The following is a 55,447-nucleotide window of genomic DNA, read 5'->3' as shown; positions in this document are numbered from 1 at the left end:
AACGACGCAAGGCAGGTGCTCATGATTCAGCGATCCGACAATGGACGCTGGGCACTTCCGGGTGGCGGCCATGACGTGGGCGAGTCCATCAGCGACACGGTGGTCCGCGAGGTCTGGGAAGAGACCGGCATCAAGGCTGAAGTCGTCGACATGTCCGGGATCTACACAGACCCGGGGCACGTCATGCAGTACGACGACGGCGAGGTACGCCAACAGTTCAGCATCTGCTTTCGTGCCCGGCCGGTGGGCGGTGACCTGCGGACGAGCAACGAGACAACGCAAGTGCGCTGGGTTGATCCAGCGGACCTAGCGGAGCTCGACGTCCACCCCACCATGCGTCTTCGCATCGAGCACGCGATGGACCAGACCCGTCCGACTCCCTACATCGGCTGACGCTTGGTGGCAGCGACCCGTTCGAGTACGCGCGCCGTGCTCGCCAGAATCTCCGGTTCAGCGCGACGGATGAACGTACCGATGAGGCTCTCCGGCCCGTACCGCCCGGCAATCTCGTTGACTCGGTCCACGGGATTCGTCGGTGTGCCATCTGGTGTGGTGTTCATGTCGCAGTAGCAGAGCGCGTCGTTCAGGTGCGTACTCTCGCGTGGGAACTCGCCCTCAAGCTCCTCGCGCAGACCTCGCGCTTCGGCTTCCATCCACGCGCAGGAGTGATGCGCCACCAGCTGCACCACCCGTTCGTCAGCATTGGCGACGTCCCGCAAGTACCGGGCACCGTCAAGCGGATGGAATCCGGTCTTCGCAAGGTCGGGCGCGTAACCGATGTCGTGCAGTACGGCCGCAGCTTCCAGCAACTCGGCATCGTCCCCGAGGACAAAGGCAATGGTGCGCGCCCTCTCAGCCACCCCGAGGCAGTGCTTCCAGCGACGCGGCAGCGGCTCAGCCAGCAGGGACTCGGCCAGGTGGTACGCCCACTCCATCAGTTCCGACAAGCTACGAACGCTCCTCTCGATTCGGCACGGCGCGGACGGTCCGCACCTTGCCCTGCCCTCCACTCGCGAGCATGCCAGCGGCCTCCAATTTGTCGAGAGCCTTGGTCACGGTGGGGCGTGAGACTCCGAACCGGTCAGCCAGAACGGAAGCACTAGGAAACGCTGCCCCGACTTCCATGCCTTCATCCGCGATGATTTCCGCGATGCGCTCTTCCAGTGGGCGCCGGTCAGTCCACTCGCCTGCCCGCACGACACGCCAACGGCCACCCGGCACCGGTTCAGCGATGCCGTCTTTGTGGAGAACTTCGAACGCGCGGAGAGCGACCCCCCGCGAGATCTTGTAGTCGCTCATGAGGTCGGTGGCAGACGGAAGCACCGTCATGCTCGGGTCTGCCTCGATCCGCGCCCTCACTGCATCCGCGATCTTCAGGAAGGTCCCCCGAGGACTGGCCTGTTGCGGCACTCGTACTCCCTCTCTGCTCACCTGTCGTCGTCCTCAAGGGTCGCATGTCGGCTGCTCCGGAGAGCAGTGCGTGGCGCCATGCACAAGTTCGCCATCCGCCTCATTAGCCCACAGGTAGGAAGGGCGCGGGACCGGTCTCTCTGCCCTGCCGTCACAGGCCGCCCGCAAGACCTCGACATGGAGGACCTTGCCTTACTTCAGATGGTTCGCTGCCCGAATCAATTCAACGAGGCTTGATACACGGTCGGCTAGATCCAACACATCCCACACCGCATCCGATCCATTTATCGCGGCACGAGCAATCTCTACCTTATCCGGCGCCGTAACGCCAGGAGTCTCACCCTTTCGTCGCTTCACGCCAGTGAACATGTCACCAAATATATCCCTTGGTTTGACTGGACTTGCGGACGCATGCACCCTTTGTGCTGCCGAATTGAATTTTTCCACGGGCACATAGTTCTCAATCTCTCGCCCAGCAGTGACCCATGCGAAACCTCCATGTTCGGAAAATTCTTTCACGATCCTAACTTTCGTTTCCCTGAGAACCCCCTCCGCGGACTTAAGGTCAGAGTCGATAACGATCGCCATATTTCTGTTTATCTTGAGCAGCAGGATGAAGTCTTGCACTGCACCCGCCGGCGCAAGCCACTCCCCACCACTAAGGTGAGAAAGCAGCTTCCCCCCATAAAACATCACACTGTAGTGAATCCCCTCCGTCAACGACGGGTCTGTGACGCGGATCCAATGGTTTATGTAAATTCGATCCGAAGGCCCCTCAACCCAAACTATGAAGTTGGATTGCAGGATGTCCGATGCACGATATCCCAAACTTTGAGAGATGCGGGCACGGTTATCTTCGGTTACCGCCGTTCTTATTTTCGTACCATGCTCGTACGTGTGGGATATTTCAACGACCGTCACCTGAGGATTGTCCATTAGGCTCGTCGAGTGCGTGCTCAATAGGTACAGATTATCCGTCTCTTCCATCAGATAGCGGGCAAGCTTGCGGAGGAGAATGGGATGTAGATGAACTTCGGGCTCTTCAATACAGACAAGGGCGCCTGAATGCCAAGTCGAGGCTGCGGCGAGCATCACAACTTGCGAAACCCCTGCCCCAAGACTCTCGATAGGGAGAACTCGACCCCCGACGCTCACGTGGACCGTCGTACTGTTGTAAGGAATCGCGATCTGTGCATCGTCTTCCTCAAGCACACTCTGAAGGAACTTATTGATCCTTTGAAACTTCTTCGAATCCTCGCGATAACGCTCGGCTGAAGGCGAGTGCAGTGCGTGCAAAAAGCCGGGCAGACCTCTTCCATCCAAACGAGTCAGATTGGGTTCTGGACTGCCATCGGACACGATCTCCCGGAAAGCCGGGATCATGACCACCGTCGGGTAAATCAATGATTGAGGAAGGCGTTGCACGATGCCTTGAATATTCTCTTCCAGGCCTGAGGAAACGCCCGTGAGCTTGCCAGCGGCGTCGGCAAGCTCCCGTTCCCTCCCTCTCAGATCTACAAACGCCGCCTGTAGGGAATCGCGACTAAGGACGGGCGCCCCATTGGGCAAACCTCGCTCAAATCGGAACCAAAAAGCCTTATCCTCCTCGCTGTATAGAGCCGGATGCCTAACGAGGATTTCCAAGGCTTCTTGAGTCGCGATGCCAAGACGTGCACGATATTGAAATACACTTTCCAAGTGATCCAACGGGTCATCACTCGCCAGAGCAACCCCGAAGCCAAACGGAGGCACTTCCGTCCCCTCGGGAAGAATCGGAACATCGAGAGGGGATAGGTCTGAAATTGATGTCCCTCCTCCAGATAGCGGGGAGATGAATTTTTCTGCGAACCTGAAGATGTTACTCTTGCCGCTATTGTTTGGTCCGGCAATCACAGTCATCTTGCCCAGCGGAAAAATCCGCTGCGGTTCGGCGTAAAAGCTTCGAAAACCCCGGATCTCAATACCGGATATCTCACTCATGTTCTCACTCCCGGAAGAGAATACGGAGGTGCGGTCAGCTTGTAGACCATGGTGGTACAGATCGACGTCTGTGGTGGTGAGGACTGTGAACTTCATCCGAGAACCCGCTGGCGACGCTCATGCCCACCGCGGCTACGCGCCAGTGCCTGAGGCAGGAAGGGAGCTCGCCCCTCCGCCCCGTTGACCACGGTGAACTGAGACGGGTGCGGCCTCAAGTGAGGCCGCACCCGTCTCAGTTTCCGTCTCGTTCATGACCGTACGAGGCCGTCCAGGACCGTTCGCTGTGCAACACCGGACGCAGCGTCAGTACGGGACTGAACGCACACGAACACGTCCGGACCATGCTCTGACCAACCCGGACAAACCTGCAAAGCGGCTGCGCACCACCCAGTTTGACCACTCCTGTCAGCCTCTGGGAGAGCTTGCATACCTCTCAACTTCTTCAATTCGTCACCGCGTCGGACGGGAGGTCGCCAAGCTGATCCCCAAGCTCAATCACAACTCGGGGGATCGATGAAGAGTGGAGTTTCCCCGGCCACGCTGATCACCGTCTCGCTGATCACCGCTGTGGCCACCCTGCTGGCAGCGGCCCTGGCTGCACTGATCACCAGCTCCGTTGCTAAGCGCAACCTCAAGCACGCTGCTGAAGAGGCCGAGAAGGACCGTCACGCCAAAGCAAAGCTAGACGTGCGTAAGACACGTAGGGAGGCGTACGCAAGCTTCCTGACAGCGTGCCTGAAGGCACTCAACAGGATCGTGACTGACCCAGAGGACGACAGCCAATGGGGGGTGGATGGGGACCCCTGGAACAGGTACCGGTCCGAGACACGATCATCACTCTACGAGGTGTTGTACTCCCAGAGCTTGGTGGCAGTGGAGGGTCCGCGCGAAGTGATCAAGGCATCAGAGGAGGCCAGGCGGGCGGTACAGGACTTCCGTAACGCGAGGCAGGATTACCTCAAGCCCGGCCTTGAGGACAAGGCCAAGGAGGAGGCGTTGGTGCAGGCGAAGGACGCTAGGAGTGTTGCAACGCGGGCGGTTAACAACTTCGCCAAAGTTGCTCGGGAGCTACTCGGCAGCTGATCTTGGCCGGACATTGTCATGGCAACTCGGCCATCAGAGTGCGGGGCTCCCGTCTCAGTTTCCGTCTCGTTCATCGCCGTACACGGCCGTCCTGAGCCGTTCACCCTGCCCTGCGACCACGCCGTCCGTACGGGGCTGAACGCCGGTGAACGAGTCCGGATCATGCCCTGACGAGCCCGGACAAACCTGCAAAGCGGGTTACGCGGGTTCGATTCCCGCCACGGCCTCCAAAACAGTCTCTGACCTTTCCCTTACGGAATTAACCATAAGGGAACTCTTTATTATCCCCTATAGGGCTGGAAGCTCTATGCCTCCCTGAGAGCCTCCGATTGCTCCTCTGGCAACTCGGGACCAGGCGCAGCAGATAGGCGCTCAGGGGGGCACACAGGCGCCTTTGCGGGCCATTCTCCGGGGTCGGCCGGCTCGGGGTCACTGGGGGGCTGGATAATGCATTTCCACAATCCGCCATGTCTTCACAACCATCTTAGGCATCTTGTACAGACTCAGGATCAGACACTTCCCCCCCACCTGGTTGGTTGCTGACTCTATCGAGAGCACTTCCACGGTCTTACCGTTCCAGAGCTTCAGGTGATCCCCTGCTTTCAGCTTGTCGGCCCTCTTACGTGCTGGCTTGTCAATGCTTCCTCCTCATGGGACGTCGATTGCTTGAGCCATGACTGTCCCATGAGGCACTGACAAACGAGATGGAGTGATTCCGCTTACGGAAAAAGAACCACCCGTCACACGGATGGAGATGACAGCCCGAGTTCCGGGTAGTAGCCGTTGATCCTGTTGATCTGGTCGCCCAGCGCGCTGCGAGAGATCCGCTTCCCATGTACCTCTTCACCGTTAGTCAGCCGCACTACGACCGTCACTGAGCCCCAGCCAGGGGGAGGTGAAGTGGTTTCGAAGTCATACGGAATCTCCCAGTTCAATCCGCCAAAGGCTGGAAGCTCCATGTTCGGCGCCTTGGCGGGGCGTGTAGCCCCAACGCGGGGGATTTTGATCTCTTGGCGGACCGGAACGCGCCTCTTTGGCCAAGGTTTGCGAAACATCTTCTTGAGTGGATAACGCAGCGGCATCCAGCCCACCACGTAGACGCTCTCCACCTTGGCGGCTGTGGGGCTGAGATTCTTGACGTGCAGACGGAAACCGAAAGTGTTCTTGCCCTTCCTGGGGCGTTCAAAGTCTCCTAGCAGTCCCCACCTGGAGTCGACTTCGACTCGTGGCCTTACGCGACGGTAGGTCAACGCAGAGATGACCATGTTGGACCCGGTGAACACCGCACTGACGGACGCAATGATGATCGCGATAACTGGAAGCGACATGGACCAAGGATCCCCAGTAGCAAGCCCGTTGGACCCTGACTTGAGGGATAACAGAGGAACGGATACGAGAGAGCCCCTGGACGCCGTACAGAGGTATCCAGGGGCTTCCTGAGGGATGACTGCTACTCCCCGCTCTCCTCGTAGTCGGGAATCCTCTGCCCCCGGCTCTCAGCGATGTGCAGTACGTCCGTCAGGCTCTCGATGAGACGGCTGGCAATCCACCTCAGCTCATCTGCCGTCAGCTTGGCTTCCTCTCCGACCATGGGTCGTGCCAACTCCACGATGACGGTTGCCGTTTCGATCTGCTGGCTCTCGATCCTGTCTGCCAGCAGAGACAGCATGGTTGGGCTTCCGTCAGTGATCAGGTGTGCCCGCTTCCCCTCTGGTCCGCTCCAGGGCAACAGCCGTACGACGCTACGCTCTGCCATATCGACTCCTAGCAGTCGGTCACGCCCCCGGACAGTTCGCCCTGTCGCGGGGGTCCTTCCTCGGCCGAGGATACGCGCATACGCGTATACGCGGTCGCGTGAATGCGCGTACTCACGGATGCTCGGTTGTATGGATCTTGACCGCAGCAAGCCCGTATGGCCTCAGGTTGCTGCTGAGCTACGCCGACGGCTGGACTCAGGTACATACGCCCCTGGGGAGCGATTCCCTGCCGTGGTGGAGCTTGCTACCGAGCTGGACGTAGCTCCGTCGACCGTCCAGAAAGCCGTAGCGGCTCTCAGGGAAGAGGGCAGGCTCTACACCGTGCTCGGGCAAGGGTCGTTCGTCTCCAAGAGCTGACGTGCTTCTCTGCCCAGCAAGAAGCCCCGCTACGCGGACCGCCATCGGGGCGTTCCAGGTCGCAGCGAGGCTTCTTGCACGTTCTGGTGTCGGGTAGCGCGTGAACGATCTCTACAGAGACACGGCTCCCAGAGTCGGCTACTCGGTGCTGAACTGCCTCCATGCGTCGCGAATCTCAGCGAAGGAGTTAAGCGTCAGAGTTGTCGCCGTGCTCAGATCGTGAGCCACGATAGCGATCCCCAGCAAGACAGCGCTCACCACGCCAAGGATCTTGAACAGCTTCTTCATCCCGTCTCCGGCTTCCCAACTACTCGATGGGACCGGTCCGTGCGGGTTGCTCGAACCGGGTATTACCGACCGGCTCGGGCATGCACAGAGACATACCGCGTCCGGCCAAACCTCTGGCCTTCCATGGTCATTTCCTGTCTCTGTCTCATTTCCTTTGTCACGTTCGACTTGAAGAGCCCTGCCCGCTGTATGTCACGGACCAGATGGGGCTACCGCTCTCGGAGCGGCCCGAACAACGTGTCCAAATATACCTCGTTGCCGGAGTCTCCCGTACGGCCGTCAGTGCCCGCTGTTGGGTAAGTCACCTCACCTCATCTGAGCCGCTTGACCGAGGGGGCGAGCCTGGTCAGACTCGGTACGAGTCCCTGGCTGCGTGAGTAGACTGCAAAGCGGGTTACGCGGGTTCGATTCCCGCCACGGCCTCCACTACTCCGAGCAGGCAAAATGCCTCGCTCACCTGTGGTTCTCAGCCCCAGATGTCGTAGTACTGGAAGCCGTTGCCGACCGATACCCGCGGGGCGAAGATCTCGCTGGTGGCCTTGGCGGTGCCCTTGTAGAGGTAGAGCGTGCCGCCGGGGGTGCGGGCCAGGAAGTCGGCGATGCCGTCGCCGCTGATGTCGCCGACCGCGTCGAAGGCGTTGTAGCCGGTCCAGGCGCTGCGCACCTTGATCCGGGAGGAGAAGGCCGCGGAGCCGGTCTTGCCGGTGCCCTTGTACAGGTACAGGTCGCCGGTGCCGGCCTGGCGGGCGAGCAGGTCGGCCCTGCCGTCACCGGTGAAATCGCCGTGACCGCGCACGGAGTTGTACTGGTTCCAGCCGGTGCGCACGGAGAAGCGGGCGCCGAAGGTGCCGTTGCCCTTGCCGGGGTAGATCCACATGGTCCCGCCGGAGTCCACCGACAGGAGGTCGGGCAGGTAGTCGCCGGTGACGTCGCCCGGCGCGATGATCCGGGTGCGGGTCTTCCAGCCGGTGAAGATCTTCGTGTCGGTCCAGGAGCCGCCCGTGCGGGCACTGTTGAGCACGAAGTGCTCCCGGTACACGTCACCGGTGGAGGCGACCCGGTGATCGCCGCGCGTGACGGAGGCGTCCGGTGGGGGGGGCAGAGCCGAGCCCCACCGTGATCAACACCCCCTCATCACGGCAAACGGTAGCCAAACAACAAGCCACGCTGGCTGAAAGTTGACGTAAAGATCATTTAAACAGTAGGTTCCCGCCGATCCACCCGGAAGTGATCATGGAAAGCATGGCGCCGGGTGGAGGACTGGGGAACCCGTATGTCGGGCACATCAATCAAGCGCGTCTCCACCGTGGCCGGCCTGGCCGCCGCCGCCGTTCTTGCCGCGGCGCCGGGCGCCTGGGCCAACTGGTCGAGCTACATCAACTCTTGGACGGACGGCGACACCTCCCGCACCTGGGCCGACGAGAGCTACAGCCAGGTCCAGTTCACCGGGTGCACGGCTCAGTACGCCACCACGAAGCAGGTCGTCGTCCAGCTGTGGGACTACGACGCGCTGTCGTCCAACGACTACTACGGCTCCAAGACCTTCACCAACTGCTTCAACGGCGCCTCCTACACGAGCAACGGTGAGTGGACCGGGCTGCCCACCGAGCCGGACTTCTACTTCGAGACCTCCAAGGTCGGTCAGGGCGGGAGCTGCTGCCTCCTCAACGTGAAGTCGGTCTACGTCGACACCACCAAGGCCGACAGCTGACCTTCGGTCCGAGGCGCGGCGCTGCCCCGTGGGGCACGCCGCGCCTCAGCCCGTCCCGAGCCCCACGAGGAACCCCTTGAAACCGCTCGCCCGAATCCGGTCCAGCAGCGCGCTGTGGGTGTCACCCGTCGTCCTGCTGCTCGTGCTCGCCTATTACTTCACGGACATCACATCCGACCTGCGGCTCGATCCGATCGACTACGCGCCCACCGTCGTCGACGCGGTGCTGCGCAACCTGATACCCGTGGCCTACGCGGTCGCCGCGGCGCTGGGTGCCTGGGAGGCACGCAAGCTCGGCAACGCGGACGTCTGGCAATGGGGCGCCGTGCGCTCCCGCTACGCCATCGCCGCGCACAGCCTCGTCCCTGTGGTCGCGCTGGCCTGGCTGGTCCTGCTCCTTCCCGTCCTGTGCGGGCTGATCCAGACGGGAACCCCGCTGGATGTGCCGGGAGCCGGACTCGTGGTGTTCGCCATGCTGCTCTGCGCGGCCCATGCGGTGATCGGGTTCGGCTGGGGAGTCGCGATCCGGCACATCGCGGCGGTTCCGGTGATCGCGGTCCTCGACTTCCTGGCCCTGGGCTGGTCCACAGGACTCACCGTCGCCTGGCCCCGGCATCTCACCAGCCTCTACCCGGGCAGGCTGCTGTTCGGCGAACTGCCGACCGCGCCGGCCATCGCGGCACCCCTGCTCGTGGGCGTCGGCGCCGCCGCGGCGGTGGCCCTGCTCTGGTCGGGGATACCCCGGCCGTGGTTGCGCGCCGCCCTCGCCGGGGCGCTGGCGCTGGCGTGCTTCGGCGGCGGGTACGCCATCGTCAAGGACTGGAGCTACATCGGGCCCCGGAGCACGGGTCACGGATCGATGTCCTGCACGAACGGCAGCCCGCGCATCTGCACCCCCTCGGCCTACGCCGCAGAACTCCCCGCCTTGCGCGAAGAGGTGACGGCCGCCCTGCGAAAGCTCCGGAAAGCGGGTATCGACGCCCACCCCGCCACGTTGACGGACACGCTCGCCGCGGTGCGGTACCCGGCGCCGTCCACGACCACCGACTGGCACTTCCCGCTCGGCGAGAGCCACGCGGCGGGTACGACGCCCTACCAGGTCGCCCGCGCGGCGGTTCGCTTCGAGTGTGCGCCGCCCGCGACGGAGCCCGCCCGCCTCGTCTACTACTGGGTGTCCATGAAGGTCGGCCAGGGCGATGTCTACCTCCGGCGCCTGTCCACCGAACCCGACTTCACCGCGCGGAAGCGGGAGCTGCTGCGCGCGCGGGTGGGCAAGGTTCTCGACCTGGACGTCGCGGACCAGACGAACTGGTTCCGGCGCACCGTCGCCTCCGCGTGCGAGCGGACGTCATGACCTGGTGGCTCAAGGCGCGGCGGGTGCACACTCACCTGCCGGCCGGACTCCTGTTGTTCCTCCTGCTGGCCGCCGTCGTCCAGGACGGCCCGGTTCACCTGCCGTCGATATCGCTGGGCACCTCGGAAGGGGTGCAGGCCATGATCTTCGTGCCGCTCGTACCGGCGGCGATCCTGTTCAACTGCCTCGGATCACGGTTCGGCTCGGCGGAGGACTCGGGAACCCGGTGGGTGCGGGGGTACGACGCTCTGCTCGCGCTCGGCGTCGTCGCGCTCACCTCCCCGGTGGGTTCCGCCGTGGCAGCCGCGACCGGTTCCCGTGCCGCCGAGTCCCTGGGCCGCAACACCGCTTTCCTGGTGGGACTCACCCTGCTGTGCGGCGCCCTCTTCGGCAGCTCCGCCGTGCTGATGCCGGCGGTGTGGCCGCTGTTGGTGGTCATGTTCGGTCTGCGCCGCCCGAACGATCCGTATCCGTGGACCGTGCTGCTCGAACCGGCCCACACCTGGTACGCCACCGCCGGCGCCGCACTGATGCTCGCCGCCGGGATCGGCGCACATCTCATCTTCGCTCGGAGGTCCGCATGACCGTCGTACTGGAATCCTGCAGCTATGGGTACGGCCGCCGTCGGCGTCCCGTGCTCTCGGACTTCGACTACCGGCTGCCGGGCGGACTGACGATCCTGCTCGGGCCCAACGGCGCCGGAAAGTCGACCCTGCTGAAGCTCGCCGCGGGGGTCACCTCCCCCCGAAAGGGGACGGTGACGCTCGACGGCATCTCCGCGCGGTCCAAGGACTACCGCCGTGCGGTGGCCTGGATGCCACAGACGATCACCCCGCTGCCCTCACTCACCGTGCGGGAGTACGTCGCCTACGCGGGGTGGCTGAAGGGGATGAACCGGCGCACCGCCTGGGACGAAGCACCCCGGGCGTTGGCCCGTGTGGAGATGGGCAGAAACGCGAGGGAAAGGACGGACCGGCTCTCCGGAGGGCAACTGCGCAGGGTCGGCGTGGCCTGTGCCCTCGTGCACGAGGCGCGCGTACTGCTCCTGGACGAGCCGACGGCGGGCATGGACCCGCGTCAGCGCCGCGTCTTCCGGGACCTGCTGGCGAGCCTGAAACAGGACGTGAGCGTCCTGATGTCCACCCACGACGTGGCCGATCTCGCCAAGGAGGCGGACCACGTGTCGATCCTGGCGTCCGGACGGCTGGTGCTCAGCGGCACGACCGCCGAGTTCCTGTCCCACACCCCCGCGGGAACGGCCGAGGGCAGGAGCGCGGAAGGAGCCTACACAGCACTGCTCCAGTCCCTCTGACGCAACCACGGGACGAGTTGGGCGGCCCCGAAGGCTGTCTCCAGTGCGAAGAAGGGCCACAGGAGGGCGGGGAGGCCCTGGGTGGTCAGGGCGTAGGCCTGCCACAGGGCGAAGAGGGTGCGGGCGGCGCCGTCGTAGAGGCCGTGGACGGGGAGGGGGCGGGTGATCCGCAGGAGGGACCAGATCACCACGACCGAGCCCATCAGGTTCGCGTAGAGGGTCTGCATCGGGTCGAGGGCGGGCAGGGTGCCCAGGCCGGTGGCCTCGCCCAGGGAGGAGAGGGCGTCGTGCAGCAGCGCGTAGGTCCACGGTGTCGCGAAACCGGCGGTGACGACCAGGTCGTACCAGGCGCTGGCCCGGACGAGGCGGAGGTAGGCGGGACGGGAAGGCGAAAGGAGTCGGTTCACGACGCCCGACGCTAAACACTGGAGTACTGTCCAAGGTCAAGCCCACGATCCGACGGGGGATCATGCGTATCGGTGAGCTGGCCGAGCAGACCGGGATGACCAGGGACACCCTTCGCTTCTACGAGAAGGTGGGCCTCGTCGAGGGGCGGCGGCTGGCCAACGGCTACCGCGACTTTCCGCCGGAAACGGTGCCCTGGCTGCTGTACGTCCGCACCGCCCAGGCCCTCGGCTTCTCGCTGGCCGAGATCGCCCGGCACGGTGCGGAACTGCGGGACGCGCCGGACTCCGCCACGGCGCTGTCGGCACTGTTCGAGGACAAGATCCGGGTGATCGACGAGCGGATGGCCGAACTCGCCGCCCTGCGGGACGAGCTCGGTGCGCGGGTCGGTACCGGGTGCCCGCTACGGGCGGACGACGCGACCGACGGTCACAGGACGCCGCCCGCCTCGTCCTGGAAGGTCTCCGTCCAGTAGTGGCACGCGGCGTCCGTCGTCGCGGCGGTGGGGTCGACGGCCACCAGGGTGTGGAGCATCGTGGCGGCCAGCTGGGCGTAGGCCTCGGTGGTCAGCTCATGGCCCAGGTGGGCGTCGATCGTGCGCTCGTGGTGCAGGAGCCAGAGCGTGTACGCGAGCGTGGAGACGTCCGTGTTGAGGGGGTTCAGGCTCGCCTCGGGCTCGCTGAAGTTCAGGACGGCGCCGGTCCTGCCGTCGACCACCAGGCTGTTGTCCTCGACCAGGTATCCGAGGCGTATGAGGTGGTCGGCGTGGGCCGGGAGGGCGTCCAGGGGGTATTCGCCGGCTCGCTCGTCCTCGTAGTACTCCGTCAGGGTCGGCAGGGGGACGTCCGTGTCCAGCCGGAAGAGGACCGCGTCCTCGGGCAGGCCGGTCTCGCGCAGGAAGCGGCGGGTCGGCTCGTGGGTGAGCGTGGCCGGGAAGTCGACGTCCTCGAAGCGGGCCACCCGGCCCTGTCCGAACTCCTGGTCCAGGAGGCGGGCCGGGACGTCCAGGGTCAGGCCGAAGTCCCCGCCGGGGCCCGCGGCCAGGGCGAGGGGGCGGATCAGCGCGGCCGCCTTCCAGTAGGGCGGCACCCGACCGTCGGCGTCCTCCTCGAAGAGGGCGAGGAGCCGGCGGGACACCTCGCTCGCCACCTTCGGGCCGTACTGCCCGGCGAAGGAGGCGAAACGGCCGCGCAGACCGGCCAGCTCCTCCGTGACCGCCGCGAAGCGCAGCAGGGTCGCCAGGGACGACGCGAGAGGCAGCGGGTCCGGGGCGAAGAGGTGCGCGGTGCTGATCTCGCCCGTGCCGCCGTCGAGCAGGACCGCCTCGCGCAGCATGCCCGCCGGGCCGACCAGTTCCCCTATCACCAGCCGGTCGCGCAGCTCCTCCGCCAGCCGTGAGGGGCCGTCCGTCGCGTCCGCGAGGGTGCGCAGGCCCGCCGTGCGCAGCGGCTCGAAGGTCAACAGGCCGCTGCTGCCGGGCAGTCCGGGACCCGTGAGCAGGTCGCGCGTCGGCGCGTGTGTGACGTACAGACCGAGTTGGTCCTCGGTCAGGGTGATCGCCGCGACACCGGCGTCGGTCGTGCTCATCGCTCCCCCCGATTTCGGTCGTACCTCGTCGTGCACAGTCCCCGGCGGGGCACGTCACGGCCGGCGTCCGGCCTCCCGTCGGAAGCGGCCGTCCCCCACTGACCAGAACACTACGCCGCACCACTGACAACGGGCCCTCGGCACAAGACGCCGGGTGACGCCCATCCGTTCCGCCCCAGGGTGACCCGCACGAACACGCCACCGGACGCGCCGCCGGACACGGGGGGCTCCCGCGATCGCCCGCGGGGGCTCACTGGCCGGTCGTCACCACCGCCGCCTGCGGGCGGATCGGCAGGCGGTTCACCGGGCGGCCCGTCGCGGCGCGCACGGCGGAGGCGATGGCCGCCGGGGAGGTCACGACCGGGACCGCGCTGACCGACTTCGCGCCGAAGGGGGCGACCACGTCCCGCTCCTCGATCAGCCTGACGATCCGGATGTCCGGGGCGTCCAGGGCCGTCGGGAGGGCGTAGCCCGTGAGGTCGGGGTGGCGGATCAGGCCGCGCGGGGTGCGCAGATTCTCGGTGAGCGCGATGCCGACGCCCTGGGTGACGCCCGCCTCGATGCGCGCGGCGAGCTGCGTCGGGTTGAGGATCCGGCCCACGTCCTGGGCGACGGCCAGCTCCACGACGCGCACGGAGCCGAGCTCGATGTCGACGTCCACCACCGCGCGGATCGCGCAGAAGGCGAGGCCGACGAAGGCGTCGCCCTGGCCGTCGGCGTTGAGCGGCTCGGTGGGGTGCGGGCGGCACTGCGCGGTGGCCCACAGCTCCTTGCCGTCCAGCGCCTCGGTGACGGTGGTCGACAGCACGCCGTCGTACGAGGTGATCTTGCCGTCGGTGATCTGCAGCAGTTCGGTGGACATGCCGAACTTGTGCGCCAGGGGCTGCAGGAGCTGCGTGCGGACCATCTTCGCCGCCCGCTCCACCGCACCACCGGACACCCAGGTGTGACGGCCGCGGCAGCCCGCGCCCGCCGGGGGCTGGTCGGTGTCGACCGGCGCCACGTGCACCTCGTCGATGCCCAGCGTGTCCTGGACGATCTGCCGGGCGAGCGTGGTGAAGCCCTGGCCGCTCTCCACGGCCGCGCACAGGACGGTGGCCACGCCGTCGTGGACCTTCACCGTCGCCGTCGAGACCTCGTCGGCGCCCTCCGCGCCGAGCATGTGCACCATGCCCAGGCCGTAGCCGACGCCCCGGCGCACCGCGCCCGGCTCGCCCGCGCCCTCGGGGCCGCCGGGCAGCAGCCACTCGTCCTCGGGGGTGTCCTTGGGAAGCTGCGGGAGCGGGAAGTCCCGTACCGCCTGGAGGAGTTCGGCGACGGGGGCCGGGCAGGTCACCGTCTGGCCGATGGGCAGGACGTCGCCGGTCGCGAGGACGTTGCGCAGCCGCAGCTCGGCCGGGTCCAGGCCGACCTTCTTGGCGAGCTTGTCCATCTGCGCCTCGTAGGCGGCGCACACCTGCATGGCACCCTCCCCGCGCACATGGCCGGAGGGCGGGTTGTTGGTGCGGACGGCCCAGCCCTCGATGAAGGCGTTCGGGACGACGTACGGACCGCAGGCGAAGGAGACGGCGGCGGCCAGGGCCTCGCCGGAGGTGTCGGCGTAGGCGCCGGCGTCCAGCAGGATCTGCGCCTCGACCTTGACCAGCTTGCCCTCGGCGTCGGCGTGGTGGCGGTAGCGCAGGAGGGTCGGGTGGCGGTGGACGTGACCGAGGAAGGACTCCTCGCGGGTCGCCGTCAGCTTCACCGGGCAGCCGGTTTTCAGGGCCAGCAGGCCGAGCGGGATCTGGAAGCCCTGGTCCTCGCGGTCGGCGGTGGCGCCGGGCACACCGGTGACCACGATCTTCACCCGTTCAGGCGACAGGCCGTAGCACGCGGCGGCCGAGTTGCGGTCGGCGTGCGGGTCGGTGGAGGCCAGGTACAGCTCGACGCCGCCGTCGGGGCGGGGCACGGCGAGGCCCGCCTCGGCCCCTATGGGGGCGGGGTCTTGGCGGCCGATGCGGTACAGGCCCTCGACGACGATCTCGGCGGCCGCCTCCGGGTCGCCGTGGTGCAGCGGGATGTGCCGGATCAGGTTGCCGTCGGGGTGCAGCGGTTCGGCCTCGAAGGCCTGCTCCGGGTCGGTCACCGGGTCGAGCACCTCGTACTCGACGATGACGGCCGCGGCGGCCATCCGCGCGGTGTCCGGGTGGTCGGCGGCGACGGCGGCGATGGGCTCGCCGTGGTGGCGCACGACCTCGGAGGCGAACACCGGGCGGTCGGGGGTGCCCCGGCCGTGGCGCGGGGTGCCGGGCACGTCCTCGTGGGTCACGACGGCCCGTACGCCCGGCATCTCGCGCGCGTGGGAGGTGTCGATGGACACGATGCGCGCATGCGGGTGCGGGGAGCGCAGGACGGCCGCCCACAGCAGGCCCTCGGCCCACAGGTCGGCCGCGTACGGGAACGTGCCCTCGGTCTTGGCGCGGGCGTCGGCCGGCGGCAGGGAGGAGCCGAGGCCGTGCGGCGGGCCCTCGGGGGCGTCGGGGGCGTCCGCGGTGGCGGCGTCGTTGCTCACGCCTGGCCTCCGTCCTGGCCGTAGTGCCGGTCGTGCGCGACGGGTGAGCCGTGTGCCTCGAACGCCGAGGGGTTGACGCCGCCGGCTCCGGGACCTGCCTGGTGCGGGATGCGTGCCCCGTCGGCGTCCGTCTCGGCGTCCGCCGCGGCGGACGCCTCGCGTTCGGCGACGACCTCCTGGACCGCGTCCAGGACGCCCCGGTAGCCGGAGCAGCGGCACAGGTTGCCGCACAGGGCCTGGCGGGCCTCCAGTTCGGTCGGCGCCGGGTTGCCCTCCAGGAGGTCGTGCACGGTCATCGCCATGCCCGGCACGCAGAACCCGCACTGCACCGCGCCGCACTTGGCGAGCGCCCGCTGCACGTCCGAGGACTGTCCGTCGACGGCGAGTCCCTCGACCGTACGGACCTCGCTGCCGGCCGCGGTGACCGCGGGCACCAGGCAGGAGGCGACGAGCCGCCCGTCCACCTGGACGTTGCACGCCCCGCACTCGCCCTGCGAGCAGCCGTCCTTGGCGCCGGCGAGTCCGAGCCGCTCGCGCAGCACGTACAGCAGGGACTCGCCGATCCAGGCGTCGGAGACGGGGCGCTCGACGCCGTTGACGCGCAGGACGTAGGCGGCGAGGGGGTGGTCGTCGTGCGGCGGGACGGAGCCCGCCGCGTCGTCGGACTCGGCGTCCGTCGCAGCCGTTTCCCCGGCCTCCGGGGCGAGTTCGGCATCCGGGGTGGCATCGGGGTCCACGGGGCGCCCAGAGGGCCCCTCAGAGGCCTCCTCGGCCCCGCGGGCGGCGTCGGCCTCCCTCGCCGCGAACGCCTCGCCCGACTCGGCGTCTTCGGCCGGCTCGCGCGCCGCGTCCGCCTCGTGCACGGGGTGCCCGGCGACGACGCCGGCTCCGCGTCCGGCCAAGGTGTCGGAGCTCCGCCCGGTCAGGGTGTCGTGACCCTGCCCCGCCAGAGTGTCGTGGCTCTGCCCGGCCGGCGTGTCGTGACTCCGCCCGGCGAGGGTGTCGGAACCCCGGCCGCCCAGCGTGTCGGAACCGCGTCCGGCCAAGGTGTCGTGGCTCTGCGCGGCCGGCGTGTCGTGCCGCTGGCCGCCCAGCGTCTCGGAACCCCGGCCGCCCAGCGTGTCGTGGCTCCGCCCGGCGAACGTGTCGTGGCCCTGCCCGGCCGAGGTGCCGGTGTCGTGCCCGGGCATCGTCCCGGTGGCGTGCCCGGAGAGCGTCCCGGTGTCGCCGTCGGTCGGCGGTTCCGGGTAGCCGCCCGCGAACGGGGCGCCGGTGCCGGGGCGGTCGGCGCCCGATGCGGGCGCGTGTTCCTGGGTCCGGGCCTCGCCCGGCCGTGTGTCCGCCGGCTGTCCGCCCGCGCGCGGGTGTCCCGCCGGCGCTTCGGACTCGGTCCCCGGACCCGTCTGCCGGTGGTCCCAGGACCGGTCCGCCGGCTCGGTCGCCCAGGGCGCGGACGCGCCGCCGGGGAGGGTGGCCGGCGGGGTGCCGCCCCACTGCTCGACCAGCGAGGACGTGGTGAACTCGCCCGATTCGTCCGGAAGGTCGCCGCCCGCGACGGGGATGGACCACTGGCCGGTCACGTCGTGGCCGGGGGCGGGCGCCGGCGCGGGCGGGGGCTCCTCGAAGGTCCACTGCTGGGTGGCGGCGGGGTGGTACGTGAACCGGTCGTCCGCGCCCGCGTCCTGGGGCACGGCGTTCGGGTCGGGCCACTGGGTGCCGTCGGCCGGCATGGTCCAGGTGCCCGTGGCCGCCGGATCGGTCCCGGCGTTCGTGGCGGGAGCCACCGTTATCTGCGGCGGCACGTACCCGTGGCCGGGCGCGGCGAGCGGGCTGTCGGCGGCCAGGAGGGCGTCGATGCCGCCCTCCGGAAGCTTCACGAAGGCGGTGGCGCCGTCGTCGTAGTCGCCCTGGGGCAGCGGATCCCAGCGCCCCCGCGACGTGCCGTCCCCGTGCTGGTCGTCGGTCACGACAGCGCCCTCCCCAGTGCTCGTCGGGCCAGCGCGGCGACGGTGCGCCGCAGGTGCAGTACGGCGGGCGGAAGCGCCGGCACGGATCCGTCCTGCTCCGGGGCCGGGTCGGGGATGCAGGCCGAGGCGACGTACTCCCCGAAGGCGTTCAGCGCCTCGGGGACGATCGCCCGGTCGTTGTCCCAGTCGATGAGCTGGGCGACCCACTGCTCGGCCTCCAGGGGCCTGAGCGGCATGGGCGCTATGGCGCCGACGGCGCACCGCACTCCGCGCCGGGCGGGATCGAGGACGAGGGCCACGGAGGCGACCGCACGGCCCGGCCCGGTCCGGCCGGTCGCCTTCAGGAAGACCTGCGGAGCGTGCAGCAGCGGCACGCGCACGTAGCCGATGAGTTCGCCGGCGCGCAGCATCTCCACGCCCGCCAGCAGGTGCGACACCGGGATCTCCCGGCCCGTACCGCCCGGGCCGGCGATGATCAGCGCCGCCTCCAGGGCGGCCAGCACCGGGAGCGCGTCGCCGGTGGGCGCGGCGGAGGCGATGTTGCCGCCCAGGGTGCCCGCGTTGCGGATGTGCGGCGGGCCCGCGGCGCGCGCGGCGGCGGCGAGCGCCGGGATCAGGGCCGCGAAGTCGGGGCGGCCCATGCGGGCGTGCGTGAGGCCGGCGCCGAGCAGCGCGTGGCCGTCCTGGTACTGCCAGCCGCGGATCTCGCTGATCCGCCCGAGACCCACCAGGGCGGCGGGCCTGAGCTGTCCGGAGTTGACGGCGGCCATGAGATCGGTGCCGCCCGCGACGGGAACGGCGGCGGGCATGGCGGTGAGCGCCGCCACGGCCTCGTCCAGAGTCGTGGGCAGCGTGACGGCCTGCGCCGCCTGCGGTGCGTGCGTGGTCAAACCGGCTGCCCCTTCCCGCTGCCCCACCTGGTCCCACCTGTGTTGCCGTACGGTACGTGCTGACAGGGCGGACGTGGCAACTCTGGCACATCATCGCAACACTCGAACGCGGGGGTCCGCTAGGAGGCATTCGCCCACCTCATCAGGGAGATGGTCCGATTTCGCCCATCATCACCGGAGCATGGCGATTGACACTCTTCGGTGACCCTTGAGGTCTTTTTCCATTACGTGTTCGGAGGCAGCCCCTCGATGGGACGCCCGAGCACACCGGGGCGCCGCTGCCAGGGGCGCGGGCCGGCGGGCCGCCGGTAGGCGACCCCCAGGGCGTCGAGTCGCCCGTAGTGGGCGGCCATGCGGCGTTCGAAATCCGCGAAGTCCCGTTCCGCGGGGGCGGGCAGGGCGCTCCAGGCCACCTCGGCGAAGGCGGCGAGCCGGGGGAACGCCTGGTAGTCCACGCGTGCGTGGTCCTCCATCACCTCGGTCCACAGGTTCGCCTGGGTGCCCAGCACATGGCGGATTCCCGGTTCGTGCAGTTCCGGTGGAACCGGCTCGAAGCGGTAGACATCCTCCAGGGTGCGGACGTACCCGATGGGGACGGGTTCGTCGTCGCCCGCGGCCTGCCGGTAGTCCAGATACACCTGCTGCTGGGGGCACATGACGACGTCGTGTCCGGCCCGCGCGGCCGCGATCCCGCCCTGGTAGCCGCGCCAGGACGACACGGCCGTGCCGTCGGGGAGGCCACCTTCGAGGATCTCGTCCCAGCCGATGAGTCTGCGCCCGCGCGCGGACAGCCACTTCGCGAAGTGACCGATGAACCAGGACTGCAACTCGTCCTCGTCCGCGAGCCCTAGTTCCTTGATGCGCGCCTGCGCGGCGGGCGACCGCCTCCACTGGTCCTTGGGGCATTCGTCGCCGCCCACGTGAATGAACTCCGAGGGGAACAGGTCGAGGACTTCCTCGAACACCCCCTCGTAGAAGCGCAGGGTGTTGTCAGTGGGGGCGAGTACGTTCGTGGAGATCCCCCAGTCGTCCAGGACGGAGAGGGCGGTGGTGTCGATGACGTCGGTGTTGCCGAGTTCCGGATACGCGGCGATGGCGGCCTGCGAGTGGCCCGGTACGTCGATTTCGGGGACCACGGTGATATGCCGCTCGGCGGCATAGGCGACGATCTCGCGGATGTCGTCCTGGGTGTAGTAGCCCCCGTGCGGCTTCTCCTCCCACAACGGCGAGGCCCGGTGGCCGAATTTCGTGCGCGTCCGCCAGGAGCCGGTCTCGGTCAGCCTCGGGTGGCGTGCGATCTCGATCCGCCAGCCCTGGTCGTCCGTCAGGTGGAAGTGGAAGACATTGAGTTTGTGCGCGGCCATCAGGTCCAGGTAGCGCAGGACTCCGTCCTTGGGCATGAAGTGCCGGGAGACGTCGAGCAGGAGACCGCGCCAGCGGAATCGGGGACCGTCCTCGATGCTCTGGTGGGCGATTCCGTGGGTGATGCCGGATCGTACGGGGGCGCGTCGGAAGGCCTCGGGGCCGAGCAGTTGGCGCAGGGTCTGGGCGCCCCAGAAGACCCCGGCCGGGTCGCCGCCGCGGATCCGCACGCCCCAGGTGGCGACGGCGTCGAGCCGGTAGGCCTCCGGCTCCAGCGCGTCGTCCAGCTGCAGTTGTACGGAGTTGGAGGCGTCCCGCGGACCCGGCCGCAGCGGCAGGCCGAGGGCCGCGCCGAGGGTGGAGCGCAGCCAGCGTTCCGTGGTGTCCGTGCCCGGGGCGGCCCACAGGGTGGTGTCCCGGTCGAACAGGAAGCCACAGCGCATCGGGCCCTCGACGGCGCGCGGCGCCGGAATCAGATCCATCACGTCAGTCCTTTACCGCCGCACCCAGTCCCGACACCGGTCGTCGCTGGACGAGCACGAAGAAGATGAGCTTGCAGAAGACCAGCAGGGCCATCGGCTGGGTCGGTCGACCGCGAAGTGCCGCCGATGATGAAGGACTTGGAAGAGCAGCGAGTTCGTGCGCGGTCCGGAAACGGAACCGGAGGCGGAAGCGGAATCCCGGCGCGGCGGTCACGACGGCCGCGGCGAGAAACGCGATCAGCGTCGAGGCGATCACCACTTTGCCCGCCAAGAGAAAGCCACGGGAGAAGTAACGGCCGAATTACTGCTGCCCGTTTCATGGAGTGCCCCTCCTGGAGGTCATTGCAACATGCGCAACAGCAGTTTCACTCTGCACAACACACAGAGGCTAGGGACAACATGAACATGCCGACAAGAGGTCTCGACCACTCTGTGACCGGCGGACGCACTCCACGCAACGCCACACCATGACAAAGGCCCCCGGAGCACGCCGAAGCGTGCCGGGGGCCCTGCGAGTCTCAGCCGGAGAGGGACCGGTTACTTCTTGTCGTCGCCGCCCTCGTCGCCGCTGCCCATGGACTCGTAGATCTCCTTGCACATGGGGCACACGGGGTACTTCTTCGGGTCACGACCCGGCACCCACACCTTGCCGCACAGCGCCACGACGGGGGTGCCGTCGAGGGCGCTCGCCATGATCTTGTCCTTCTGGACATAGTGGGCGAAGCGCTCGTGGTCGCCGTCGCCGTGGGACACCTGTGGCGTCGGCTCTACGAGGGTCCCCGTACCAGTCCCGCGCTCGGGCTCAAGAGTGCTCATGCCGCCAAGGGTACTGAAGCCCCGGGACATCAGTTGAGTGTCGGGTCGTCCGGATAGGTGGCCACCATCGCCAGCTCGCTGCGCTGCCGGCGCAGCACCTCGCGCCACAGCCGCTCCGGCGCCGGGGAGGACACGTCGCCCGGCTCGGACTCCACCACGTACCAGGCGCCCTCCACCAGCTCGTCCTCCAGCTGACCGGGGCCCCAGCCGGCGTATCCGGCGAAGATTCGCAAGGAGCCGAGGGCCGAGGCGAGCAGCTCGGGCGGGGCCTCCAGATCGACCAGGCCGATCGCTCCGTGCACCCGGCGCCAGCCGAGCGGGGTGCGGTCGCCGGAGGCGCCGCCGGGGATGACCGCGACACCGAGTGCCGAGTCCAGCGACACCGGACCGCCCTGGAAGACGACACCGGGCTCACCGGTGAGAGCCGCCCAGCCCTCCAGGATGTCGCTCACGTCCACCGGGGTCGGACGATTGAGGACGACACCGAGGGAGCCCTCCTCGTCGTGGTCGAGAAGGAGCACCACCGCACGGTCGAAGTTCGGGTCCGCCAGGGCGGGCGTAGCCACGAGCAGCCGCCCTGTGAGCGAGGACACCTCGGTCATGCCAGACATGATCCCGCATCTTCCCCCCATGTGGGGAGCCAATGCGGGTACGGGAGTGAATGCAGCTCAGGGCGCACCGATGCGCCCCCACGCGCACGCCCCGGGCCGGTGACCGCACGTGCCCGAGGGGAAACGGTTCGTGTTGTGACACAGCTATGACGTAGCTGAGTGGTACCAGGGCTTACTGGAGGGGGGCGGTCGGCGATTACCCTGTCTCTCCGGCCCCTGCCCAACTCCACGGAACGCGAGATTCATGACCGTCAACGACGATGTCCTGCTTGTCCACGGCGGAACCCCGCTGGAGGGCGAAATCCGTGTCCGCGGTGCGAAGAACCTCGTGCCCAAGGCCATGGTCGCCGCCCTGCTGGGCAGTGCGCCGAGTCGACTGCGCAACGTTCCGGACATCCGTGACGTTCGTGTCGTACGCGGTCTGCTGCAGCTGCACGGGGTGACCGTACGTCCCGGTGACGAGCCCGGTGAGCTGGTGCTCGATCCGACCCATGTGGAGAGCGCGAACGTCGCTGACATCGATGCGCACGCGGGTTCGAGCCGTATCCCGATCCTGTTCTGCGGTCCGCTGCTGCACCGCCTCGGGCACGCGTTCATCCCGGGCCTCGGTGGCTGCGACATCGGCGGCCGTCCGATCGACTTCCACTTCGACGTGCTGCGGCAGTTCGGCGCCACGATCGAGAAGCGGGCCGACGGCCAGTACCTGGAGGCGCCGAAGGGTCTGCGCGGCACGAAGATCCGGCTGCCCTACCCGTCCGTCGGCGCGACCGAGCAGGTGCTGCTGACGGCCGTAATGGCCGAGGGCGTCACGGAGTTGTCCAACGCGGCCGTCGAGCCGGAGATCGAGGACCTGATCTGCGTTCTGCAGAAGATGGGCGCGATCATCGCGATGGACACCGACCGGACGATCCGCATCACCGGTGTGGAGAGCCTCGGCGGCTACACCCACCGCGCCCTGTCGGACCGGCTGGAGGCCGCGTCCTGGGCGTCGGCGGCGCTGGCGACCGAGGGCAACATCTACGTCCGCGGCGCCCAGCAGCGCTCGATGATGACGTTCCTGAACACCTACCGGAAGGTGGGCGGTGCCTTCGAGATCGACGACGAGGGCATCCGCTTCTGGCACCCCGGTGGTCAGTTGAAGTCCATCGCGCTGGAGACGGACGTGCACCCCGGCTTCCAGACCGACTGGCAGCAGCCGCTGGTGGTCGCCCTCACCCAGGCGACCGGACTGTCCATCATCCACGAGACGGTCTACGAGTCCCGGCTGGGCTTCACCTCCGCGCTGAACCAGATGGGTGCCCACATCCAGCTGTACCGCGAGTGCCTCGGCGGCTCCGACTGCCGCTTCGGCCAGCGCAACTTCCTGCACTCCGCGGTCGTCTCCGGCCCCACCAAGCTGCAGGGCGCCGACCTGGTCATCCCCGACCTGCGCGGCGGCTTCTCCTACCTCATCGCCGCACTCGCCGCCCAGGGCACGTCCCGTGTCCACGGCATCGACCTCATCAACCGCGGCTACGAGAACTTCATGGACAAGCTCATGGAGCTGGGCGCCAAGGTCGAACTGCCGGGCAAGGCACTCGGCTGACGGTCGGGGACTCCCCGCCGGCGGTACGTACAGCGATGGGGCGGCACCCGGAAGTCCGGGTGCCGCCCCATCGGCGTTCTTACGTGCCGTACACCGTCCCGTGATGCACGGACGACAAGGTCACTTGCCCTTGGCGGCTTCCTTGAGCTTGGAGCCCGCGGAGACCTTCACGCTGTAGCCGGCCGGGATGTTGATGGGCTCACCGGTCTGCGGGTTGCGCGCGGTGCGAGCGGCACGGTGGGTGCGCTCGAAGGTCAGGAAGCCGGGGATGGTGACCTTCTCGTCGCCCTTGGAGACGATGTCGCCGACGACCTCGGCGAACGCGGCCAGCACGGCGTCGGCGTCCTTACGGGTCACCTCGGCGCGGTCGGCCAGCGCGGCCACCAGCTCACTGCGATTCATGTTGTTACTCCCGTGTTCTTCTTGCTGTTGGGGCGTGCCACGCGGCGAAGCCGCGGCACAGCGAAGCCGATGCGCTCGCGCCCAGGGACGCATCCTGCCCCTACCTGCGGCGGGAAAGCCAATCCGGCACCCGTAGGAGTCGTGAGAACACCCTAGGGAGTCACACGAAAAGCGCCTGCTCGGCCGTCACCCTAGAGGGCGCCCGACGCCAGGGGGTTCCGCGACGCGCCGGGGCGGGGGCCGCCGTGGTGATCCTCACAGCCCCCGCACATCAACGGTACGCCGTGGTCACGACTGCGCGGCGACCGCCTTCGCGGCCTCCCGCACCGCACCCGCCACCGCGCCCGCGACCTTGTCGTTGAAGACGCTCGGAATGATGTAGTTCGGGTTCAGCTCGTCCTCGGTCACCACGTCCGCGAGGGCCTTCGCGGCCGCGAGCATCATCTCGGTGTTGACCGTGCGGGACTGGGCGTCCAGCAGGCCGCGGAAGACACCCGGGAAGACCAGCACGTTGTTGATCTGGTTGGGGAAGTCGGAACGGCCGGTGGCCACAACTGCGGCCGTCTGACGGGCGATTGCCGGGTCCACCTCGGGGTCCGGGTTCGCGAGCGCGAACACGATCGCATCCTCGGCCATGGCGGCCACGTCGTCGCCGTCGAGCACGTTCGGGGCGGAGACGCCGATGAAGACGTCGGCGCCGTGCACCGCCTCCTTCAGGGTGCCGGTCAGGCCCTCGGGGTTGGTGTTGTCGGCGATCCAGCGCAGCGCCGAGTCCGGCGCCGCGTCCACCAGGTCGCCGCGGCCGGAGTGCACGACGCCCTGGATGTCGGCGACGACCGCGTTCTTCACGCCCGCGGCGATCAGCAGCTTGAGGATGGCCGTACCGGCCGCGCCGGCGCCGGACATGACGACCCGGATGTTCTCGATGGCCTTGCCGGTGACGCGAAGTGCGTTGGTCAGGGCGGCGAGGACGACGATCGCGGTGCCGTGCTGGTCGTCGTGGAAGACGGGGATGTCGAGGGCCTCGCGCAGCCGCGCCTCGATCTCGAAGCAGCGCGGCGCGGAGATGTCCTCCAGGTTGATGCCGGCGAAGCCGGGGGCGATCGCCTTGACGATCTCGACGATCGCGTCGGTGTCCTGGGTGTCCAGGCACAGCGGCCAGGCGTCGATACCGGCGAAGCGCTTGAAGAGGGCCGCCTTGCCCTCCATGACCGGCAGCGCGGCCTTCGGGCCGATGTTGCCGAGGCCCAGCACCGCGGAACCGTCCGTCACGACCGCAACGGAATTGCGCTTGATCGTCAGGCGGCGGGCGTCCTCGGGGTTCTCGGCGATCGCCATGCAGACGCGGGCCACACCCGGCGTGTAGACCATGGACAGGTCGTCACGGTTGCGGATGGGGTGCTTGGACTGCATCTCGATCTTGCCACCGAGGTGCATGAGGAACGTACGGTCCGAGACCTTGCCGAGGGTGACGCCCTCGATGCCGCGGAGCTTCTCGACGATCTCGTCGGCGTGCCCGGTCGAGGTGGCCGCGATGGTGACGTCGATGCGCAGCTTCTCGTGGCCGGACGCGGTGACGTCGAGGCCGGTCACCGAGCCTCCGGAGGACTCCACGGCGGTGGTGAGCTGCGAGACGGCGGTTCCGCTCGCGGGCACCTCCAGCCGGATGGTCATCGAGTAGGAGACGCTGGGCGCCGTTGCCATGGCCGACTTCCTCTGCTTTCACCGTGTCGCGAATTGTGCCGTCCGATCGTCGCACCTACCCCCGAGTAGGCGTTAGCCGCATGGGGTTGCGGACGTTTTGTTCACGGACCGATCCGATTTCGGAAAGAGACTTCCACCATACGAGAGCGGAACGGTCAATGAAAGAGGCCCACGTCACGATGTGACGTGGGCCTCTCGTACGTTCATGACACCGACCCGCCATGCTCGCCTCGCGGCAAGTGGTCGCTCGTAGCGACGAAGGTTGGGCCCGGGGGCTTGGATCGAGCCGGTGCCGTACCCAGGCTAACAAACGGATCCGGCACGGCCATTCCCGTCCGGAAGGTTCACAGGATTCCGTCCCCCGGTCAGTCCCGCAGGAGGTCCGGAATCCCGGCCGGGTCCGGCTCGTCCCGGTCCGTCGAGATCACCGTCAGCTGCTGGGTCGCCCGGGTGAGAGCGACGTACAGCACGCGCAGGCCGGCCGGTGACTCGTCGGCGATCTCCGCGGGCGAGACGACCACCGTGGCGTCGTACTCCAGGCCCTTGGCCTCCAGACTGCCGAGCGCCACCACCCGGTCGCCGAGCCCGCCCAGCCAGCGCGCGGCCTCCGCGCGCCGGTGCATCGCGACGACCACGCCGACCGTGCCGTCGACCTGGTCCAGGAGCCGCTCGGCCGCCGCGCGCACGGTCTTCTCCAGCGACTCCCGTACGACGCCGAAACGCGGCTCGACCCCGGTGGACCGAACGGCGGACGGCGACTCGGAGCCGGGCATGGCGAGGGCCAGCACCTTCGCGGCGAGCTCGGCGATCTCGGCCGGGTTGCGGTAGTTCACGGTGAGCCGGAAGCGGCGCCGCGGGCGGGTGCCCAGGGCCTCGTCACGGGCCTCGGCCGCCTCGTCCGGGTCGGACCAGGAGGACTGCGCCGGGTCCCCGACGATGGTCCAGGTGGCGTGCCGGCCGCGGCGGCCGACCATGCGCCACTGCATCGGCGTGAGGTCCTGCGCCTCGTCGACGATGACGTGCGCGTACTCGACGCGCTCCTGCGCGAGCCGCTCGGCCCGCTCGCGCTGCGACTCCTCGCGCACGGGCATCAGCTCGTCCAGGCCGGAGAGCTGGTCGAGCGGGTCCAGGTCGCGCTTCTTGCGCGGGCGGGCCGGGGTGCCGAGGACGGCCTGGAGCTCGTCGAGCATGGCGATGTCGTGCACCGAGAGGCCGTCCCGCTTCAGGGAGCGGGCCACCTTGCGCACCTCGCCGGGGTTGAGGATCCGCCGGGCCCAGCGGCCCAGGCGCCGCTCGTCCGCCATGGCCGCCAGGACCGCCTTCGGCGTCAGCTCGGGCCACCAGCCGTCGAGGAACGCGAGGAAGCTGTCCTCCGTGGTGATGTCCTCGTCGAAGGAGGAGCGCAGCTCGGCCGCGAGCTCCGGATCGCTGTGCCGGCCGGCCGCGCCGGACCGCTCCCACAGGGCGTCCAGGAGCAGCTTGCGGGCGCGCGGGCGGAGCAGGTTGACGGGAGCGGTGCCGCCCAGGGTGTTGCGGCGGATACGTTCCAGTTCGTTCGCCTCCAGTTCGAGCCGGCGCCCGAAGGCGACGACCCGGAGCCGGGTGGGCGGCCCGGCCTGGACACGTTCCGGTCCGGCGCCGCCTCCGCTTTCGCCGCCCTCATCCCCGAACGCGAGCTGCCCGGCGGCGGCCCGGGCGCCGTTCACGCCGGGGCCCACGCCGCCCGGTCCCAGTTCCAGTGCGCCCCGGGCCGCCTTGCGGAGCACCTTCAGCATCCGGTACGACCCCTTGGCGCGGGCCACCGACGGGGAGTCGTACAGCGTGGCCTCGGCGCCGTCGACGAGCGAGCCGATCGCGCGGATGGCGACCTGGCCCTCCTCGCCCAGGGACGGCAGCACGCCCTCGGTGTACGCCACCAGCAGCGGGGTCGGCGAGACGATCAGGATGCCGCCCGCGTACCGGCGCCGGTCCTGGTAGAGGAGGTAGGCGGCCCGGTGCAGCGCGACGGCCGTCTTCCCGGTGCCCGGTCCGCCCTCGACGTACGTCACGGAGGCGGCGGGGGCGCGGATGACCAGGTCCTGCTCGGCCTGGATGGAGGCGACGATGTCCCGCATGGTGTGGCCGCGGGCCTGGCCGAGGGCGGCCATCAGGGCGCCGTCACCGATGACGGGCAGCTCGTCGCCGTGCAGGGTGGCCTTGAGCTCGGGGCGCATCAGGTCGTCCTCGACGCCGAGGACGCGGCGCCCCTTGGAACGGATGACCCGGCGCCGTACGACCCGGCCCGGGTCGACCGGGGTGGAGCGGTAGAAGGGCGCGGCGGCCGGCGCCCGCCAGTCGATGACCAGCGGGGAGTAGTCCTGGTCGAGGACCCCGATCCGCCCGATGTGCAGGGTCTCCGCGATGTCGGCGGTGTTGTCGGGGCGCACCGCGCCCTCGGCCGGCTCCACGGCGGTGTACGCGCCGTCGGGCCCCTTCTTCCCGTCCTTGCCGAGCAGCAGGTCGATCCGCCCGAACAGGAAGTCCTCGAACTCGTTGTTCAGCCGGTTCAGGTGGATGCCCGCCCGGAACACCTGGGCGTCCCGCTCGGCCAGCGCGCCGGGCGTGCCGACCTGGCCGCGCTTGGCCGCGTCGTTCATGAGGAACTCGGCCTCGTGGATCTTCTCCTCAAGGCGCCGGTACACCCGGTCGAGGTGTTCCTGTTCGACGCTGATCTCTCGGTCCCGGACGGAATCCTGAACCGAGCCGACCGCGGATTGCTGAGCCTGAGCGGCCACCGGGCCCCCTTCTGACGTGCTGGGCAGCCGTCAACCGTACGCGAAGGGGGCCCGCGGAAGCTATGTGTCGGCGTTACGCGCCGACGTCGACCAGCTTCTTGCCGTCGAAGGTCATCACCTCGAAGTGATCGATGTCGCCCGGGTTGAAGGCGGCACCGCCGTGGACGTAGAGCGGCTTCTTGGCCTCTTCCGTCTTGGCGTTCTCGATGCCGTAGCCCCAGTTCGGGACGGACCAGGAGGTGACCGTCTCGCGCTCGCCGTTCTTGCCCACGGCGATGAGCGAGCACTTCTTCGGGCCGGTGACGTTCTTGAGCTGGAGGACCGCGTGGGTGCCCCACTCCTTCTTCTCGACGGCGACGGTCGCGGTGACGTGGGTCGCCGGATCCGTGGCCGTCTTCTTGTCGGCCATGGTCTGGAACGCCGTCTGGGCGGGCCCCATCGCCATGTTGTTGTTGCCGCTGTCCGAGCCGCCGCTCGCCGCGAGGACGGCCAGCGGGCCGCCGACGATCAGCGCGGCCGACGCCGCGAGCATGAACAGCGTGTGACGCCGCTTGACCGCGCGGCGCTCCGAGACCTCGACCACCAGCTTCTCCGCGAGTCGCGGAGAGGGCTTCGCGGAGAGCGACTCGCCTATCGCGGGCGTGCTGCCGGTACCCGGCAGGTCCGCCAGCGCGGCGAGCATGGGCTCCATCCCGGCGAGCTCGTCGAGCTGCTGGGCGCACCATTCGCAGCCGGCGAGGTGAGCCTCGAAAGCGGTTGCCTCGGCATCGTCGAGAAGGCCGAGGGCGTAGGCGCCGACGGTCTCGTGCTCGTTGGGCACCGGAGATCCCTGCCTGGGGCTCATGGGTCCAGACATACCCGGACCTCCCGCGCTGAATCCGCCGTGTCCCCCGTATCCACTCATCACGCCGTCACCCCCCGCTCCTCCAGTGCCAGCTTCATCGACCGCAGGGCGTAGAACACCCGTGAGCGCACGGTGCCGCTGGGTATACCCAGCGTTTCGGCCGCCTCATTGACGGTACGCCCCTTGAAGTAGGTCTCGACGAGCACCTCCCGGTGGGCCGGGGTCAGGTCGTCGAGCGCGTCCGACAGCGTCATCAGCCACAGCGCCTTGTCGATCTCGTCCTCCGCGGGGATGACCTCCAGCGGCGACGGATCGACCTCCTGCGGCCGGGCCTGCCGGCTGCGGTGGCCGTCGATGACGATGCGTCGTGCGACCGTCACCAGCCAGGGGCGTACCGAACCGGTCGCTCGATTGAGCTGGCCGGCGTTCTTCCAGGCACGGATGAGCGTCTCCTGCACGACGTCCTCTGCTCGCTGCCGATCTCCGGCGACCAGCCTGAGGACATACGCAAGGAGAGGTCCGGCATGCTCTCGATACAGAGCACGCATCAGCTCCTCGTCAGGTTCCGAGGGCTGGGACATGCGATGTCGGGCCCTCGATCCACGTTCATTGGCCACGGCCGCATCCTTGCGCACGCCTACCTCCGGTGTCCGGGGGTTCCCCCAGTCGGTCGCTCGCCCACGGGTACGGACAGGGGGTGCGATGCGTTCAAAGTGACGCGACAGATTTCTTGGAGGTGGCATGACGAGAGGGACATGGATGCACATTCCTCCCGCGTGATCTTTACATTTCCGACACATTGGCCGGAGCGCCGCAGGTGACCGGGCCACTCGGAAGGCAAACGCGGTGTTGCGGAAATCACTCCGCGACCGAATCGGTGATCCCGCCTCAGAAGTGGTGTACCGGACACTTGGTGATTCCGGGTCGGGTCCTCTTTCAGGCCCTATTTCGGACTCTGTTTCGTTCCCTTTCCGGGTTCCGTTCCGGCACTCGGCCGGGGTCCCGGTCGGGGTCCCGGTTCGCGTCCACGGCCGTGCCGGACCATCGGCTCACGCCCGCGCGAGAGCCGCCCGCCGCCGATGACGAGCCACCCGTTCGCGGTTGCCGCAGACCTCACTGGAGCACCAGCGCCGCCGGCGCCCCCGGGACGTGTCCAGGTACACGATGGGGCAGTTGTCCCCTTCGCACTCCCGCACGGCCGCCCAGGTCACCGGGTCGGTGAGCAGCTCGACGGTGTCCCGGGCGACGGCCCCGAGCAGCGCCGCGCACTCCGGCGGACCGTCCAACTCACGTACGAGCGTGCCGTCGTCGCCGCGCACGGCACGCGGGGCCGGCGGCGCGGTGCGGGCGATCTCGTTGACGCGGGCGAGCGCGAGGTCGTACGACCGCCCGTCCGCCGCGAGCTCGTTGTGCACCAACTGTCCGATCTGCCCCCGCAATTCGCGGAAGGCCACGAGCCAGGACGCGTCGGCGTGCGCCAGCGGGGTGCCCGCCGGGACCAGACCGGAGCCCACGATCCAGGCACGCAACGGCTCGACCGAGTCCAGCCGTTCCTCCGGATGGGTCGTCGTGAGGAGGTCCAGGCAGATCCGCCCGGCGTCGAACCGCAGCTCGTAGGGGGCCGTGGCCGTACCCAGTGCCATGTGCCTGTCACCGCCTAGGGGTCACCCGGGTCAGGAACCGTTTCCCTCTCTCACAGTGCCTGCCCGCACCCGCCTCCGGAACCCCTCGTACCGGCGTGGACGCACACGTATGCGGGTGCGCGCCTCGGCCATGTCCAGGACGCGATCACGTCGGTTGACTGGAGACATGACGAAGGACATGACACTGACACGGAACAGCACGACGGGACGCCGGACGACCGCGGGTCCGGTACTGGGCGCGGCCACGGTGGCCATGGGCCTGATCGCCGGGGTCTTCTACATCTTCGCCTGCGCGGTGATGCCCGCCCTGCACCGCAGCGGGGACCGGGTCTTCATCGAGGCCATGCAGAACATCAACGACGTGATCCAGAACCCGGTGTTCTTCCTCAGCTTCATGGGCGCGCTGCTGCTGACGGCGGTGTCGGCGTGGCAGCTGCGCGGCACGGCGGGCGGCCGCTGGGTGTGGGCGGCACTCGCGGCGTACGTCCTGGTCTTCCTGATCACGATCGCCTTCAACATCCCGCTCAACAACGACCTGGCCGACGCGGGGAACCCGGCGAAGATCGCCGACCCGGCCGCGGTGCGCGACCACTTCGAGAACACGTGGGTGGCCTGGAACGTCGCACGGGCGGTGCTGTCGACGGTGGCGCTGGGGTGCTTGGGCAGGGCGCTGGTCCTGTACGGCCGCGACTCGGCGGCGGCCGGCACCGTCAGTCTGTCCGGCGCGTGAGGACGGGGCCGCTCAGGCCGAGGCTGTGCCGCTGCTCCAGTGCGGCCACTCCTCGGCACCGGCCCACATCATCAGCCCGTCTGGGGGTACCCCCTGCTCGTAGAGCTTGGGGGAGATTGAGGACGAGGCCGTTCAGACCGAAGCGGGGGTCTGGGGGCGGCAGCCCCCAGGGACGGTCACACCAGTACCGGGTGCCTGATCACGCGTCGGAATACTTCGCGTCCGCCGCCGGATCCAGAGCCAACCGGTACCCCCGCTTGACCACCGTCTGGATCAGCCGCGGAGCCCCAAGCGCGGTACGCAGCCGAGCCATCGCCGTCTCCACCGCGTGCTCGTCCCGCCCCGCCCCCGGCAACGCCCGCAGCAGCTCGGACCGGGCCACCACCCACCCCGGCCGCCGCGACAGCGCCCGCAGCAGGGACATCCCGGCCGGCGGCACCGGCTTCAGGGCACCGTCCACCAGCACCGCATGGCCCCGGATCTCCACCCGGTGCCCGGCGATCGGCAACACCCGAGTCCGTCCCGGCAGTTCCTTGCACAGCAGCTGGACGAGCGGCCCGAGCCGGAACCGCTCGGGCTGCACCGTGTCGACGCCCCGCGCCTGCAGCGGCAGCGCGGTGACCGGCCCGACGCAGGCCGGCAGCACATCGTGCTGGAGGGCGACCAGCAGCTCTCCCAGCAGCCCCCGCTCCTCGGCCCGGGAGAGAAGGGACGCGGCGGCCGGTGCGCTGGTGAAGGTGAGCGCGTCCAGTCCGCGCGAGACGGTCGCGTCCAGCAGCCGGTCGACGGGGCCGATGTCCTCGGGCGGCATCCACCGGTAGACGGGCACCAGCACCACCTCCGCTCCCCCGGCCCGCAGCGCCTCCACGAACCCGGGCAGCGGCTCGCCGTGCAGCTGTACGGCGATGCGGCGCCCGTCGATCCCCTCCTCCAGGAGCCGGTCGAGCACCTCCGCCATGGACTCGCTCGACGGCGACCACTCCTCCGTGAGCCCGGCGGCCCGGACCGCTCCCTTGACCTTGGGCCCGCGCGCCAGCAGCTCCACCCCGCGCAGCCGCCTGAGCAGCTGCTCGCCGAACCCCCAGCCGTCCGCGGCCTCGATCCAGCCGCGGAAGCCGATGGCGGTGGTGGCGACCACGACGTCCGGGGCCTGGTCGATGATCTCCTTGGTGGCGGCGAGGAGTTCGCCGTCGTCGGCGAGCGGCACGATGCGCAGGGCGGGCGCGTGCAGGACGACGGCACCCCGCCGCTGGAGCAGCACGCCCAGTTCGTCGGCCCGGCGCGCGGCCGTCACGCCCACGGTGAACCCTGCGAGGGGTCCGTGTTCCGTTGACTGGTCTTCGTCGTACATGGCTGTCGTCCCGCGGTCGAGTCGGCGTCCTGGCTGCGGATGTGCCACCTGGATGACGAACGAGCCTGTCAACGGCGCGTGACAGGCTCGGTTCGACTTGATGTCACCGGTGTTACGTCACACCTCGGCGTAGCTGAGCTGCGGCTTCGCCTCGGAGGCAGTCTCGGTCCGAGCCTGTACGGCCGGGCGGCGAAGGTATACGGCCCAGGTGACCGCGAAGCAGACGCCGTAGAAGGCCAGGAAGGCGACGAACGCCCCGGTGCCGGTGCCGTAGGAGAGGAAGGACTGCCGGAAGGCGAGGTTGATACCGACGCCGCCGAGCGCTCCGACGGCCCCGATGAGCCCCATGGAGGCCCCGGACAGGCGCCGCCCGTAGCGCGCGGCCTCCTCTCCTTCAAGCCCCTTGGCCAGTGCCTTCGCCTGGAAGATGCCGGGGATCATCTTGTACGTCGACCCGTTGCCGAGCCCGCTGAGCACGAACAGGACGACGAAGACCGAGACGAACAGCGGCAGCGACTTCTCCATGCTGGCGAAGATGAGGACGGCGGTCGCGGCCGCCATGCCGAGGTAGTTGTACAGGGTGATCCGCGCGCCGCCGTACCGGTCGGCGAGCAGGCCGCCGACGGGCCGGATGAGCGAGCCCAGCAGCGGGCCGATGAAGGTGAGGTACGCGGCCTGCAGCGGGGTCCGCCCGAACTGGTTGGTCAGCACTTGCCCGAAGGCGAAGCTGTATCCGATGAACGACCCGAACGTCCCGATGTAGAGGAAGGACATGATCCAGGTGTGGGCGTCCTTCGCGGCGTCCTTGGCCGCGCCGGTGTCGTTCTTCACGGACGCGAGGTTGTCCATGAAGAGGGCGGCGAGGACGGCGGCGACCACGATCAGCGGGACGTAGATCCCGAGCAGCAGGCGCGGCCCGCCGCTCGCCCCGATGATCGCGAGGGCGACCAGCTGGATGACGGGCACGCCGATGTTGCCGCCGCCGGCGTTCATCCCGAGCGCCCACCCCTTCTTCCGCAGCGGGAAGAAGGCGTTGATGTTGGTCATGGAGGAGGCGAAGTTGCCGCCGCCGATCCCCGCGAGCAGCCCGACGAGGAGGAAGGTGCCGAAGGACGTCCCCGGCTCCATCACGGTGTACGCGGCGACGGTCGGCACGAGGAGCAGCGCGGCCGAGACGATCGTCCAGTTCCGCCCGCCGAAGACCGCGACGGCGAAGGTGTACGGGACGCGGACGACGGCGCCGACCAGCGTGACCATCGACGTCAGCAGGAACTTGTCGGCCGGCGTCAGCCCGTACTCCGGCCCCATGAAGAGGACGAGCACGGACCACATGGTCCAGATCGAGAACCCGATGTGCTCGGAGAGGACGGAGAAGAGGAGGTTACGGCGGGCGACCTTCTCCCCGGACGCCCTCCAGAACGCCTCGTCCTCGGGATCCCAGTGCTCGATCCAGCGGCCTGACCGGCCGCTCCGGGCGGGGGCAGTACTCGGGGCTGTCATGACGCCTCCACGGTTCAGGGTGCTCTGGCGCTCGGGTGGTTCGGGGCGATGAGCGGTGATGAGTCCCGAAGGTAGGGAGGGCGCGTTTCCTGACTGTGCCTGTGAGTGACCGGAAGGGAACGTTGCTCTCACTCGGCCGGGGGGCCGACGGTGAGGCCGATTCCGCGCGCGAAGACGTTGGGCTAGGGCTAGGGCTAGGGCTAGGGCTAGGGCTAGGGCTGAGCTTGCCCGTAACCACCGCCGTAGGGCCCACCCCCGTACGACCCACCGCCGTACGGCCCACTGCCGTAGGGCCCGGAGCCGCCGTACGAAGGATCGCCATACGGACCACTGCCATACGGCCCCGCCGGCCACCCCTGCTGCTGCCCGGGCACCTGGCCCGGATGCGGCATGGGCACATGAGACTGATGAGGTGGATGGGGCTGCTGAGGTTGCTGAGGTTGCTGATAAGGCGGATGAGACAGCTGAGCCGGGCGAGATAGCTGAGCCGGGTGAGGCAGATGGGGCAGATAACGCACCCGCCCACTGGCATCGGTCACCGGAACGAAGCCGGCGGCCTGAAGCCGTCCGGCGAACTTGGCATTGCGACGCCGAGTCACCAGGACCCCGATCCCCATGATGCTCATGAAGATGACCCAAGCGCCCCCGGCGACGGCGAAGTCGAAGGCACCGCCGCCCTTCCGGACGGTGTAGAGCAGCAGGCCGACGGTGATACCGCCGGCGCCGTACAGGACCCGCTTCTCGGCGTTCTTGCCGGTGAGGTCGAACTGGATGCGGGCCTTGAGGAGTTCGAGCGCGTCGGGCACGACGGGCGGCAGGGAGACCCCGTCCCCGGCGTTGGGATACTGCGCCCGGTTCTGCGCGGCACGCGCCTGGGCCTGCGGGCTGTGATCGGGCACGACGACCATCTTCAGCACGTTGTTGCGCGACCCGCTGTACCCCGCGTCGGCGTACTCGTACCCGAACTGCTGGGCGATGAAGGCGAGTCGGGCGAGCTTCTTCACAGACCCCATTGAATGGGTGAGCTCGACGGGCCCCCCGCCGGCCATCAACTGCAGCATCTTCCGCACTTGTCGCTTACTCACCGCACGGCCCCCGCTCCCACTGCCGCTCCACCCCACGACTTCACGCTGTTCACTTACGCAACTCGGGCAGTGTTCCACGACCAAGAGGCGCCACGTCCAAAGGGGGACACCGATTGACGCAACCTTGGCAGAGCTTTGAGCAAGCCACGCCCGCCAGAATGCCCGCATGGGAACAGACATCCACGGCTGGATCGAGTGCCGCACGTGGGGCTCGGACCTGGAACCGGGAGAAACGGCGTGGCAGCCGGCCATCACCCTGTCGATGCTGGGAATGCCGAGGGACTACGAAGCCTTCGCCTGCCTCTTCGGCGTCCGGGACTTCAGCGGTCTCTGGCGCCCGATCGCGGCGAATCGCGGCCTCCCACCCGACACATCGCAAACGATCCGCACCGAACTGGAGTCATGGGGCGATGCGGCGTTCGGCACCACATGGCTCGACTGGCCGGAGGTCGAGTCCATCGACTGGACCGAACCGGCCGTCCCCCGCACGACCCGCATAGCCCAGTACCGCCGCCACGAGGACGGCACCCTGCACCTGATCCACCCCTCGATCTGGACCAGAGCCTTCGCCCGAGCCACCGGCATCAACACCCTGACACTGGGCCCCACCGACATAGCCGACCTCCACCCCGAAGGCACCGAGTGGCAATCAGGCACCACCCTCTACCGAGCGGAACGAGACCGCCGCCAAGACGCAGTCCCCAAAGACGGCCCCTGGCAACCGGTATGGACGGTCATGAAAACCCTCGCCACCATCCATGGGTCCGAGAGCGTCCGCTTGGTGGCTTGGTTCGACGAGTAACCACTGCAAGCGCCCCGCCCCGAACGTAGCCCACACCACCCAATCCACCCGATCGATTCTCCTATCCAGCCAGTGGATTTTCGAAGCTAACCATCTCTGCGATCTGCCGGAGGATATTGCGGTACTGCTCTCGCCGATGCGTAGCGGTCGTATTCAGCATAAGGATCGCCATGCGCTTGCCATCGGGATGCGGAAGGTAGGCATGCACCTGGAGCAAGGGATCTTGCGGAACGTCGGATCCAGCGGCCGGCGTGCGGACTGTCTCACTGATCGTTGCTGGCCCGGAGGGCAAGTCCAAGTACTCGATGTGCACGTGCCTTTCGCCGGACGCCACAGCGCGTACCGCGCTCATGGCTCGCGGGGACCAGGCGATCTGCCGCCAAGAGACGGTGAGCATGGAGAACAACGTCCGCCCGTCCCCCGCCTCAGCATCGTCTCGGTGCAGCCCGAGAGAGCAATGGACAGCGTCAACCTCGTTCAAGGCCAAGAGTAGTTGTTGAGCATTGGCGAGTTGCCCGATGAATTGCTGGCGCGCGACACCATACGGCACCGCCTGCACCATCGGTGCGAGCGCGTCACGCAGGGCATCGGCTTCGATTGAGTCAGGGGCGGCAAGAAACGCACCCAGGGGCAACTCAATGAAACTTGCAGGAACGGCGAACCAGATACTGGCATGCGGATCCCTGACAGAGTCGTCCAGGACGAAGGGAGTCAACGTCATGAGTCCGTTTCCAAATTGCAGATCAGCGGGCATCGGGACGGATGCCGACGCGTCGCCCCCGTTCGATGTCGTCCGCGGTCACTCCCCAGTCAGCGAGGGTCCGGGGCCCGCCTGCTGACCCCATCTGCTGGTGGAGAATGCGCATCCGGCGCGGCGCGACACCGCTGGCAGTGGGCGCCGCAATAAGACCGACGAGACGGGGGTCACCCGCAAACCACACTGTGCCAATCTGTGCTTTCAAGTCGGCATTCGCCCGTGGCGCCATACGTCGATGCCACCATCCAACCTGCCGGTGATCTGGGAAGACCATCACCAATCGCTGCTCGGAGCGGGCAGGGTTAGGAAATTCAAACCACCCGCACTGCCTGCCAACGACCTCAGCGCGCTTACTCAACCCATATGAGGCACTCTCGAAAATCACCCATGGATACTCACGCAAAATGCGCCCCGCACGCAGAGCCAGTGGGACCGAAAAGGCTTGAATCAAAGCTCGATAAAACGCATAAATCAGAAGTGGAACAAAGAGGACGGTGAATCCCGGACTCATGAATCGTACAAGGGCAGCCAGAGAGCCGACCCAAAGGGCAATCCACCCCAGGAGACCGACCAGGTTCATCACAACGTGCCTGACCCACGCCTGACGCGTGGGTGAGTGATCCCACGCCACGATACAGTCTGCCGGGTTCATACAGTCTCTCTCACCACCCAAACTTAGAACACATGGCCCGCAAGGTCGAAAATCCCACCGATATCGATAATCGATCGAACGCCGTCAACTCCGGCGGAGCTGCCCTTTACATCATCATTGTCGATCGCGTCCACCGCACCGGACACGAGTCCATACCCTGCCGTCGTAACACCTAGCGAGGCCGATGAAATCTCCACCACTCGGCCGGCCTTTACGGGATCCCTCGCCCCACGCACAACGAGATCCAGTGCCTTGTTGTCCAGATTGGAAATAGCCCGAGCTTCACTCATGGTCTTCGAACCGAGAGTGGCCACTTTCTGACCGAGCGACAACACTTCTTCACCTGCTCTGGCCGAGGTCACCGTCTCCCGGATACCCATCCCAATTGCGCCAACGCCGGGAAGGGATCCGAGGACATCTCCTCCGACACCCACCAGGTTCCCCCAGAAATCGGAGTCGAGTTCGCCATGGAATAGACCATCCACCAGTGAGGATCGGACCTCGGGATCAGAAAGCCTCATCGTGAGCGCTCCCGCGCTCAGTGCGGCCGCGGCCAGGAGCAGGACAGCCGCCGCCGTGCCACCTGAAACCACGAACAGCGCCACCAGTCCGATGACCCCCGCCGCGAAGCTGAGGATGTCGGGCAGGTTCTCGGTAATCCACTCTCCGAGGTCCTCCAACCAGCCGGGCTCATGCGGCGTCAACTTCTGCGTAGCATCACGGATCTTGCGAGCTCGCTGCTGCGCCTTATCCTCATGCTCCTCAGCAAGCTTCTTCGCCTTGCCGATGATCCTGTCAAGATCGGCCTGGGCGTTGTCCACTGCCGTGTTCGCATGAGTCAGTGTCGTCTGCGCGTCGTCATGGCCGACACCCTTCTTATGGAGGGCTGGGTCGTTCTCAGCTTTGACGGCATGGCCCTTCGCCGCGTCCAGCGCTGCACGCGCATCCTTGGCATCGTCATCCAGACGTTTGGCCCGACGCTGGAAGTCGTCGAGTTCACCCTCCCAGCCGTCCAGTTGTTTGGCCACCTTGCGGATGGAACGCGCCGCATTCTTCAGATTCAACGGCAGAGGGCCCCCGTCCAACTGCTCGCGAAAGGCGACAGCAGCGTCTCCCTTCCAATAGCTGCCGTCCATCAGTTTGGTTACCAGGCCGTGCGTCTCCTCCAGCACCTTGGCGCAGGCAGCAAGCTTCTTGTGGAGGTCGCGGACTGTTTCGACGTCACCCGGCACCGGATTGAATCCCAAGTGAGGATGGTCGGGGTTGGGAATACGAGGCGCTGACTTGAGTCCCTGTGGCTTGTCAAAGTCCGCGCGCGACTGTGGATCAGGCGCAGCGCCCGACTGCTCGATTCCGGGTGTGTAGGTCACTCCGATCCACGCGCCTTGCCCTTGCCGCCGCGCGACCGCTTCAACGCCTCCTCCAGCGCCCTGTCGACTTCTCGGTAGCTGTCCTTGCTCAGTCCGATGATCTTTGCGAGGTCATCGGTCTGCTTGCCGATCTGCTCCGTGCCGTACTTCCAGTCATCCTGGAAGTCCTCGCAGGCGCTGTCCAAGTCGTCGGTACCGAGCCCCGTGACGGTTGCGCCTTCCAGCGCTTTGCGCAGACCCTTCAAGGAGTCACTGGACTTCTTCAGCAACTTCATGAAGTGCGCAAGCTCATCGCCGTCAACGGCAAGCCGGTCGGCCATGTACGCCTCCCCCACTCTCCCGTCCAGAAGATGTGGAACGAAGCTAACCCGCTTCCTACAGGGGTCCGAACGTGCCATCAGGCAGGTCGTCACCGTTGCCATAGCCGCCGATCCAGTGGATCGTCCAGGTGATCGTGGCTTTGAGCGGGCATGAACCGGCGTCGGACGAGCGCAGGTATTTCACTCCACCGGGTGGCGTCTCATCGGCCTTGTCCTTGGCGTACGGATCGCCCATGCAGCCACTGTCGATCTTCAGGGCATCTTCCTCTGGCCGGTGCTCAGGGCTGGCACTTGGAATTCCCCCTTACTGCCATGAGCTTCTGGATCACCCAGACACCCTTGTCGTTCTTGTACAGCTGGCTGCTGTAGAGGACATAGCTGTTCTTGGTGACGGGGGTCTTGTCGACCTTCTTCGTCTCCAGATAGAGGTCGTACGCCTTGCCTTGGTCCTCGCAGTAGACGAGCGACGCGTTGCCGGAACCGCTGATGTTCACCACCGGCTCGTAGTAGCGGTAAGCGCCCGTCGTACGGGCCTTCGCCTTGACGTATGCCTTGATGAACTGCTGCGTCTGGGCTGCTGCTCCGCCCTCGTAGTAAAACCGGTACGCCTTGTCCAGCGGATCCTGGTTCAGGATCGCCAGGTCCACCGCCTTGATCGACTGCTCGCTGTCCGACAGGACCGCGTCCTTGTCCTTGTTGCCGGTCTTGGGCCAGTCGAAGGTGTAGGACAGGTCGGCGGGCATCTCGATCTTCGGGCGGTCAGCGGTGGATGGATCCGGAGCCGTCGGTGAAGGCGACGCCGTGTCGTCCGTGTCCGCCCCCGCAATCTTGTCCTTCGGCTTGGACGCGTCGTCGTCCCCACCCCCGCCGCAACCAGCGAGCAGAAGTGCGGACATCGCACCGGCGGCGGCTGTCGTGAGCAGGCGGGGGCGGCGGGTCACGGTGGGCTCCTGGTGGGGCTGTTGAGGGTTGAGAAGCAGCCGATACGGTATCGGGGTCCGTCCTGGCCGCACCAGAGCGAATTGCTCACCCCGCTATCGCGAATCAGGCATAGCGGGGCAGACAACAGTCAACTGGCAGGGGCTAGGCGGGCATTGGTTGCCGTCCCGTGACATTGCAACGGGGCCCGGGCGGGAGCGCGTTGGCCCGTGCAAAGCGCCGGGGTGTGCTCCGTCGAGCCCGTGCCGGTGACCGGGTGTCAGGCCTTTCGGCGGCTTCCACCCCTCCTCACCCCGTTCGGCCACAGCCGCGGGCTCCGCTTCGCCGCTATGTCCTCGATCCAGCCGAGAGCAAGGATCGTCAGGCCGATCAGGGGCCAGACCAGGAGGAACATCCAGATCATGTACGTGGAGTCGAGTGCCCCCACCGCTCGATCGCTCTGCATGAAGGGCAGGTTGTACACCTGGTCGATGATCGGGACCGTGGCCATGATGAGCATGTTGTGCCACAGGTAGATCGTCACCGCGCGGTTGTTGGAGAGGGTCACCAGTTTGTCCCAGCGACGCAGGCGGCCCGGCAACTCCCGCCACGACGGTGAGTACTGCAACAGGATGACCACGAAACCGAAGGACCAGCTCGCCTGGGCCAGCGGGATGTCGTTCAGGTCCCAGCCGTCGGGGCCCAGATGGCCCGACGCCCACCACAGGCCGAACGCCATGAGCAGCGCCGAACCGGAGACCGCGACATAGCGGGGAATGCGCGACAGCAGGCCGTCGTGGTGGGCGAAGCCCAGCACCCAGCAGCCGCCGTACACCGCGAAGTCCGTCACCGCGTTGCCCGTCTCACCTGGGATGGTGACCAGGCCCGTACCGACGATCGCCGTCAGGCCCAGCGGGGCCAGCAGCGTCGGCCACGGCGCCCTGCGGAAGGCCCACAGCAACAGCGGCGACGCGATCACGAACCACAGGTACGCGCGCAGGTACCACAGCGGCCCCGCCGCCTGCACCGCCCACGTGTCCTCCAGCAGGCCCGACTTCGAGCCGATGTGCCAGGGGAAGGGCGGCGCACCGACCGGGATCACGTAGTCGATCAGCTTCAGTACGCCCCAGATCCCGCCGTTGTCCGGGTCCTTCACCGGGTTCCAGCCACCCGCGAACATCAGCGCCAGCGCCACCGCGCTGAACGCCCACAGCGGGGGCAGCAGACGACGGATCCGGCCGCGGATCACGCTCAGCGCGGGGCGGCTCAGGGAACGCGCCATCAGAGAGCCCGCCAGCGCGAACATCACGCCCATGGAGGGGAAGAGGACCGTCAGCCACGCCCAGCCGAAGAGGTGGTAGACCACCACGCGGACCAGGGCCGTCGAGCGGAGGAGGTCCAAGTAGCGGTCCCGGCCCGATCCCCCGCCGGCCGTGACAGGGGCAGCAGCCACCTCCGGCTGCCAGCCCCCCACGCCCGCAGAACCCGCCGCGCCCCTCGAGATCGCCGCGCTCGTCGGATATCCGTGCGCCGTCATCCCACCGGCCTCCGATCCCCGCTCCCGGCCCGTGTCGGCTGGCGCGGGATCAGGCCTCCGGGGGCCTCCACGACGCCCGTACGGCGGAGTTTCTGCCAGCGCAGGCGGCCGCCGGTGAGGGCCGTGATCCAGGACTGGAGCAGGACGACGTACATGAGCTGGCGGTAGAGGATCTGCTGCAGGGGCAGCGAGACGAGGTGGGTCATGCGTTCCCGGTCCAGCCGGAAGGCGTAGGCCGCGCAGACGACCTGGATCGCCAGGACGCCCAGCCAGGCCAGGATCGTCTTCTGGGTGGGACCGAAGATCACTCCGTACAGGAGGAACACGTCGATCAGGGGGGCCAGCAGCGGGGCCACCACCATGAACAGGGAGACCAGCGGCAGGCCCACCCGGCCGAAGCGGCCCGACGGGCCCTTGTCCACGAGGGCGCGGCGGTGCTTCCAGATCGCCTGCATGGTCCCGTACGACCAGCGGTAGCGCTGGGACCACAGCTGCTGGACCGTCTCCGGCGCCTCGGTCCAGGCGCGGGCGTTCTCGGCGTAGACGACGCGCCAGCCGTCGCGGTGCATCGCCATCGTGATGTCGGTGTCCTCGGCGAGCGTGTCGTCGCTCATGCCGCCGACCCGTTCGAGGGCCGAGCGCCGGAACGCGCCCACCGCGCCAGGGATCGTCGGCATGCAGCGCAGCAGGTCGTACATACGGCGGTCGAGGTTGAAGCCCATCACGTACTCGATGTGCTGCCAGGCGCCGATCAGGGAGTCGCGGTTGCCGACCTTGGCGTTGCCGGCCACCGCGCCGACCCGCGGGTCGGCGAAGGGCTGCACCAGTTCCCCGACCGTGGCGGGTTCGAAGACCGTGTCGCCGTCCATCATCACGATCAGGTCGTGACGGGCGTTCGCCAGGCCCCGGTTGAGCGCGGCCGGCTTGCCCGCGTTCAGCTGCCGGACCACCCGTACGTTCGGCAGGCCCATCGCCTCCACGACGCGGGCCGTGCCGTCCGTCGAGCCGTCGTCGACGACGAGGATCTCGATGGGGTGCTCGCTCGCCATCAGCGAGCGGACCGTGTTCTCGATGCACTTGGCCTCGTTGTACGCGGGCACGAGGACCGAGACCGGTTCGGTGACCGGCGGGCCCCAGCTGAAGCCGCGCCGCCGCACCCGGCGGGCGTGCGCCGCCGACAGCACCAGCATCAGGACGAAGCGGCCGATGACCAGGGACCCGATCACCGCGAGGGCGACCACCAGCACTCCGGTGACGTTGTCGGAGGCCTGGACCAGGAAGATCCACGCCTTGCCCTGCCACAGGTCGAGGCCGGTCACCGGGGTGTGCGCGCTGGGCGCGTCCAGGGCCTCGGTGAGGTTGTCGAACTCGTAGCCCTGCCGCTGGAGCGTCGGCAGGAAGGTGTCGAGGGCCCGCACGGTCTGGTGCCGGTCGCCGCCGGAGTCGTGCATCAGGACGATGGCGCCCTTGCCGCCGTGCGGGGTGGCGCGGCGGATGATCTCGTCGACGCCGGGCTTCTTCCAGTCCTCGCTGTCGGTGTCGTTGACGACGGTGATGTAGCCGCGGGTGCCGATGTACTCGGTCACCGGCCAGGACTTGTCGTCCATGGCGTCGGCGAAGGAGGAGTACGGGGGCCGGAAGAGGGAGGTGCGGATCCCGGCGGCTCCGGTGATCGCGAGCTGGTTCTGGGACAGCTCCCAGTCGACGCGCTTGGTGGACTGGTAGGAGAGGTCGGGGTGGTTGAAGGTGTGCAGGCCGACCTCGTGGCCCTCGGCCACCATGCGCTTGACCAGGTCCGGGTAGCGGGAGGTCATGGTGCCGGTGACGAAGAAGACGGCGTGCGCGTGGTGCTTCTTCAGGACGTCCAGGACCTTCGGGGTCCAGGTGGGGTCGGGGCCGTCGTCGAAGGTGAGGACGAGGTGGTGCGCGGGGACGCGCAGGCTGGTCGTCCGCCCGCTGCGGGTGTCGATGACCGGGCCGCCGTCCAGGATCTTGTCCGGCACCTTGGCGGCGGAGGCCTCGGGCCGGACGCGGTGGTCGGCGAGGATCTCGCTGTGGACGTAGCCGCGCAGCATCAGCATCGCCATCAGGGCGAGGAGGACGAGCAGCGGCAGCAGCAGGCGCATGGGCAGGCGTCGGCGCGGGGAGCCGTCGAGGGCTCCGGGCGCGGAGCCGTGACGGCTGGTGCGGGATGCCATCAGAGGGTGTGCTCCCTGGACATGGGGCCGGAGGAGGCGGAGGCGCCCGGCTCCTCGGCGATGGGCGTCAGGGGGACGGCTGCCTCGGCCACCGAGCCGGTGCCCGCACCTGTTCCGGCGCCGGAGCCGTCACCGGCCGGGGACTCCGAGGGGCTGATGGAGCCCTCGGCCGGACCGCTCGGGTCGGGCGAGGCCGAGGTGGTCGGGTCCGCGGAGGGCTTGGGGTGCGTGGACGAACCGCCGCCGATGCCGCTGCCGCCCGTTCCGGCGGTGGTCTTCGTGGCCGTCGGCCGCGGCTCGGTGGTGGCTCCCGGGTCGACCGCGCCGGCGCTGATGCCGGGCGCGCTCGCGTCGGAGCCGGCCGACGGGGTCGTACCGTCGCTCAGGACCGGGCTCGCGCCGGGCGAGGCGCTGCCCCTGTCGGACGGCCGGGCCGAGTCGGTGGGCAGCGGGGCGTTGTCGACCTGGCTCGCGGGCTTGTCCTCGTTCTGGCCCGGCACGGGCAGCCAGGGCGCGTCGGAGCTGCCGGAGAGGACCGTGACGACGATGACGACGGCGTAGACCGCGCAGGCGCCGGCGATGGCCATGCCGAGCCGGCGGAAGCGGCGGCTGCGGCGGCCGGACTCGTCGACGAAGACCGGCCCGTCGGAGCCCTCCTGGCCCACCGGGCGCGCGGCACCCTCGGCCGGGCTCAGCCGGACGTCCCCGAGCTCCTGTACGTCCCCGAGTTGCTGTATGTCCCCGATCTGCACGGCGTCGAGCTGAACGGTCACTTCATGCGGGTCGTGGTTCGGCGAGCCGGCGGTGCCGTTGGCGGCGGGTTCGTCCCAGGGATCGCGGAGGGACCCCATGGGCCGGGTGGTGACCGTGGCGGACCGTCTCAGCTCGGAGGCGTTACGGCTGTCGGAGCCAAGAGGTCTGTCGGAGCCCACAGGTCTGTCGGAGCCAAAAGGTCTGGCCGAGCCAAGAGGTCTGGCCGAGCCGACAGGTCCGTCGAAGCCAAGGCGTCTGTCGAAGCCCAGGATCTCCGTCTCCGGAAGGGCTCCCTCCCCCGTCGGCCCAGGACCCCGTCCTGGCCGAAAGGCACCGGCTCCTCCGGTTTCCGGGACCGCCCGGGTGTCTCCACCCGTCACCGGCATGTCCGGGGTCCCTGATGGATCATCGGGCCATTCCGGTTGGGCGTCTTCTCGCCACTTTTTCACGCGCGCACATCCCCCCACGGGACCGTTCCGGGTGCGCTGACGACACCGAGCACCCGTCGACCGGACCAGGCCCCCACCCGGCCCGAGCGCCCCCCTTACCACACCGTGCCCGGGCCAAGAATGTATCGCACGTGAGGGACGCGCCGTCGCCGTGTCTCATTTGTGGACCGACATCACACTTTCATCGGTGTCCGGAATCCATCCCTCGGCGGGCCGGTCAAGCCACCCCTCGGCGAGGGCGATCTCGGTAGCTGCCCGTCGAAGCGCATCGAATCCGGGATGCACCAGCCCCTTTCGCCACACGAGTGACACGGGCGACAAGGGGACCGGGTCGACGAGGGGACGCTGGACGGTCCGCGGCATGGCCGGAAAGTCCACCACGGTGAGGATCGGGTTCCGGGTCTTCGCCATGATCCGCTCGAACTCCTCGCCCCCGACGGCCAGCGGAAGGGGTGACGCGACGCGTATGCCACGTCCCTCGAAGAGGCGATGGGCCAGGTCGGTCCACTCGGGGGTGCGCGGGTTCCCGGCGCCGGCGTACACGGACTCCCCGGCGAGCGCGGCCAGCGGCACCGCCTCCAGCGACGCCAGCGGATGGTCCTCGGGCAGGACGACGGCCATCGGCTCGTACCGGACGGGCTGGTGCGCGAGGCCGGCCCGCAGCGCCGGCGCCAGGCCCGCGAACCGTCCGAAGGACGCGTCGAGGCGGCCCGCGAGCAACTCGGCCGCCGCCCCGGTCAGACCGCTCTCGTAGCGGGCCATCAGCTCGCAGTCGGGGGCGAGTTCGCGGGCTCGGTACAGCACCCGGCGGCCGGTGGCCAGGCCCGGGGAGTTGAGGTCGACCAGCAGGGGCCGAGCCTGCCCGAACGCGGCGAGGAGGTCGTCCTGCGCGTCGAGCACCCGGCGGGCGTGCGGCAGCAGCCGCTCGCCGTCGGCGGTCAGCGTCACCTGCCGGGTGGTGCGGACGAACAGCTCGGCGCCCAACTCCCGCTCCAGCCGCCGCACGTCCCGGCTGAGCGCCTGCTGGGCGAGGTACATGCGGGCGGCGGCCCGGGTGAAGTGGAGCTCCTCGGCGACGGTGACGAAGGCGCGCAGGAGGCGGGGATCGAGGTGAGCGGGCGCAGGCATGCGGGCGAACTTACAACAGGAGTGCGTGAATCGGTACGGAGAAGGTGTTGGACCCCTTGATCCACTCGGGGCGACCGTGGATCCATGTCCCAGCTGCGCATGACTCCGTACCGACGCCTCTTCGCCCGCCCCGGCACCCGCGCGTTCACCGTCGGCAATCTGATCGCCCGCCTGCCCATCGGGATGTTCGGCGTGAGCGCGGTGGTGATGATCGCTGGTGCGCGGGGGTCGTACGCCCTCGCCGGCGCCGTCACCGCGACGGGGCTCGCGGCGATGGCGGTGGCCGGGCCCGCGGTCGCGCGGCTCGTCGACCGGTACGGGCAGGCCCGGGTCGCCGTGCCCGCCACGGTCATCGCCGTGCTCGCCAGCCTCGCGCTGCTGCTGTGCGTGCGCTACGACGCCCCCGACTGGACCCTGTTCGCCGCGTACGTCGCCACCGCGTCCACCCCGAACATCGGCGGCCTGTCCCGCGCCCGCTGGGCCCATCTGCTGCGGGACGACCCGGACGCCCTGCACACCGCGAACTCCTTCGAGCAGGCCGCCGACGAGCTGTGCTTCATGCTCGGGCCGGTCCTGGCGTCCTTCCTGACCGGGACCTTCTTCCCGGAGGCGGGGACCCTGACTGGGGCGGTGCTGCTCCTCGCGGGAATGCTGGTGTTCACCGCCCAGCGCGCGACCGAGCCCCCGCCCCGGGCACACAGCCGGGCCGCGTCGCCGCTGCGCAGCCCCGGCATCCCGCCGCTGCTGGCCTGCTACGTCGCCACCGGCGCGGTGTTCGGCTCGATGGAGGTCGTCACGATCGCCTACGCCGACGGGCAGGGGCACCGCTCGGCGGCCGGGGCGGTACTCGCGCTCCAGGCGGCCGGCTCCTGCGCGGCGGGCCTGCTGTACGGGGCACTGAAGCCGGCCGACCCCCGGCTGTCCCGGTGCCTGCTCGCGATGACGGTGCTGATGTCGCTGCCGCTGCTGGCCGCGCGCACGGTCGGTTCCCTGTGGGCGCTGGCGGCGGCGCTGCTCGTGGCGGGGATGGCGACGGCCCCGACGATGGTGACCGCGATGACGCTGGTGCAGCGCCGGACACCGCAGGACCGGTTGAACGAGGGCATGAGCCTCGTCGTCACCGGTCTGCTCGTCGGCATAGCCTGCGGTTCGGCGCTCGGCGGGTGGACGGCGGAGCATGCCTCGCCGGCGACGGGCTTCGCGGTACCGGTCGCGGCGGCGGCCGCGTCCTTCGCGATCAACACCGCGGCGGAGAAACTCCGTTCGCTCAAGCCAGGGCAGCCGGGCCGGCCACAGCAGCCCGGCCAACGAAGCCGTCGAGGCCTTCGAGACCATCAAGAAGTCCGCAGCCCTCGCTGAGGGCGCACACGCCGAGGGCCCGGTGGTCTGTACGACCACCGGGCCCTCGGTTACATGGGAATTGTGGAGATGGCGGGAATCGAACCCGCGTCCAACGGTGCGGAATCAGGGCTTCTCCGTGTGCAGTCCGCTTCGATTTTCTCGGCCCCGGAGATCACGCGGACAAGTCTCCGACGGGCCCAGTCACTGTTTGATTTCCCTCTTCACCCCGTGACCGGGATCAAGGTTTAGTCCCCTAGCTGATGCCAGGATCCGGGTCGGGAACAGCCCCGGGCTGACACTCCCCTGAGTAAGGGGCAGTCGCCTAACTACCTAGATCAGGCAGCGAGGGCGAACTGCGTCGCCTTGGGAGAATCGCTCTTAACAGTGGCGATTATTTTTTTCGGCCTGTGGTTTACGAGATCATGGCCGCTTCCTCGACACGCTTCCCCTGCTTCGACAGCCGCTGTCGAAACCGATCATCCCCATGTTGTTTTTTCAATCCCTCCGGAGAGGGCGCGCACCCTCTGTGGAGTGCAGGGCCATCCTACGTGAACAACGCAGGTCCGTGCCAGCGTATTCCTGGCGACCCGTACGCGGCTACGCGCCCCGCTGCTTGCGCTTCGCCGCCGCGATGGCGCGCGCGGACTCCCGGCGGTCCTGCTGCTCACGCAGCGTCTGCCGCTTGTCGTACTCCTTCTTGCCTCGGGCGAGGGCGATCTCGGCCTTGGCCCGGCCGTCCTTGAAGTACAGGGCGAGGGGCACGATGGTGTGGCCCGTCTCCTGCGCCTTGGCCTCCAGCTTGTCGATCTCTTCCCGGTGCAGCAGCAGCTTGCGCTTGCGGCGCACCGAGTGGTTGGTCCAGGTGCCCTGGCTGTACTCGGGGATGTGGGCGTTGTGCAGCCACGCCTCGTTCCCGTCGATCTGCACGAAGCCGTCGACCAGCGAGGCCCGGCCCTGACGCAGCGACTTCACCTCGGTGCCGCTCAGGACGAGCCCGGCCTCGTAGGTGTCAATGATCGCGTAGTCGTGCCGCGCCTTCTTGTTCTGCGCGACGATCTTGCGCTTGCCGCCCTTCTCGCCGTCCTTGGCTTTGGCGGCCGTCCCCTGCTGCTTCTGCTGGGACTCTGTCGGTACGTACATTCCCTTGGCCATAGTGCCGTCCATTTTCGCACTACGGACGGGGTGCGAGGGAAGCAGATAAACCCGGGAGCGGCGCTACGACGGGTCGCCCAGGCCGCTCAGCACCGTCTCGGCCCGCTGCATGGCCGCCCGGTCGACCTCCAGGTCGGGGGTGATGCCCCGGCCGTCGACGCCGTGGCCGGAAGGGGTGCGGTAGTGGCCCACGGTCAGTTCGGCGACGGAGCCGTCGGGCAGCCGGCTGGGCATCTGGATGGAGCCCTTGCCGAAGGTGCGGGAGCCCACGACGACCGCGCGGCCGCGGTCCTGGAGCGCGCCGGTGAGCATCTCGGCCGCGCTCATGGTGCCGCCGTCGACGACCGCGACCAGGGGCCGGGTGATGTCGCCGCCGGGCTCGGCGTGCAGGGCGCGCTGTTCGCCCTCGACGTCGTAGGTGGCGACCAGGCCGCCGTCGAGGAAGGCGGAGGCGGTGGTGGCGGCCTCGGTGACCAGGCCCCCGGAGTTGCCGCGCAGGTCGAGGATGATCCCGGCGCCGGCCGGGGCCTGCCGTACGGCGGCGCGGACGACGTCGCCGGAGCCCTTGGTGAAGGCGGCGATCTTGATGACGGTGACCGCGCCGGGGAGCTTGCTGACGGTGACGGAGCCGGTGGACAGGCGGGCCCGGCGCAGGGTCTCGTCCCACGCGCGCGTGCCGCGTTCCAGGCCGAGCCGGACGGTGGTGCCGGCGGGGGCGTCCTCGGCGTCACCGCGCAGTAAGGAGACGACCTCGGTGACCGGGCGCCCGTCGACGCTGCGGCCGTCGACGGCGCGCAGCCGGTCGCCCTTGCGGATCCCGGCGGCGGCCGCGGGCGATCCGGACTGCACCCGGGTCACCTGGATACGGCCGTCGCGCTCGCGGCGGGCCCACAGGCCGACGCCGGTGTACTCGCCGTCGAGGGCCTCCTGGAACTCCTCGTACTCGCCCTCGGAGTAGACGGCGGCCCAGCGGTCCCCGCTGCGGCTGACGGCGCGCTCGGCCGCCTCCATGGGGGACGTTCCGTCGGCCACGGCGTCGGCGGCGGCCTTCTCGACGGCGTCGTGGCGGCTGGCCGCACGGGCCGCGCCCGCTTCCGCCCGCCGGTCGGTGTGGCCGGGGTCCGGGAAGGCGCCGGTCGCGGCGCCGGTCACCAGCACTCCGGCGAAGACCAATGTCAGGGCGGCCCCGCGGCTCATGCGGCGGGGCTGACAGAACAGGTCACGGCCTGACATGCGGGTGAGTCTAGGACAACGCGAAGGGCCGTACGGTCGGTTGACCGCACGGCCCTCTTGGCATGCGTCACACCTTCAGGTACTTGCGCAACGCGAAGAATGCGGCAAGCGCGGGCATCAGCAGGCTGGTGGCAAGAATCAGCGGCAACTTGGTCAACACGGCGTCCCAGCCGATGAAGTTGATCAAGTTCAGCTTTTCTGACAGGGCCAGGCCGTGGTCGATGATGAAGTATCGCGCCAGGACCAGGAATCCGCAGGCCACGGTGCCGCCGATCAGTCCGGCGACGGCGGCCTCCGCGATGAACGGCGCCTGGATGTAGAAGCCGGAGGCGCCGACCAGGCGCATGATCCCGGTCTCCCGCCGACGGCTGAACGCGGACACGCGCACGGTGTTGACGATCAGCATGAGCGCGACGACCAGCATCAGCGCCATGACCATCCGGGCGGCCCAGTTCATGCCGTTGAGCAGCCCGAAGAGGTTGTCCAGGATGCCCTTCTGGTCCTGCACCGACTGCACACCGTCACGCCCGTCGAAGGCGGTCGCGATGACCTGGTACTTCTCCGGGTCCTTGAGCTTGATCCGGTACGACTCCTGCATCTGGTCCGGCGTGAGGGAGCTGGCCAGGGGGGAGTCGCCGAACTGCTCCTTGTAGTGCTTGTAGGCCTCGTCCTGGGACTCGTACGTGACCTTCTCGACCACGGTCATCTTGCCGAGGTCGGCCTTGATCTGCTTCCTCTGGTCCTCGGTCACCGCGCCCTTGGCGCAGTTGGGGTCCGACTCGGCGTCGCTCTTGTTGCAGAGGAAGATCGAGACGTTGACCTTGTCGTACCAGTAGCCCTTCATGGTGGTGACCTGGTCGCTCATCAGGAGCGAGCCGCCGAAAAGGGCCAGGGACAGGGCGACGGAGACGATCACGGCGAAGGTCATCGTCAGATTGCGGCGGAGACCGACACCGATCTCCGACAGTACGAACTGGGCGCGCATGGCGTCTGGTTAAGCCTTTCCGTGGACGTCTGCGGGGTCGGTGGCGGTCAGTGCTGGTAGCCGTAGACGCCGCGGGCCTGGTCGCGGACGAGGCGGCCCGCCTCCAGCTCGATGACGCGCTTGCGCATCTGGTCCACGATGTTCTGGTCGTGCGTCGCCATCACCACGGTGGTGCCCGTCCGGTTGATCCGGTCGAGCAGCTTCATGATGCCGACGGAGGTCTGCGGGTCGAGGTTGCCGGTGGGCTCGTCGGCGATCAGCAGCTTGGGCCGGTTCACGAAGGCCCGCGCGATGGCCACGCGCTGCTGCTCACCACCGGAGAGCTCGCCGGGCATCCGGTCCTCCTTGCCGCCGAGCCCGACGAGGTCGAGCACCTGCGGCACGGACTTGCGGATCTCGCCCTTCGACTTGCCGATGACCTCCTGCGCGAAGGCCACGTTCTCGGCGACCGTCTTGTTCGGCAACAGGCGGAAGTCCTGGAAGACCGTCCCCAGCTGGCGGCGCATCTGCGGCACCTTCCAGTTGGAGAGGCGTGCGAGGTCCTTGCCCAGGACGTGCACCTGGCCGTGGCTGCACCGCTCCTCGCGGAGGATCAGCCGCAGGAAGGTGGACTTTCCGGAGCCGGAGGACCCCACGAGGAAGACGAACTCGCCCTTCTCCACTTCCAGGGACACGTCCCGGAGGGCTGGACGGGTCTGCTTGGGGTAGACCTTGGAGACATTGTCGAATCGGATCACGGATGCACCACGGGTCGCCGGGGGTAGATGTGCGTGACCATACGCGAAGCAGGCGCGCAAGCGCAGTCGCCGGTCTGGGTTGGATAATGCTTGTCCCTTTTTGTCCCGGGTAAGGATCGCGCCCGGGAGAGGCTCGGGGAACCCCGCGGACACCCGGATCCGGCCCGCGGCCGCCTGAGCCCGGATCCACCCCTCTTCGAGCGACCCGCGCAAGCTCCGCGGGAACCTGGCAGAGTGGAGGGGGGAACGTTCTCGTTTCCGGAAGCGTTGTATGTGTGATGGCCGGTGCAAGGAGGGCGAGCGCATGACGTACGACCGGTTGGTGTGCGCGAACTGTGCGGCGCCCGTGAACGAGGGCCGGTGCCCCGTGTGCCGCGCCAACCGCGAGCGGCTGCAGCAGGAGAACTTCTTCGCGGGACTGAACCCGATGGCGCTGATCGCGCTGCTGGCGGTGCTGATCGCCGCGGTGGCGCTGCTGGCGCACCAGACCGCGTAAGAGCGCCGTGGAGCGGTGAAGGGCCCGGAGCGCCAAGCTCCGGGCCCTTCACCGTATGTCCGCTGTACGTTGCGTACAGAGCCGGCTACCGTCAGGCAGCCGCTCCGCCCCGGCCGCCCACGAGGCGCGGCAGGATCCGGAAGCCGATGCCACCGGCGATCATGGTGGCGGCGCCGACGATCAGGAACGTGGTCTGCGCGGCACCCGTCTCGGCGAGCTGCTGACCGTTGCCCTGGGCCTGGGTGCCCGACGAGGTGTTGTTCGAGCCGGTGTCCGTGAGGGCGGAGGTGCCCTCCTCCTGGGCGGAGGTGCCGGAGCCGCCGTCGGGGTCGTTGTTGTTGCCCTGGCCGTTGCCGTGGCCGTGGCCGTTCCCGTTGCCCCCGCCGTTGCCGTTGCCGTGCGTCGGGTTGGAGGTGGGCTTCTCGGAGGGCTGGGCCGTGGTCGGGTCCTCGGTGGGCTCGGTGGGCTCCTCCGTGGGGTCCGTCGGCTCGTCCGAGGGGACCGTGGTCTGCGACGGCACATCCGTCGGCACACCCGTGTCGGTCGGGCCCGGGTCCGGGGTCGGGTTCTCGTCGGCGCACAGGACGCCGAGCAGGCAGTCGTCCGACTCCGCGGCCGAGGCGGCGCCCGCGGCGGTCAGCGAGGCGCCGGCCGCGATCACGCCACAGGCGGCGATCCGCGCGATCCGGATCCGCGTCTTCTTCGTCATATGGTTGCTACCCCCAGTAGCTAATGGTCACCAAGCGGCGCTTAGGGGGCCGTGATCGACGGGGGTGGCTGACGACGAACTCGTCTTTCACTTCCCCCGGTTCACATGCGCCCCAGAGATACGCATGCCACTCTTCACCCTTCCGATTTTTCAAAGCATCGTCAAGGCCGTTGCGTGTGCAATGTCCGATGCTGGGCCTTATGCCGGGAGTTACGGGTGTGAGTGTGATGTAGAACCCAGACAAAACACAACTGCCGCCTCGACGGCGGCAGTTGTCATGTCGACAAAGTTACTTCTCTTGCTGCTTGCGCCAGCGAATGCCGGCCTCCAGGAAGCCGTCGATCTCACCGTTGAACACGGCCTCCGGGTTGCCCACTTCGTGCTCGGTGCGCAGGTCCTTGACCATCTGGTACGGGTGCAGCACGTACGAACGCATCTGGTTGCCCCAGGAGTTGCCGCCGTCGCCCTTGAGCGCGTCCATCCTGGCCTGCTCCTCCTGACGGCGCCGCTCCAGCAGCTTGGCCTGGAGGACGTTCATCGCGGTGGCCTTGTTCTGGATCTGCGACCGCTCGTTCTGGCAGGAGACCACGATGCCGGTGGGGATGTGGGTGAGGCGCACCGCGGAGTCGGTGGTGTTCACGCCCTGGCCGCCGGGGCCCGAGGAGCGGTACACGTCCACCCGCAGCTCGGACTCGTCGATCTCGATGTGGTCGGTCTGCTCGACAACGGGCAGCACCTCGACGCCCGCGAAGGACGTCTGGCGGCGGCCCTGGTTGTCGAAGGGCGAGATACGCACGAGACGGTGCGTGCCCTGCTCGACGGAGAGGGTGCCGTAGGCGTAGGGGATCTGGACGGCGAAGGTGGTGGACTTGATGCCCGCCTCCTCCGCGTACGACGTCTCGTACACCTCGGTCTTGTAGCCGTGCTGCTCTGCCCAGCGCAGGTACATCCGCTGGAGCTTCTCGGCGAAGTCGGCGGCGTCCACGCCACCGGCCTCGGCGCGGATGTTGACGAGCGCCTCACGGGAGTCGTACTCGCCGGACAGCAGCGTGCGGACCTCCATCTCGTCCAGTGCCTTGCGGACGGCGGCGAGCTCGGACTCGGCCTCGGCAAGGGTGTCCGGGTCGTCCTCCTCCTCGGCCATCTCGAAGAGCACGGCGAGATCGTCGATCCGTCCGCGCAGCGCCTCCGCCTTCCTGACCTCGGCCTGGAGGTGGGAGAGCTTGCTGGTGATCTTCTGCGCCTCGTCCGGGTTGTCCCACAGGGACGGCGCGGCCGCCTGCTCCTCGAGCACGGCGATGTCTGCCCTCATGCTGTCGAGGTCCAGAACGGCCTCGATCGACTCCATGGTCGAGGAGAGGGACTTGAGCTCTTCGGATACATCGAGGACTGCCACGCATCCAGCGTAACGGCTCCGCCGGGCGACCAGTGCCGGGCGGCTGCGCCTGGCTTTGGCCGGTGATCGTGGTGTCCGGCGCCTGTGCGGTACCCGGTGTCCGTGAGGGCGCGTCTGGGGGCTGTGCCCCCAGGGCCCCCCTTCGGCCTGGACGGCCTCGTCCTCAAACTCCCCCAAGCTCTACGAGCAGGGGGTATCCCCAGACGGGCTGAGATCACGGTGTCGACGACGTGTGCGTTCCCGGTGGGGTGTCCGAGTCGTCGCCCGAGGTGGCCAGCCAGGCGCCGATGCCGAGGGCCGCGGCCAGGACCGCTCCCGCCACGGCCAGGGTGATCCTGCGGCGGCGGGCCACGGCCCGGTGGCGAGCCGAGCCGGGGCGGGGTGCCCCCGCGGGGCGCGGCACCCGGGCCGTCCCGCGCGCACCGCCGGCCAGCTCGTCGGGGCCCGGCACCCGCATCGACGTGTGCGTGTCACGGTTGGAGTCCGGCTTCGCGCCGGGGACCAGGGGCACCGCGCCGCGCCGTACCTGCTCCCCGGAGGCGGACGGCGCCGACGGGGCAGCCGGTGTCTCGTCCACCCCCTCCTCGGCGAGGTCCGCGTCCGGCTCGTCCACGTCCAGCGGGGGCATCCCGGCCAGCGTCGGCAGCTGCTCCTTGAGCCGCGCCGCCAGCTCGGACGCCCGCAGCCGGGAGGCCGGTGCCTTGGCGAGGCACTGGACGATCAGCTGCCACAGCTCGTCCGGGATCCCGGGGAGCGGGACCACGGTCTCCGTGACGTGCCGGCGCAGCACCGCGCCGGGGTGGCCGCCGCCGAAGGGCGTGAACCCGGCGAGCAGCTCGTACAGCACGGTCGCGAGGGCGTAGATGTCGACCGCCGCGCGCGGCGGCAGGCCCTCCACGATCTCCGGGGCCAGATAGTCCGGCGTGCCGATGATCTTCGTGGCCCGGGTCCGCTTCGGGGAATCGATCAGCTT

At 68.5% G+C, this 55,447-nt stretch carries 52 protein-coding genes, 1 other RNA gene and 2 pseudogenes (2 of these 55 only partly in view); 13 read left to right on the top strand and 42 right to left on the bottom strand.

Annotated features, from left to right (window positions below):
• A protein-coding gene (locus IPZ69_RS05505) for an NUDIX domain-containing protein (RefSeq protein WP_235452741.1) crosses the window boundary here: on the top strand, nucleotides 1–393 show its 3' portion. The gene continues 81 nt to the left of window position 1, outside the view; 393 of the gene's 474 nt are visible here — the last part of the coding sequence; its start codon lies off the left edge, out of view; it ends in the stop codon at nucleotides 391–393.
• On the opposite strand, the gene IPZ69_RS05500 is transcribed toward IPZ69_RS05505, so the two are convergent.
• The 3 genes from IPZ69_RS05500 to IPZ69_RS05490 form a co-directional block, all read right to left on the bottom strand.
• Nucleotides 381–935 (bottom strand): HD domain-containing protein, encoded by a 555-nt coding sequence (locus IPZ69_RS05500; protein WP_235452830.1) that lies wholly within the window; start codon nucleotides 933–935, stop codon nucleotides 381–383. The two genes, IPZ69_RS05505 and IPZ69_RS05500, sit on opposite strands and share 13 nt — an antisense overlap.
• A 13-nt stretch (nucleotides 936–948) precedes the next feature.
• Nucleotides 949–1,410 (bottom strand): GntR family transcriptional regulator, encoded by a 462-nt coding sequence (locus IPZ69_RS05495; protein WP_235452739.1) that lies wholly within the window; start codon nucleotides 1,408–1,410, stop codon nucleotides 949–951.
• 192 nt (nucleotides 1,411–1,602) lie between these two features.
• Entirely contained in the window at nucleotides 1,603–3,390 is a 1,788-nt protein-coding gene (locus tag IPZ69_RS05490; protein ID WP_235452738.1) for an ATP-dependent nuclease, read from the bottom strand.
• A 513-nt stretch (nucleotides 3,391–3,903) separates the two neighbouring features.
• Here IPZ69_RS05490 and IPZ69_RS05485 point away from each other — a divergent pair.
• Entirely contained in the window at nucleotides 3,904–4,473 is a 570-nt protein-coding gene (locus tag IPZ69_RS05485) for a hypothetical protein (RefSeq protein ID WP_235452736.1), read from the top strand.
• Nucleotides 4,474–5,213: 740 nt separating this feature from the next.
• Here IPZ69_RS05485 and IPZ69_RS05480 read toward each other — a convergent pair.
• Both IPZ69_RS05480 and IPZ69_RS05475 read right to left on the bottom strand, forming a co-directional pair.
• A complete protein-coding gene (locus IPZ69_RS05480) occupies nucleotides 5,214–5,801 on the bottom strand; it encodes a hypothetical protein (RefSeq protein WP_235452735.1) in 588 nt (195 codons plus the stop codon).
• Nucleotides 5,802–5,923: 122 nt separating this feature from the next.
• The gene (locus IPZ69_RS05475; RefSeq protein ID WP_235452734.1) at nucleotides 5,924–6,142 is read right to left on the bottom strand and encodes a hypothetical protein; all 219 of its coding nucleotides are present in this window, start codon (nucleotides 6,140–6,142) and stop codon (nucleotides 5,924–5,926) included.
• Between IPZ69_RS05475 and IPZ69_RS47345 the strand changes: the two genes are divergently transcribed.
• Entirely contained in the window at nucleotides 6,063–6,587 is a 525-nt protein-coding gene (locus IPZ69_RS47345; protein ID WP_308407428.1) for a GntR family transcriptional regulator, read from the top strand. The two genes, IPZ69_RS05475 and IPZ69_RS47345, sit on opposite strands and share 80 nt — an antisense overlap.
• Before the next feature lie 138 nt (nucleotides 6,588–6,725).
• On the opposite strand, the gene IPZ69_RS05465 is transcribed toward IPZ69_RS47345, so the two are convergent.
• Together IPZ69_RS05465 and IPZ69_RS05460 are read right to left on the bottom strand one after the other, a co-directional pair.
• Nucleotides 6,726–6,875 (bottom strand): hypothetical protein, encoded by a 150-nt coding sequence (locus IPZ69_RS05465; protein ID WP_235452730.1) that lies wholly within the window; start codon nucleotides 6,873–6,875, stop codon nucleotides 6,726–6,728.
• Between the two features lie 466 nt (nucleotides 6,876–7,341).
• Nucleotides 7,342–7,938, bottom strand: a pseudogene (locus IPZ69_RS05460) (FG-GAP repeat domain-containing protein); the annotation flags it as partial.
• A gap of 210 nt (nucleotides 7,939–8,148) precedes the next feature.
• On the opposite strand from IPZ69_RS05460, the gene IPZ69_RS05455 reads away from it, so the two are divergent.
• From IPZ69_RS05455 to IPZ69_RS05440, 4 genes are all read left to right on the top strand, one after another.
• On the top strand, nucleotides 8,149–8,586 hold the full coding sequence (locus tag IPZ69_RS05455) for a hypothetical protein (RefSeq protein WP_235452727.1): 438 nt from the start codon (nucleotides 8,149–8,151) through the stop codon (nucleotides 8,584–8,586).
• A gap of 76 nt (nucleotides 8,587–8,662) precedes the next feature.
• Nucleotides 8,663–9,940, top strand: coding sequence for a hypothetical protein (locus tag IPZ69_RS05450; protein ID WP_235452725.1), 1,278 nt, complete (start codon nucleotides 8,663–8,665; stop codon nucleotides 9,938–9,940).
• A complete protein-coding gene (locus IPZ69_RS05445; RefSeq protein WP_235452722.1) occupies nucleotides 9,922–10,524 on the top strand; it encodes a hypothetical protein in 603 nt (200 codons plus the stop codon). The genes IPZ69_RS05450 and IPZ69_RS05445 overlap by 19 nt, the downstream gene beginning before the upstream one ends.
• On the top strand, nucleotides 10,521–11,252 hold the full coding sequence (locus IPZ69_RS05440; protein WP_235452719.1) for an ATP-binding cassette domain-containing protein: 732 nt from the start codon (nucleotides 10,521–10,523) through the stop codon (nucleotides 11,250–11,252). Before IPZ69_RS05445 ends, IPZ69_RS05440 begins: the two co-directional genes overlap by 4 nt.
• On the opposite strand, the gene IPZ69_RS05435 is transcribed toward IPZ69_RS05440, so the two are convergent.
• Nucleotides 11,225–11,659: a hypothetical protein gene (locus IPZ69_RS05435; RefSeq protein WP_235452716.1), complete on the bottom strand. Its 435-nt coding sequence runs from the start codon at nucleotides 11,657–11,659 to the stop codon at nucleotides 11,225–11,227. The genes IPZ69_RS05440 and IPZ69_RS05435 overlap by 28 nt on opposite strands.
• A gap of 62 nt (nucleotides 11,660–11,721) precedes the next feature.
• Between IPZ69_RS05435 and IPZ69_RS05430 the strand changes: the two genes are divergently transcribed.
• The gene (locus tag IPZ69_RS05430) at nucleotides 11,722–12,132 is read left to right on the top strand and encodes a MerR family transcriptional regulator (RefSeq protein WP_235452713.1); all 411 of its coding nucleotides are present in this window, start codon (nucleotides 11,722–11,724) and stop codon (nucleotides 12,130–12,132) included.
• Here the strand turns inward: IPZ69_RS05430 and IPZ69_RS05425 are convergent.
• The 8 genes and pseudogenes from IPZ69_RS05425 to IPZ69_RS05390 all read right to left on the bottom strand — a co-directional run bounded on the left by IPZ69_RS05425 (nucleotide 12,087) and on the right by IPZ69_RS05390 (nucleotide 21,914).
• Nucleotides 12,087–13,244, bottom strand: coding sequence for an SUKH-4 family immunity protein (locus IPZ69_RS05425; protein WP_235452710.1), 1,158 nt, complete (start codon nucleotides 13,242–13,244; stop codon nucleotides 12,087–12,089). The two genes, IPZ69_RS05430 and IPZ69_RS05425, sit on opposite strands and share 46 nt — an antisense overlap.
• A gap of 250 nt (nucleotides 13,245–13,494) precedes the next feature.
• The gene (locus tag IPZ69_RS05420) at nucleotides 13,495–15,795 is read right to left on the bottom strand and encodes a xanthine dehydrogenase family protein molybdopterin-binding subunit (protein WP_235452707.1); all 2,301 of its coding nucleotides are present in this window, start codon (nucleotides 15,793–15,795) and stop codon (nucleotides 13,495–13,497) included.
• Nucleotides 15,792–17,762 carry a 2Fe-2S iron-sulfur cluster-binding protein gene (locus IPZ69_RS05415; RefSeq protein WP_235452705.1) on the bottom strand — a complete coding sequence of 657 codons (1,971 nt, stop codon included), beginning with the start codon at nucleotides 17,760–17,762 and terminating at the stop codon, nucleotides 15,792–15,794. The genes IPZ69_RS05420 and IPZ69_RS05415 overlap by 4 nt, the downstream gene beginning before the upstream one ends.
• The gene (locus IPZ69_RS05410) at nucleotides 17,759–18,652 is read right to left on the bottom strand and encodes an FAD binding domain-containing protein (protein WP_235452703.1); all 894 of its coding nucleotides are present in this window, start codon (nucleotides 18,650–18,652) and stop codon (nucleotides 17,759–17,761) included. Before IPZ69_RS05410 ends, IPZ69_RS05415 begins: the two co-directional genes overlap by 4 nt.
• Nucleotides 18,653–18,876: 224 nt before the next feature.
• Nucleotides 18,877–20,496 carry a beta-N-acetylhexosaminidase gene (locus tag IPZ69_RS05405; RefSeq protein WP_235452700.1) on the bottom strand — a complete coding sequence of 540 codons (1,620 nt, stop codon included), beginning with the start codon at nucleotides 20,494–20,496 and terminating at the stop codon, nucleotides 18,877–18,879.
• A gap of 4 nt (nucleotides 20,497–20,500) precedes the next feature.
• Nucleotides 20,501–20,797, bottom strand: a pseudogene (locus IPZ69_RS47695) (hypothetical protein); the annotation flags it as partial.
• 236 nt (nucleotides 20,798–21,033) lie between these two features.
• Nucleotides 21,034–21,312 (bottom strand): DUF3039 domain-containing protein, encoded by a 279-nt coding sequence (locus IPZ69_RS05395; RefSeq protein ID WP_235452699.1) that lies wholly within the window; start codon nucleotides 21,310–21,312, stop codon nucleotides 21,034–21,036.
• A gap of 29 nt (nucleotides 21,313–21,341) precedes the next feature.
• Nucleotides 21,342–21,914: a YqgE/AlgH family protein gene (locus tag IPZ69_RS05390; RefSeq protein WP_235452827.1), complete on the bottom strand. Its 573-nt coding sequence runs from the start codon at nucleotides 21,912–21,914 to the stop codon at nucleotides 21,342–21,344.
• Nucleotides 21,915–22,167: 253 nt separating this feature from the next.
• On the opposite strand from IPZ69_RS05390, the gene murA reads away from it, so the two are divergent.
• Nucleotides 22,168–23,508, top strand: coding sequence for a UDP-N-acetylglucosamine 1-carboxyvinyltransferase (gene murA, locus IPZ69_RS05385; RefSeq protein ID WP_235452696.1), 1,341 nt, complete (start codon nucleotides 22,168–22,170; stop codon nucleotides 23,506–23,508).
• 120 nt (nucleotides 23,509–23,628) lie between these two features.
• Here the strand turns inward: murA and IPZ69_RS05380 are convergent, their stop codons facing one another.
• The 6 genes from IPZ69_RS05380 to IPZ69_RS05355 all read right to left on the bottom strand — a co-directional run bounded on the left by IPZ69_RS05380 (nucleotide 23,629) and on the right by IPZ69_RS05355 (nucleotide 30,875).
• Nucleotides 23,629–23,910 (bottom strand): HU family DNA-binding protein, encoded by a 282-nt coding sequence (locus tag IPZ69_RS05380; protein WP_067001509.1) that lies wholly within the window; start codon nucleotides 23,908–23,910, stop codon nucleotides 23,629–23,631.
• Between the two features lie 288 nt (nucleotides 23,911–24,198).
• Nucleotides 24,199–25,614 (bottom strand): NAD-dependent malic enzyme, encoded by a 1,416-nt coding sequence (locus tag IPZ69_RS05375; protein WP_235452693.1) that lies wholly within the window; start codon nucleotides 25,612–25,614, stop codon nucleotides 24,199–24,201.
• Nucleotides 25,615–25,979: 365 nt separating this feature from the next.
• Entirely contained in the window at nucleotides 25,980–28,388 is a 2,409-nt protein-coding gene (locus tag IPZ69_RS05370) for a HelD family protein (protein ID WP_235452690.1), read from the bottom strand.
• A gap of 73 nt (nucleotides 28,389–28,461) precedes the next feature.
• Complete coding sequence (locus tag IPZ69_RS05365; RefSeq protein ID WP_308407427.1) at nucleotides 28,462–29,292, bottom strand: anti-sigma factor family protein; 831 nt, start codon at nucleotides 29,290–29,292, stop codon at nucleotides 28,462–28,464.
• Nucleotides 29,292–29,813: a sigma-70 family RNA polymerase sigma factor gene (locus IPZ69_RS05360; protein WP_010039908.1), complete on the bottom strand. Its 522-nt coding sequence runs from the start codon at nucleotides 29,811–29,813 to the stop codon at nucleotides 29,292–29,294. The genes IPZ69_RS05365 and IPZ69_RS05360 overlap by 1 nt, the downstream gene beginning before the upstream one ends.
• Nucleotides 29,814–30,281: 468 nt before the next feature.
• Nucleotides 30,282–30,875 (bottom strand): CGNR zinc finger domain-containing protein, encoded by a 594-nt coding sequence (locus IPZ69_RS05355; protein ID WP_235452684.1) that lies wholly within the window; start codon nucleotides 30,873–30,875, stop codon nucleotides 30,282–30,284.
• A 184-nt stretch (nucleotides 30,876–31,059) separates the two neighbouring features.
• Here IPZ69_RS05355 and IPZ69_RS05350 point away from each other — a divergent pair, with 184 nt between their 5' ends.
• Nucleotides 31,060–31,605 carry an anthrone oxygenase family protein gene (locus IPZ69_RS05350; RefSeq protein WP_374292838.1) on the top strand — a complete coding sequence of 182 codons (546 nt, stop codon included), beginning with the start codon at nucleotides 31,060–31,062 and terminating at the stop codon, nucleotides 31,603–31,605.
• Between the two features lie 199 nt (nucleotides 31,606–31,804).
• Here the strand turns inward: IPZ69_RS05350 and IPZ69_RS05345 are convergent, their stop codons facing one another.
• The 3 genes from IPZ69_RS05345 to IPZ69_RS05335 all read right to left on the bottom strand — a co-directional run bounded on the left by IPZ69_RS05345 (nucleotide 31,805) and on the right by IPZ69_RS05335 (nucleotide 35,517).
• Entirely contained in the window at nucleotides 31,805–32,956 is a 1,152-nt protein-coding gene (locus tag IPZ69_RS05345; RefSeq protein ID WP_235452679.1) for a uroporphyrinogen-III synthase, read from the bottom strand.
• Between the two features lie 117 nt (nucleotides 32,957–33,073).
• Nucleotides 33,074–34,456 carry a nitrate/nitrite transporter gene (locus IPZ69_RS05340; RefSeq protein WP_235452677.1) on the bottom strand — a complete coding sequence of 461 codons (1,383 nt, stop codon included), beginning with the start codon at nucleotides 34,454–34,456 and terminating at the stop codon, nucleotides 33,074–33,076.
• Between the two features lie 212 nt (nucleotides 34,457–34,668).
• Entirely contained in the window at nucleotides 34,669–35,517 is an 849-nt protein-coding gene (locus tag IPZ69_RS05335; protein ID WP_268834240.1) for a hypothetical protein, read from the bottom strand.
• A gap of 190 nt (nucleotides 35,518–35,707) precedes the next feature.
• Between IPZ69_RS05335 and IPZ69_RS05330 the strand changes: the two genes are divergently transcribed.
• Nucleotides 35,708–36,343, top strand: coding sequence for a hypothetical protein (locus IPZ69_RS05330; protein ID WP_235452671.1), 636 nt, complete (start codon nucleotides 35,708–35,710; stop codon nucleotides 36,341–36,343).
• Nucleotides 36,344–36,404: 61 nt separating this feature from the next.
• On the opposite strand, the gene IPZ69_RS05325 is transcribed toward IPZ69_RS05330, so the two are convergent.
• The 9 genes from IPZ69_RS05325 to IPZ69_RS05285 form a co-directional block, all read right to left on the bottom strand.
• Nucleotides 36,405–37,097, bottom strand: a complete 693-nt coding sequence (locus IPZ69_RS05325) for a hypothetical protein (protein ID WP_235452669.1) — start codon at nucleotides 37,095–37,097, stop codon at nucleotides 36,405–36,407.
• Between the two features lie 678 nt (nucleotides 37,098–37,775).
• Nucleotides 37,776–39,122: a hypothetical protein gene (locus IPZ69_RS05320; protein WP_235452667.1), complete on the bottom strand. Its 1,347-nt coding sequence runs from the start codon at nucleotides 39,120–39,122 to the stop codon at nucleotides 37,776–37,778.
• Entirely contained in the window at nucleotides 39,119–39,442 is a 324-nt protein-coding gene (locus IPZ69_RS05315; RefSeq protein ID WP_235452664.1) for a hypothetical protein, read from the bottom strand. The genes IPZ69_RS05320 and IPZ69_RS05315 overlap by 4 nt, the downstream gene beginning before the upstream one ends.
• A gap of 55 nt (nucleotides 39,443–39,497) precedes the next feature.
• The gene (locus IPZ69_RS05310) at nucleotides 39,498–39,677 is read right to left on the bottom strand and encodes a hypothetical protein (protein WP_308407426.1); all 180 of its coding nucleotides are present in this window, start codon (nucleotides 39,675–39,677) and stop codon (nucleotides 39,498–39,500) included.
• Between the two features lie 43 nt (nucleotides 39,678–39,720).
• On the bottom strand, nucleotides 39,721–40,383 hold the full coding sequence (locus tag IPZ69_RS05305) for a hypothetical protein (RefSeq protein ID WP_235452660.1): 663 nt from the start codon (nucleotides 40,381–40,383) through the stop codon (nucleotides 39,721–39,723).
• Between the two features lie 257 nt (nucleotides 40,384–40,640).
• Nucleotides 40,641–41,897, bottom strand: coding sequence for an acyltransferase family protein (locus tag IPZ69_RS05300; RefSeq protein ID WP_235452659.1), 1,257 nt, complete (start codon nucleotides 41,895–41,897; stop codon nucleotides 40,641–40,643).
• The gene (locus IPZ69_RS05295; RefSeq protein WP_235452657.1) at nucleotides 41,894–44,095 is read right to left on the bottom strand and encodes a glycosyltransferase; all 2,202 of its coding nucleotides are present in this window, start codon (nucleotides 44,093–44,095) and stop codon (nucleotides 41,894–41,896) included. The genes IPZ69_RS05300 and IPZ69_RS05295 overlap by 4 nt, the downstream gene beginning before the upstream one ends.
• Complete coding sequence (locus tag IPZ69_RS05290) at nucleotides 44,095–44,946, bottom strand: hypothetical protein (RefSeq protein ID WP_235452655.1); 852 nt, start codon at nucleotides 44,944–44,946, stop codon at nucleotides 44,095–44,097. Before IPZ69_RS05290 ends, IPZ69_RS05295 begins: the two co-directional genes overlap by 1 nt.
• Nucleotides 44,947–45,453: 507 nt before the next feature.
• Nucleotides 45,454–46,425 (bottom strand): LysR family transcriptional regulator, encoded by a 972-nt coding sequence (locus IPZ69_RS05285; RefSeq protein ID WP_235452653.1) that lies wholly within the window; start codon nucleotides 46,423–46,425, stop codon nucleotides 45,454–45,456.
• An 84-nt stretch (nucleotides 46,426–46,509) separates the two neighbouring features.
• On the opposite strand from IPZ69_RS05285, the gene IPZ69_RS05280 reads away from it, so the two are divergent.
• Nucleotides 46,510–47,784 (top strand): MFS transporter, encoded by a 1,275-nt coding sequence (locus IPZ69_RS05280; RefSeq protein WP_235452651.1) that lies wholly within the window; start codon nucleotides 46,510–46,512, stop codon nucleotides 47,782–47,784.
• 61 nt (nucleotides 47,785–47,845) lie between these two features.
• Here IPZ69_RS05280 and ssrA read toward each other — a convergent pair.
• The 5 genes from ssrA to ftsE form a co-directional block, all read right to left on the bottom strand.
• Nucleotides 47,846–48,250, bottom strand: a transfer-messenger RNA (tmRNA) gene (gene ssrA, locus IPZ69_RS05275).
• 113 nt (nucleotides 48,251–48,363) lie between these two features.
• A complete protein-coding gene (gene smpB, locus IPZ69_RS05270) occupies nucleotides 48,364–48,906 on the bottom strand; it encodes an SsrA-binding protein SmpB (RefSeq protein ID WP_235452649.1) in 543 nt (180 codons plus the stop codon).
• Nucleotides 48,907–48,981: 75 nt separating this feature from the next.
• Nucleotides 48,982–50,151, bottom strand: a complete 1,170-nt coding sequence (locus IPZ69_RS05265; RefSeq protein WP_235452647.1) for a S41 family peptidase — start codon at nucleotides 50,149–50,151, stop codon at nucleotides 48,982–48,984.
• 67 nt (nucleotides 50,152–50,218) lie between these two features.
• Complete coding sequence (gene ftsX, locus IPZ69_RS05260; protein WP_235452645.1) at nucleotides 50,219–51,136, bottom strand: permease-like cell division protein FtsX; 918 nt, start codon at nucleotides 51,134–51,136, stop codon at nucleotides 50,219–50,221.
• A gap of 47 nt (nucleotides 51,137–51,183) precedes the next feature.
• Nucleotides 51,184–51,873: a cell division ATP-binding protein FtsE gene (gene ftsE / locus IPZ69_RS05255; protein WP_235452642.1), complete on the bottom strand. Its 690-nt coding sequence runs from the start codon at nucleotides 51,871–51,873 to the stop codon at nucleotides 51,184–51,186.
• A gap of 304 nt (nucleotides 51,874–52,177) precedes the next feature.
• Between ftsE and IPZ69_RS05250 the strand changes: the two genes are divergently transcribed.
• Nucleotides 52,178–52,369 carry a hypothetical protein gene (locus IPZ69_RS05250; RefSeq protein ID WP_235452640.1) on the top strand — a complete coding sequence of 64 codons (192 nt, stop codon included), beginning with the start codon at nucleotides 52,178–52,180 and terminating at the stop codon, nucleotides 52,367–52,369.
• A gap of 91 nt (nucleotides 52,370–52,460) precedes the next feature.
• On the opposite strand, the gene IPZ69_RS05245 is transcribed toward IPZ69_RS05250, so the two are convergent.
• The 3 genes from IPZ69_RS05245 to IPZ69_RS05235 all read right to left on the bottom strand — a co-directional run.
• On the bottom strand, nucleotides 52,461–53,078 hold the full coding sequence (locus tag IPZ69_RS05245; protein WP_235452637.1) for a hypothetical protein: 618 nt from the start codon (nucleotides 53,076–53,078) through the stop codon (nucleotides 52,461–52,463).
• 289 nt (nucleotides 53,079–53,367) lie between these two features.
• On the bottom strand, nucleotides 53,368–54,474 hold the full coding sequence (prfB, locus tag IPZ69_RS05240; protein ID WP_235452634.1) for a peptide chain release factor 2: 1,107 nt from the start codon (nucleotides 54,472–54,474) through the stop codon (nucleotides 53,368–53,370).
• Between the two features lie 214 nt (nucleotides 54,475–54,688).
• A protein-coding gene (locus IPZ69_RS05235) for a serine/threonine-protein kinase (protein WP_235452631.1) crosses the window boundary here: on the bottom strand, nucleotides 54,689–55,447 show its 3' portion. 480 nt of this gene lie beyond the right edge of the window; only the last 759 of its 1,239 coding nucleotides appear in the window; the start codon falls outside the window, past its right edge; its stop codon occupies nucleotides 54,689–54,691.

The sequence above is a fragment of the Streptomyces olivochromogenes genome (assembly GCF_021538895.1).
Classification (GTDB): Bacteria; Actinomycetota; Actinomycetes; order Streptomycetales; family Streptomycetaceae; genus Streptomyces; species Streptomyces olivochromogenes_A.
The sequence above is the reverse complement of the archived record's forward strand: the minus strand, read 5'-3'. Positions and strand labels throughout refer to the sequence as shown.

What these genes read in the sequence shown, in the direction of transcription:
- IPZ69_RS05500 (WP_235452830.1), bottom strand. Translation starts at nt 935, where the DNA reads ATGGAGTGGGCGTACCACCTGGCCGAGTCCCTGCTGGCTGAGCCGCTG.
- IPZ69_RS05490 (WP_235452738.1), bottom strand. Translation starts at nt 3,390, where the DNA reads ATGAGTGAGATATCCGGTATTGAGATCCGGGGTTTTCGAAGCTTTTAC.
- IPZ69_RS05485 (WP_235452736.1), top strand. Translation starts at nt 3,904, where the DNA reads ATGAAGAGTGGAGTTTCCCCGGCCACGCTGATCACCGTCTCGCTGATC.
- IPZ69_RS05480 (WP_235452735.1), bottom strand. Translation starts at nt 5,801, where the DNA reads ATGTCGCTTCCAGTTATCGCGATCATCATTGCGTCCGTCAGTGCGGTG.
- IPZ69_RS47345 (WP_308407428.1), top strand. Translation starts at nt 6,063, where the DNA reads ATGGGTCGTGCCAACTCCACGATGACGGTTGCCGTTTCGATCTGCTGG.
- IPZ69_RS05475 (WP_235452734.1), bottom strand. Translation starts at nt 6,142, where the DNA reads ATGCTGTCTCTGCTGGCAGACAGGATCGAGAGCCAGCAGATCGAAACG.
- IPZ69_RS05465 (WP_235452730.1), bottom strand. Translation starts at nt 6,875, where the DNA reads ATGAAGAAGCTGTTCAAGATCCTTGGCGTGGTGAGCGCTGTCTTGCTG.
- IPZ69_RS05455 (WP_235452727.1), top strand. Translation starts at nt 8,149, where the DNA reads ATGTCGGGCACATCAATCAAGCGCGTCTCCACCGTGGCCGGCCTGGCC.
- IPZ69_RS05440 (WP_235452719.1), top strand. Translation starts at nt 10,521, where the DNA reads ATGACCGTCGTACTGGAATCCTGCAGCTATGGGTACGGCCGCCGTCGG.
- IPZ69_RS05430 (WP_235452713.1), top strand. Translation starts at nt 11,722, where the DNA reads ATGCGTATCGGTGAGCTGGCCGAGCAGACCGGGATGACCAGGGACACC.
- IPZ69_RS05425 (WP_235452710.1), bottom strand. Translation starts at nt 13,244, where the DNA reads ATGAGCACGACCGACGCCGGTGTCGCGGCGATCACCCTGACCGAGGAC.
- IPZ69_RS05405 (WP_235452700.1), bottom strand. Translation starts at nt 20,496, where the DNA reads ATGGATCTGATTCCGGCGCCGCGCGCCGTCGAGGGCCCGATGCGCTGT.
- IPZ69_RS05395 (WP_235452699.1), bottom strand. Translation starts at nt 21,312, where the DNA reads ATGAGCACTCTTGAGCCCGAGCGCGGGACTGGTACGGGGACCCTCGTA.
- IPZ69_RS05390 (WP_235452827.1), bottom strand. Translation starts at nt 21,914, where the DNA reads ATGACCGAGGTGTCCTCGCTCACAGGGCGGCTGCTCGTGGCTACGCCC.
- murA (WP_235452696.1), top strand. Translation starts at nt 22,168, where the DNA reads ATGACCGTCAACGACGATGTCCTGCTTGTCCACGGCGGAACCCCGCTG.
- IPZ69_RS05380 (WP_067001509.1), bottom strand. Translation starts at nt 23,910, where the DNA reads ATGAATCGCAGTGAGCTGGTGGCCGCGCTGGCCGACCGCGCCGAGGTG.
- IPZ69_RS05375 (WP_235452693.1), bottom strand. Translation starts at nt 25,614, where the DNA reads ATGGCAACGGCGCCCAGCGTCTCCTACTCGATGACCATCCGGCTGGAG.
- IPZ69_RS05365 (WP_308407427.1), bottom strand. Translation starts at nt 29,292, where the DNA reads ATGAGTGGATACGGGGGACACGGCGGATTCAGCGCGGGAGGTCCGGGT.
- IPZ69_RS05360 (WP_010039908.1), bottom strand. Translation starts at nt 29,813, where the DNA reads ATGTCCCAGCCCTCGGAACCTGACGAGGAGCTGATGCGTGCTCTGTAT.
- IPZ69_RS05355 (WP_235452684.1), bottom strand. Translation starts at nt 30,875, where the DNA reads ATGGCACTGGGTACGGCCACGGCCCCCTACGAGCTGCGGTTCGACGCC.
- IPZ69_RS05345 (WP_235452679.1), bottom strand. Translation starts at nt 32,956, where the DNA reads ATGTACGACGAAGACCAGTCAACGGAACACGGACCCCTCGCAGGGTTC.
- IPZ69_RS05340 (WP_235452677.1), bottom strand. Translation starts at nt 34,456, where the DNA reads ATGACAGCCCCGAGTACTGCCCCCGCCCGGAGCGGCCGGTCAGGCCGC.
- IPZ69_RS05335 (WP_268834240.1), bottom strand. Translation starts at nt 35,517, where the DNA reads ATGCTGCAGTTGATGGCCGGCGGGGGGCCCGTCGAGCTCACCCATTCA.
- IPZ69_RS05330 (WP_235452671.1), top strand. Translation starts at nt 35,708, where the DNA reads ATGGGAACAGACATCCACGGCTGGATCGAGTGCCGCACGTGGGGCTCG.
- IPZ69_RS05325 (WP_235452669.1), bottom strand. Translation starts at nt 37,097, where the DNA reads ATGCCCGCTGATCTGCAATTTGGAAACGGACTCATGACGTTGACTCCC.
- IPZ69_RS05315 (WP_235452664.1), bottom strand. Translation starts at nt 39,442, where the DNA reads ATGGCCGACCGGCTTGCCGTTGACGGCGATGAGCTTGCGCACTTCATG.
- IPZ69_RS05310 (WP_308407426.1), bottom strand. Translation starts at nt 39,677, where the DNA reads ATGGGCGATCCGTACGCCAAGGACAAGGCCGATGAGACGCCACCCGGT.
- IPZ69_RS05300 (WP_235452659.1), bottom strand. Translation starts at nt 41,897, where the DNA reads ATGACGGCGCACGGATATCCGACGAGCGCGGCGATCTCGAGGGGCGCG.
- IPZ69_RS05295 (WP_235452657.1), bottom strand. Translation starts at nt 44,095, where the DNA reads ATGGCATCCCGCACCAGCCGTCACGGCTCCGCGCCCGGAGCCCTCGAC.
- IPZ69_RS05290 (WP_235452655.1), bottom strand. Translation starts at nt 44,946, where the DNA reads ATGGGGTCCCTCCGCGATCCCTGGGACGAACCCGCCGCCAACGGCACC.
- IPZ69_RS05285 (WP_235452653.1), bottom strand. Translation starts at nt 46,425, where the DNA reads ATGCCTGCGCCCGCTCACCTCGATCCCCGCCTCCTGCGCGCCTTCGTC.
- IPZ69_RS05280 (WP_235452651.1), top strand. Translation starts at nt 46,510, where the DNA reads ATGTCCCAGCTGCGCATGACTCCGTACCGACGCCTCTTCGCCCGCCCC.
- smpB (WP_235452649.1), bottom strand. Translation starts at nt 48,906, where the DNA reads ATGTACGTACCGACAGAGTCCCAGCAGAAGCAGCAGGGGACGGCCGCC.
- IPZ69_RS05265 (WP_235452647.1), bottom strand. Translation starts at nt 50,151, where the DNA reads ATGTCAGGCCGTGACCTGTTCTGTCAGCCCCGCCGCATGAGCCGCGGG.
- ftsX (WP_235452645.1), bottom strand. Translation starts at nt 51,136, where the DNA reads ATGCGCGCCCAGTTCGTACTGTCGGAGATCGGTGTCGGTCTCCGCCGC.
- IPZ69_RS05250 (WP_235452640.1), top strand. Translation starts at nt 52,178, where the DNA reads ATGACGTACGACCGGTTGGTGTGCGCGAACTGTGCGGCGCCCGTGAAC.
- IPZ69_RS05245 (WP_235452637.1), bottom strand. Translation starts at nt 53,078, where the DNA reads ATGACGAAGAAGACGCGGATCCGGATCGCGCGGATCGCCGCCTGTGGC.